This is a genomic window from Chitinophaga sp. (genome assembly GCF_039596155.1).
Taxonomy (GTDB): Bacteria; Bacteroidota; Bacteroidia; order Chitinophagales; family Chitinophagaceae; genus Chitinophaga.
The window spans coordinates 1-57,671 of the sequence record NZ_JBCNKF010000002.1 but is presented as its reverse complement, the minus strand read 5'-3'; the positions used below and the strand labels follow the sequence as shown (position 1 = coordinate 57,671).

Sequence of the window (57,671 nt, the reverse complement as noted above, 5' to 3'; positions counted from 1 at the left end):
CTTCTGCACACTTCACCAGCCTGTCCCAGGTATCTTTTACCACCTGCATATCCGGATGACGCACGTAGTAATACACTTCAGCAAAGGCAGGCACTACATTCGGTGCATCACCGCCTTTGGTGATCACGTAATGAATACGGGTATCCTGCTGTACATGTTCACGCATCATGTTTACCATGTAATCCATGGCTTCCACACCATCCAGCGCCGACCGGCCTTTTTCAGGCGCACCGGCTGCATGGGATGCAATACCATAAAACCGGAATTTCGCGTTCTTATTCGCTAACCAGGGTGCTATACCTGCAGAATTATCATTGCCCGGATGCCAGTGTAATACTGCACTCACATCGTTGAACAAACCTGCTCTTACCATATACACTTTACCAGAGCCCCCCTCTTCTGCAGGACAACCATATACCCGCAATGTACCTTTACCACCACTTGCTTTCATCCAGTCTTTCACAGCAACTGCTGCAGCGACCGATGCAGTACCAAACAGGTTATGTCCACAACCATGACCGGCACCTTCAGGGACGATCGCCTTCTTTTCAGGATTCGCTTCCTGCGACAAACCTGGCAGCGCATCAAACTCTGCGAGAATGCCAATCACAGGTTCACCACTACCGTAAGTAGCTACAAAAGCAGTAGGAATACCGGCAATGCCCGCTTTTACAGTAAACCCCTCCGCTGTGAGCTTCTCCTGCAGCAAAGCAGAACTCTTCACCTCCTGGTAACCTACTTCGGCAAAGCCCCAGATCTTTTGTTCTATCGTTGTATAAGTTGCAGACTGCGCATCGAGTGCTGCAAGGATCGCCGTTTTATCTTTATTTGCCTTCTGTGCATAGCCGAAAAACGGTGCACAACAAAGCAGGGACAATATCACTTTCTTCATAATTTATACAATTGGTTGAATAGTAACTTAAAGGTGCCGTGCGATTGGCCACGGAAGGTGATCTCCGGACCAAAGGCATATAATTTACCACTGCCCACCGGTGCTACAAATGCAGCAACCCCGTCTTTCAGGTATTGCTGTCCCCATGCCCAGCCACTGTGTAAAGGAGTCGTTGTTGCATACCACATGAGTTTCTTCACATCGCCGCTCACATTGAACACCGGACTACGATCGAAATACACATCTGTCTTCGCATGCATGCCAGCGTTTTCTATAGCCGTCGTATCTACATCAGCAATGAGCAGACTTCCCGGTATATAAAGTTTATTACCCGACAATGTCTTATTGGTTTTAGGATCGATCAACGCATTTTTAACCGGGAGCTTCAGATGATAAGCCAGGTTAGTGCTCGTACCAATCGTTACAATACTCCCTCCCGCTTCCAGGAACTTCCTTAGCTGTGGCACAGAAGTATCAGCAGTAATACGGCCCAACCAGGGCTTGAATTCAGCAGATAATTCTTCCGGCTTAGGCAGTTTTCCAAACCAGTAATTATCACGCTTAGGTTTGCCTGTATCAGGAATAGCACCTGTTGCAAATAAGATGATGTCATACTTCTTATGCAGGTCACCTTTGTCTATTTCCTGCGAATAGATCATCGTGTATTTGTAATGATACTGCTCCATTAACCATTGCAACCAACCTGCCGGGATAGAACCGCCATAAGTATTCCAGATAGCGATACGGGCAGGGTTCACAGGTTTCAGGCCTGTAGGCACCACATCAGCAGCAGTCACTGTTATACCCTGTTCAGTTGCGGATGCTGTCAATATAGCTGTGGCTTTTGCAGAAACAGGCACATAAAAAATACCTGATGGAACACGTGATACTTTGATACCGGCGTTCAATAAATCGTTCACGGCAATGAATGTATTATTTTCAGATGGGTGCAAATAATACCCCTTCTTCGCTGTAGGGAGCACTTTAGTAGCTGGCGATTCAACCTGTCCGTAAGGTAGCTGTGCCAACGGTGCGGTAAATCCATCGAGTATCCGATCGAATTTCACGCCCATCTGGAAAGCCAATGTCCAACCAGCTGCATCATAAGGCCGGATAGGCGGACCACCTGGATATTGAAAATCATTTGGATGATCCTGTGGTTCAAACATATCCAGCACATGCGGACGGAAGGCCTGCGCAGCTTTCACGACATAAGAACCCGCAGGATATTTTCTGCCCGCTATGGTAAAATCTGCCGTTGCTTTGTGAATAGTCACTCCTGCACGGCTGAGGGCATTGATGAATTTCACAGCAGTCGGAAAGTCTTCCTGGTCAGCAGGAATGATATACGCTCTCGCATCTCTGTAAGCAGGATTCTTAAAGTATGTAGCAAAATAGGTATTGGCAATCGTATCTTCTTTACCCAGTGACAAGTCCCCACCACCTTCTTCTTTCTTTGCAGTATCTTTTTTGGAAGCAGCTAATTTGATGCTATCCACAAAACGCGGGTAGAATGTCCAGTGATCTTCATTCCCTCTGTCAATAGCATTCTTACCCATGTGGTAAATGTTATACAACAAAGTACTTCTGTATTTCGCCGCATAATCCAACACGGCATAGTTCAACGATACAGAGTAATCTATTGACTGGCGGAAATGCCATTCCTGTGGTACCACCGGGTTAGGCGTAGCACCATTCGGAATCAACCTTTCCGGTGCCAGTGGCACAGTTTCAGGTGTAGGGCCACCAATGATCTCCGTAAGCAGACCTACCATATTATGAAAGTAAGGAGCAGTACGCAAACCACCATTCCACCAGGTGGAAAACTGGGAACCACCCCGCTGTGTATAACCGGGTTTATTCTCTGCATTCAACCGGTTATTCATCGCAGCACCTACGGCATCGATGCTCGTTACGATCAGCGGATCAAATACATAATTGAAAGGATCCCGGTAGGGAGGTCCTGCCAGTACCGAGCCTGCAGGTCCACGCTGGTGATGGTTGTACATAATCTGCGGGATCCATTCTACGAACAGTTGTCTGGCGATGTTCTGGCTCTCCTTCATATTCATCATATAAAAGTCCCTGTTATTGTCATGGCCTACATATTTCTCATACAACCGGGGTATGTTCATCGCCCGCTTCTTCGGATCTGCTGTACGCATATACCAGTTAGCGACCAGCTCCTGACCATCGGGGTTTGCATGCGTGAAGAGGATGATCACGTTCTGCAGAATGTTCATTGTTTCCTCATCAGTACGTGTCACTAACTGATACATACTTTCGATGAGTTGATGAGAACCCACTACTTCTGTAGCATGCAAACCACCATCAATCCATACCACCGCTTTACCGGTGGCAGCCAGTGCTTTTGCCTGGTCGTCAGTAAGATCTTCGGCATGTGCCAGCTGCCGGGAGATGGTTTTGTACTTCTCCAGCTGCTGTATATTTTCAGGTGCAGACACGATCAACATGTACTGATGCCGGCCTTCTTCTGTAAGTCCGATGTCCATCAGCTTTGTTCTGTTGCTGGCTGCGAGCTTTTTAAAATAAGCTTCCGTTTGGGTATAGTTAGCCAGTTGATAATCGTCTCCAATGTTGAAACCAAAATGTTCTTTTGGAGAAGGGACCTGTTGTTGTGCCCATGCTGTCGTCAATGTAAGCGTCAGCAAAAGCACCATACCGTAGAATGGTTTAGTCATAAGCCTTTTGTTATTTATTTATAACCCACTTTCGATTTTTAAGAACTGGCGTTAGCAATCAACGGCGTTTAATTATTCAAAACACAAACACACTCCTTATTTTGCTATCCCGGCTTCTGCCAATAAGATCAATAATGCCTGCTGAATGCCCTTATATCCTTTGTCGTTCACCCACCACTCAGGCAGTGCGTGGGCATTGCCACCTACACCACCCGTACCAATGGTAATAGCGGGGATGCCTTTGGATATAGGAATGTTTGAATTAGTAGAGCCTACCGTTAACGAGGGTGAGTCGCCCATATAAGTGATCACCGCCATCATATGCTGGATCAATGGTTGCGCAGTATCACCCACACCTGAAGGACGATCACCGATCAGCTTCATCTCTACGGTAAGATCAGGACCTGATTTCTTCATCTTGTTTTCTTCTGCCAGTGCGCGGTCAACAGCCGCATGTAAGAGTTTATCGCAGTTATCCACACGCTCCGGGCTCTCTGACCGCATATCCACTTCCATCCAGCTTTCAAAAGGAATGGAATTGACCGAAGTACCACCGCCTATTACACCAACATTATACGTCAATCGTAACCCAGGCGCCTTTGTGAGCGAGTCTGCGGCTACACACCAGTAAGCAATGGCTCTGCCCAATGCATTGTGCGGATTACCTAATCCAAAAGAACCGGAAGAATGTCCACCCGGACCTTTGAAGGTAATACGGTAACGGTGTGAGCCTAACCCCCTGTGATTGACATGTGCACTCATCCAGCCATCTATGGCGATATAGCTATCTATCTTTCCCGGGCCTTTGTCACTGAACAGGTTCTTCACCCCTCTCAGGTCTCCTTGTCCTTCTTCGCCCACCGTGCCAATAAAGAGTACATTGGCATTGGTTTCAATACCTGTCTTCTCCATCGCTGTGAGCACAGTCAGTACAACTGACAATGCCCTTGTATCATCCGCTATACCCGGTGCTGCCAGCGTATCACCCCTATGCTGCACTTTGGTATCTGTACCTTCAGGAAAGACTGTATCCATATGTCCTTCGAGTACGACCGTTTTCTTTCCTTCTTTGCCTTTACGCAATGCGATCACATTTCCAACATTATCGGTCCACACACTATCTGCACCGGCGGCCTTGAGCATAGCTGCATATTGCCTGGCCCGCACCTCCTCCTTATAGGGAGGCGCGGGAATTTCTGTTAGCAAAATATGATGAGCGATCGTCTGTGGTTCCATGTCCACAATCGTCTGAAAGGCTTTCTTTACTATTGGTTTCTCTGCAAGCAATCTGATTTCGGTCACGTACTTTTTATCGGCTACGCCTTTTCGGTCCTGCGCATAGCTACTCATCACTGTATGTAACAGTGCAGCTGTCAAGATCAACTTTTTCATTTTCCCTGTTTATTTACTGGTTCTTAAATCTTACACCTACCCGGCAGTCTCCCGGTTCGCCACGGGACTCATCACAGATATTATTGTAGAAGGTGACAATTCTCCTGCCGTCAGACAGGTTCACAATGAATTTGAAAAGAAAATAATCGTTGACAGCCACTGCACTAAGGTCAACATTATTTAGTGCAGCCAGTTCCGCTGCTGTGAAGATAAAAGTTTTTGGGAATTCTGTGACGGTTTGGTACAAATGGTCATTCGTCCCAACAATACTGGGCAACGGGAACTGTGCTATATTGGGATATTGATTACCCGGCGATGATATCACTAATGGATAAGCGGGTACACTGCTTTCTGCCTTGTTGTAACTGTTGTATACTTCGATAGAAGTCACCGTCACTTTATTGAACCCTGCCCATGCCAGCGTAAATGAAAACTGCTGCGATGCCAGGTTAGCATCCTTCTTGTTGAAGAAGACCACCTTCCCTGCCTGACGGGTTGCCAGTGCTGATTTGGTTGTATCTATCGTGACAATGGGAACAGCTGTATATTGATAATCTTCCCATTCATAATGCGCCTTTTTACAGGCACAAATTAATAATATTAAAAGAACGCAAATTGGCTTCATAAATAATAATTTGGTTGATAAGAATCTTATTTATCCCAGAATACCGGTGTCACCTGCTGCGCTACCTGCAGGCTGCTCACATTCTCGCCCAGACTGGTATTGGCACTCAGTTCTGTCTGTGAATAATATAAGCGCAGCGGGAAGGTATTGAGTGGCGACAATGGCGTACGCAATACAGGCAATGCTGTTCTACGGTAATCATTATAAGTCTCCATGCCATTGCCATAAGTCGCGATATATTTCTGTGTCATCACCAGCGATAACCGGCCCGCAGCATCCGCGGCATCATACGCTGCTAATTGCTTGTTTACAAAGCCTGTGATCGTTGCGGTTGACATTGTCACGCCTCCCCGTGTCGCACTAAAAGCGCTCACACTATTCAGATGTGCAGTGATGCCATCTGCAAAATTCTGACGGGCATCATCCCCTGTACCCAGCGTGAGTGCAGCTTCTGCCCGGATGAACTTTACCATGGCGTTGGTGATCAGGGGAATAATACCGGACCCTGTACCATCGGTAGATGCCACTACCTTCACGCTACCTGTCGCATCTGTATTGGTCAGGTATTGATTGGTAGCAGGTAGGTTATTGATACTGGCATTGTCGTACAAACCGCCGGCAGGATAGATGCCAAAGGTAGAACGACGGTTCAGATCTGCAGGTGCTGCTGTACCATCCCCGGGATTGCGGCCATAATAACCATTACTGTTGGTAGAGTTGTTCAACCCGGCCGTTGCATTTTGCCTGAAAATGAAATAGCGCAATCTTGGATCATCATTATTAAACAACAGATCGATAAACGCCTGATTCATATAAAATGTCTTGCTGGACTGGTACTCTGAACGATGCCATGGATGACGGTTGTTCGGGTTTTGTAATGGCCCGAACCTGAAAGTATAATCCAGGCTGTTACTATTGATGAGCGTAGAATCGGTCACCAGCGCCTTGATGGCTGTAGCGGAGCGGGTAGCATCTACTAACCTGATCTGGTTGTACAACTTCAGCTGAAGTGAATGTGCCATCGCGATCCAGGAAGCCTTCGTGCCGCTGTACATCATATCGGCAGCAGCAGGTACCAGGGTATTGGTTGTTACTTTATTTGCATCTGCAAGCGCACTTTCTATCAGGGTGAGCACACTTTCATAAATAGTGGCTCCCTTGTCAAACGCAGGACTGACATTGGTTTGCCCATTCTCTGCCTCGGTATACGGAATGTCTCCCCACATATCCACCATCAGGCTCACCAGGTATGCTTTCTCCAGTTTTGCGATGGCCACATATCCCCAGTCATTTTCAGCAGTCCCGCTGCTGATGATAGCTTCCAGGTCATTCAGGGTCTGGCTGTAGAAACCATCCCATGGTTCATCGAAACTGGTACCCTGTTGTTGATAACGACCCAGGTCAGAAGAGAACACGGTGTGTTGTACAAAGGTTTCAGTTCCACTATTCAGCTCGTACATGTTGGCAGCCATCGACACTTCGGTAGAAGGCAGCAACAGGGAGCGCTGTGCAGTAGTTGGGTTGTTGGGATCTGTATTGATATCTACAAACTTCTTACAGGAACAAAGGCCTGCTATCAGAAAAGTATATAAGAGCGTTTTTGACTGCATAATCATACAATTAGAATGAGCACCTTAAATTGACACCATATCTCTTGGTAGTAGGAACAGACAGGTTATCATACCCCTGTGAGTTACCCACACCCAAAGAACTTACCTCAGGATCGAAATTGCTGTATTTAGGGAAGTTCGGCGCGTTGTACCACAGGTTACGACCCGTTACAGAAATGCTGGCGGAGCCGAATGGGGTTCTGCCCAGGAAGCTCTTTGGCAGTTCATATGCCAGCCCTATTTCGCGCAGCCTGAACACCGTTGCGTCAAAGATGGATCCTTCCATCACACCACCAGGCCCCATACCACCATTAAAGAAGTGATCTTCATAAGACATCGCCACGTTGTTTTTAATCTTATGCCCGCTTTCATCCAGCAATGGTGTGAGGGTATTGGCATCGCCGAGTACACCGGGCGATACAAGCTGGAATTCACGCTTTTCAGTATCACGGGTTACACCACGCGACATCATCTGACCTACAGTATTGGAATACATCTGTCCTCCCTGTTTCCAGTCAAACTGCACATTCAGTGAAATATTTCTGAAGCGGAACGTATTGGTGATACCAACGATAAAATCAGGATTAGGATTACCAATCGCTTTCAGTGAACCGGATACCAATGGTTTACCGGTACTGGGGTCTATGAGGATGTTCCCTTCATCGTCACGTGCATAGGCCGTACCCTGGATCAAACCATAAGGGCTCCCGACTATGTGTACGCTGCTGGTTCCGTTTGTACCACCATAACTGAATTTCTCATATCCACCCAGGTTTTTGATCATATTGCGGTTACGGGTGAAATTGGCATTGATGTCCCAGTTGAAACCATTCTTCTTTTGAATCGGCGATGCGTTGAAACCAATCTCAATCCCTTTGTTGGTCGCCTCACCCAGGTTCAGGATCTGTGTGGTATAACCGGAAGAAGGTGCTGCCGTTACTTCAAAGATTTGTGAAGTACTGCGCTTGTTATAGAAAGTGAAATCAATACCGATGCGGTTATTAAAGAACTGTAATTCCGTACCCAATTCTAATTCGGTAATGAACTCCGGTTTCAGGTTCGCATTTGTAAGCAGGTTGGATTGTGTTACGATATTATAGGTGCTGCCGCCGGCAGGTGTGAATGGCAGCCCTACATTGGAAGGTGTAGATGCACCACCCAGGATGGCATTGATCTGGTAGAAGGCAGCTGTCTGATAAGGAGACGCTTCGTTTCCCACACGGGTATAACCTGCTCTCACTTTACCAAAGTTCAGCACCTCTTTAGGCAGCTGAAAGGCTTCTGTAAACACCAGTGATCCGTTTACACCTCCATAAAAGTAACTGCGGTTATTAGCAGGCAGCGTAGAAGATATATCATTCCGGCCTACAAGGTTCAGGGATAAATAGTTTTTATAATCAAATGTGATATCTGTAAAGAAGGCGTAATACCGTTGCTTCAGCAGGTTCCTGTTGTTCGTGAGTTGTACACCGGTGATAGAGCTGGTATTGTTAATATCATGCAGATCTGCTACAATGATATTATCCCCATAAAATGCTTTACGGTCTGTAAAGCGCTGGTTCACGTTGTTACCGAGGATCGCACGAACAGATACATCGGAGGTGACAGCATGGGTGGCAGTCAGTAACAGGGTATTGTCCAGTTCCTGCCTGTAAATATTATCGGTGGTGATGCTACCGGCAGAATAGGAAGAAGAACCTTTTCCTCTCACACTCATTCTACGATCGGTATAGGCATTGAAACCGATTGTATTTTGAACGTTGAGCCAGGTGAACGGGTCGAAACCGACAATCAGGTTACCGTAATACCTGTCTACATCACTGGTGTTGGGACTGTGTTTTACAGACCAGTAAGGGTTGTCAATACCGGTATAATCATACACATTGCTTCCATCAACAGGGTTTTCGTAGGGATAGTTGGTAAGGTCGTAACTGGTGGGCACATACATCAGTGTAGACATGATGGAGCCTGTCAAACCACCGACCGGCGGCGTTTTCTGACGGGTAGTGACATAGTTGATAGCACCGCTGGCATAGAATTTATTTTCAAGTTTGATGTTCCCGCCAATGTTCACAGAAGTACGCTTGATTTCATTTTCAGGTACTACACCTTTATTATCTGTATTAGAAAAACCTGCGGTGAAGTTACCTCTCTCAGTACCTGATGAGATAGAAATTGCATTCTCAAATACATTACCCGTGCGGAAGAAGTTCTTTGCATTCTGGGTGGCATAAGAACGGTAGGGCACCTGTATAGGTGTCACACCATCAGCCTGATAAAACTCCGGGAAAATAGCAGCACTGAATTGTCTTGTCAACTGGTGGGGAACGGTGGCACGGGTTGGCAGCATACTCTCCACACCTACGAAAGGCTGCCCCCAGGAAGCGTAAACACCCTGGCGATAATCGTTGTTCGTGCCCTGTCCGTATTTGGTCTGGTATTCTGGTAAGCCGGCCACCTGTTCAATAGAATAACCGGCATTATAAGTGATCTCAGTGCCTTTACGGGTTTTCTTCTTACCGGCTTTCGTGGTGATGATGATGGCGCCATTGGCTGCTCTGGATCCATACAATGCCGCAGCAGCAGCACCTTTCAGTACCGTCATACTTTGAATATTATTCGGATCCAGGTCAAAGGCACGGTTGGTAACACCTACACCACCTACGGTAGATGCGCCTACACTGGCAAAAGTACTGTTATCAAAAGGCACCCCGTCAACGACAAAGAGCGGCTGGTTGTTCCCATTCAGTGAAGAGTTACCACGAATGGTGATGTTCGTACCACCACCTGCTACCCCACCGGCAGAAGAGATATTCACACCCGCTACTTTACCTTGTAGGGCACGCACCGGATCTGGTTCAGATTTCTGCGCCAGTTTGTCGGAAGATACCGTACTCACGGAATAACCCAGACTGGTCTTCTGACGGGCAATACCTGCTGCTGTCACAACTACATCATGCAGTTGTTTGACAGCGGCTTTCAACTGGATCAGGCTGGCATCGCGTATAGGTATTTCCATGACGTGATAGCCGATAGCGGTGACTACAAGTGTTGCGCCTGCTTTTACTTTCAGGGTAAAAGAACCATCCCCGCCGGAAGTCACACCGTTGCTCGTGCCCTTTTCCACAATCGTTGTACCGGGATAAGGTTCCCCATTCTCACTCAGCACCTTTCCCCTGATAGTCGTATCCGCCGCAGGAGCTGTAATAATGTTTTGTTCACTGTGATCTTTCAGGATAATGAAACCATCGTTCACGACATATTTAATATCCAGTTGTCCCAATACTTTATTGAGTACGCTACCTAATTCTTCATCCTTGGCACGGGCGCTTATCTTTGTGTCCATATCAATGTGATTGGAGCTGTACACAAATTTTACGTCGGCTTTGTTCCTGATCTGGCCGAGTACATTACGCAGACTCTCATCATCAGCCTGTAGTGAGATCTTTTTGTTCAGAATACTCTGGGCATAGGCCATCTTCCCGCATAGACAGACGAGCAGCGCCATCCGTATGCCTCTGGTGATAAAAGCTTGTACACGCATAGACGTTTTACTTTGTAGATTTCTGGTTGATTAAGGCAAAGCATTCCCTGACCACGTTCTTACGTAGTGCATGCAGGGGCATCATTCTTTAAAGCAAAAGATAATTATGGGTAGAGACTCTCTTTTCCTCTCAACAGTAGAAATTATACCCAATTAAATTTCATACCTGAATACGGGTAAATATGCTTACGTATTCAGTTGACGGATAAGATAGTGTTCGCTATCTGAGCATACAGGCAAAATGAGTCCTGTACAGTTGTAGTTGTGAAGCTACTGTCATAGGCAATTGTTTTTAGTGTGATCCTTCCTGGTTCTGGTTGATAGTTCATGACGACTTATTTTTTTGGTTGCATTATTACGGTCTTTCCTTTGATCGCCACCTCGAGGTTGAGTGCCTGGCTAATCATCTCCATCGTAGTATGTAAAGACTGGTCTGTCAGATCAGCTGTGAACAGACTGTTGGCGATAGTAGTGTCGCCGGTTTGTATATCTATTTCAAACTTCTTTTCTATTCGTTGGATCACCTGTTCCATGCGGGCATCATTGAATGCCATATCATACTCTGTTCCTTTGGTAAATTCATGTACCGCTTCACTGGTAGCATGGCCCTTCGTCACAGTGGCCTGTGCTGCTGAATACACGGCATTTTCATGTTCACGTAATATGCTGTTGCCATTCAGAGATACAGCGCCGGTGAGCACTGAGATGGCCACTTCATTTCCTGTTTTTTTAATATTAAAACTCGTTCCTAATACTTTGGTGGTGAGAGATCCGCAATAGATCATAAACGGATGTTGTACATCTTTAGCTACTTCAAATAAGGCTTCTCCATCCAGGGTCACAGCTCTTTCTTTACCACCAAATTTCACCGGGAAAACGAGTTTACTTTCCCCTTTCAGCCATACAATAGTACCGTCTGATAAAATCTGCTTCGTGATGTTCCCTTTCACACTGGTCGCATAGGTAGCGCGATGTGGTGCAACGAGATTCAGTAAGGTAGTCCGGTATATAAAACCCGCGGCTACCAACACCGCCACCGACGCCGCAACTTTCATCAACCGGAAAACAGGACGTCTGTTACCAATGCGGTAACGCAACTGGCGAAGGGTCGCTTCTTTCGATGCCTGCAGCTCCTGGGGAGACAAGCTATCAAAAGCGGTAGTATCTTCCAGGCTATCCAGCCATGCTTCCAATTGTGGATTTTGCCGGCCTTCGGTGTACTGATCGAGAATATGTTTGAATTCCTTGCTATTCATCCAACCTGTTTTCTATATAGTAAGTAAACTGAGAAAGGGCAAACACCCTATGTGCAGCAAAATATTTTTTACAATAGCCAGAAATATTCCCGGAAGGCGATACGCAGGTGTTTCAAAGCCCGGGTCAGGTGGTTTTCCACAGTCTTATGAGAAATATTCAAAGCAGTAGCAATGTCCTGTATGGATTGATGCTCATTCCGGCTCATGCGGTATACCTGCTGGCATTTTTCAGGAAGGCGCGATACTTCTTTTTCTACAGCATTCACCAGGTCGGCATAGGCCATATATTGTTCATTGCTATGGTCGGCATCCAGGAATTGGGCATAACTGCTGGCATAAGCCCTCCGTACCTTGTCGGCTTTCATATAATTGAACAGCTGGTACCTGACCGCTGTGAACAAATAGGCATTGAGTGAGTGGTTGAGTTTTAATTCGGACCGACGGTTCCAAAGGGAGAAAAATACTTCCTGAATGATTTCTTCTGTGATGGCTTTAGACTTTAACCGGTTGTAGACATAGGCGAATAACCGGGGCCAATATTCATTGTAAATAGCTTCGTACGCATCCTGATCGCCACTTATTAATAAGGCAATACTTTCCCCCTCATTGTATGTATTTACTTTTTTAATAATGTTGGCGATTTTGGCTAAAAGATTGGTTGATACTATAAACAAACAAAAAAAAATCAATAATTCATAGCTATTTGGCGATTTTTTGGGTTTCTGGGAATAAAAAAGCCACTTTTTCCTGTTGGCAAAAGTGGCTTATTATTCATTTTGCGACTGCTAAAAGTCTACTTTAGCAAAGCAGATATAACTTCTATAGATGCAGGGCACCAATACTGTTCTTGCGCTGATCTGCTTACCGTACCGTGGCATCCAGGTGAATCCTTTGTCCAGGTTGCGCAGGGTTGGTTTGCGTGTACTGGAGCCATCAGGTTCTACACCGGTATCTGTTACAATGAAATCCCGGTTCTTCAGTTCATTGTACAGGAAGCGTAATTCACTGCCAATATTCACCATCAGGTAAGAGAGGTACAGGTCAGATCCGTCGTCAAACTGGGATTTGCGGATAAAGTTGCTCCACAGCAGGTTACCTTCATCATCTACTGACAGGATCCCTACATTGTCGTAGTTATACCGGGTGCCCATGTTTGAATTATTATACCATGGGTTGTAATACCAGGGAGAATAGGGAGAATAATAGTATGGAGTATACATGCCGTAAGGGCCGTACATATAATTCCATCTGTTCCATGGCTGGTTGTTCCGGTTCGTGGTATAGAAAGATTCTGCCGTCAGGATAAATCCACCATTTTTGGTATTGATGATCTTTCTGATGAAATAATCATTGAAAGCTGCGTTAGTAGAAGATTCGCCCCTGGCATTGCTTTTCAGTTCAGGTGAAAACACTACTTCCTTTTCATACAGCAGGGTCTTGGCGGCATAGTCGTATTTACTTACGTACAGGCCTTCCACATTCCCGCGTTTCTGCCTGTAATAGAATGATGTGACCAGCGCTTTATGGGCACTGTTATCAATTTTCATCTTCACTTCATCCAGCAGGGTTGTTTTCAGTTCCATGGGCACAGTTTCAAAACTGTCTACAGCAGCCCGTTTGATCACCAGGCTACCACTTACAATATAATCCCTGTTATTGGTACGTTCCAGTTTATTGAAAATGAGATCCCCCTCATTCGTCAGGTTGAAGTTGCTGAGGAAATGCCGTTTGGATTCCATGGGCAGTGACAACCTGCTGTTGTTCATGAAATGGAAAGCACTGTCGTACAGGAAGGTATAGAAAACGTTGTCGTTCTCCTTGTCCTGATTGATCTTATAGATCAGTATCCGGCTTTTGTCTTCCGAATATTCAACGGAGTATACCTTATTATTGTCTTTGGCATTGTAACCAATGCGGGTCGAATCGACCATCACCGGGGCGTCGTTGAACTTACCTTCACCATTCATGGTCGCACAGAAGCTGTATACAGCATCTTTACGCTGGAACTGGTACAACATGTATACCTTGTCCGCATAATTGATAAAGTCGACACTGATCAGTTTCTTGGGTAGAAAATCCAGCTTTACCCTGTCTTTGAGTTGCATCGCATTGTCGTACACAGATACTACGTAGTCTCCCCTGTCACTCTTATACACCAGAATATTGCCTGACACACGACCGATAATCTCAAATTCGGTGCTTTTGTAATCATCCTTCTCAGGTTCCGTATAAGTGATCTTTTGAGCCATTAATGCCCCACTCCACAAAAACAGTAAAGCATAGAGATATAATATGCGCATTTGCTGATTTATTTAAAAATTGCAGTTTAGGATATAGATTTAACGGTAAACGACTGGAATTCATTGTATCCACTGCCAACCGGTTACACTAAAATAAGGAATTACGGATTACCAACGCCAAAAGCATGATTAACGGCACCCGGCACCCAAATTGATATAAATAAACAGTACTTTTGAGCTTAACTATGGACACGGTCTTAATTACAGGTGGTACGGGCCTTGTAGGTCGCGCACTCACCAGATTGCTTACGGAAGTTGGATATAAGGTTATCATCCTGAGCAGAAAAACAGACCTTCCCGCAGAAAACGGGCTGGTTACCTATGCACACTGGGACGTACAGCGTCAGACTATTGATGAATCTGCCCTTTCGCAGGCAGATTATATCATTCACCTGGCAGGCGCTAACGTAGCAGATAAACGCTGGACAGCAGCCCGCAAAAAAGAAATCATTGACAGCCGTACACATAGTACTGAGCTGCTTTTCAATGCACTTTCCCGTATACCCAATAAAGTAAAGAAATTTATCAGTGCATCTGCTACCGGCTATTATGGCCCGTATACCGGCGGTGAACCCTTTACAGAAAACGACCCTCCTATCGACGATTACCTGAGTACAACCTGCGTAGCCTGGGAAAATTCAGTACTAAAAATAAAATCCCTGCATAAAAAAGTCCTGATCTTCCGCACAGGCATTGCCCTCAGTCCTGACGGTGGTGCATTAAAGGAATTCTATAAACCACTGAAATTCGGCTTTGCCACCATTCTTGGCAATGGCGAGCAGATGGTTCCCTGGATTCACATTCATGACCTCGTAAGACTTTACCTGAGTGGCATTGTAAACCCGGATCTGGAAGGCATCTACAATGCTGTAGCACCTAATCCTGTAAGGCATAAGGACCTTGTAATGACACTGGCACAGGTATCCAGGGGCAAAAGCTTTATTCCCATACATGTCCCTGCGTTCATCCTGAAACTGGTACTTGGTGAAATGAGTGTGGAGATATTGAAGAGTGTCAGCGTATCGGCTGCTAAAATCAGTAATACAGGGTTTGTATTCTCCTATCCTGATATCAGAAGTGCACTGGAAAATTTCTTTAAGCGGTAATGATCTTTTTCATGGCAGCGGCTTTGAGCAGGCATTCTTCCCATTCCTGCTCAGCACTGGCGTAATAAGTAATAGCAGATCCTGTCTGGAAGGACAGGAATCTGTTGCCTGCGTTGTACAGGATACTCCTGATCACCACATTGAAATCAAAATCCCCATCAGGGGTAAAATATCCCACAGCACCCGCATACAATCCTCTTTTTGATTGCTCATATTGCTCTATGAGTTCCAATACCCGCTTCTTGGGTGCCCCTGTCATGGAACCCATAGGAAATGCCTGTTTAATCGGTTCAGTAAGGGGTAAGGCCGGATCAGGCATAGCCGTGACCGTAGAGATCATGTGATGCACCTGGGCAAAGGAGTAAATACCAAAGAGTTCTGCCACCTGCACTGTACCCTGGAGCGCAGTATGTGACAGGTCATTACGTACCAGGTCTACCACCATGACATTCTCAGCGCGTTCCTTGCTGTTGTGGAATAACTCCAGCTGACGTGCTTTATCTTTCAGCACATCCGGTTCCCGCTTAATGGTGCCTTTGATTGGCTGGGATACGAGTAAAGGCCCTTTTTTCTGGATAAAACGCTCCGGGCTTGAACAAACAAGGTATTTATCATCGAAGTGATAATAAGCGGAAAATGGGGCGGGAGAAAGCCTGTTGAGACGCCTGTAAAGTTCGGAAGGATCAGCATCCGTATCGCGGATAAAATTCTCACGGCAGAAATTCACTTCATAACAATCTCCCCTGTGGATATGTTCCTGCAGGGCACGCACAGACTGGATATACTGTGCACGATCGATATGAGCAGTAATGTCAGTATTGGATACTGCGCTGCCTGCGGTACGAACAGGGGTTTGCTGTACAGCGGCAAAGATGGCGGCAGCTGCCTGCTGATCCATATTCCATCCACCTATACTCACTTCATTTTCTTTCAGCAGCAACACAACTTCAGGCCTGAAAAAGAACAGGTCGGGAAAATCAAGGCCATCGGCATTCCCGGACGTCATCCCGGGAAATACTTCATTCTTGAGGTCATACCCCAGGTGGCCAAAGAGCCAGTCGGCGTGCGTATCGTAAAATTGCTGTAACTGAGAAAAGGCGTTGCCGGCATTGCAGGTGAGCGTCGCGATGGCGCCGGCAGCCAGGATAGCTTCGTACTGGTTGTAAGCAGAAGCATAATGATTATTGTCTAAAAAACAACAGATGTTGTACTGGTGTGCCCAATCCAACATCTGTTGTTTAAATAACGTTTGATCATTAACCGGGAAATAGTGAAATATCCTGATAATGGTGATTTTTAGTGCTTAAAAATCGTCGTCGTCATCGTCAAAGCCTCCTCTGTCGTTAAACAGACCCAGGTCTTTGAATTCATCGTCGATGCCCAGATCGTCATCGTCATCTACACTTTTCTTTCCAGGACGGCCACGTTTGCTCTTAGCTTTAGGCATGTCAAACTCCTCGAAGTCAGGATCGTAATCCTCATCTTCAGATTTTCCCCAATTATCATCATCATCGTCGTCACCCAAATCATCATCTTCGTCATCCAGGTCATCCTCGTCATCGTCAGATTTCTTTTTTGATTTTGAGGCCGGCTTATCTGATTTTTTAGAAGCAGCAGACTTACGGGGAGTTTCCTCCTCATCCTCATCATCTTCGTCCTCCTCTTCCTTCTTGGGCTTACTAGCAGCTTTAGGCGTTGCTTTAGTAGTCTTTGGAGAACTCGTCTTTTTGGTCTCTTTTTCGTTATCAGATTTTGATTTCATAATAGGTTCACTTAAGTCTTTAGCGTATTACTTTAGCGTAAAGTTTTAACAGTTTTTTTGATTAGCCAAATTTTTTTTGCCGTTTTTTTTTTGTAATTTATAGGTATTTTACTGTGGCAGTATCTGATCTCTTCCAGGCCCGTTGGACACATATTTCACAGGAACACCCAGGTAAGTTTCAACAGCTTTTACAAAGGCTTTCATCTCGGCAGGTAACTCGCTGAAGGTCTTGCTTTTTGCAGCAGTCTCATCGCTCCAGCCTTTATATTTTTCCCAGATAGGCGTTACATCCAGATCATTGATCTGGAAAGGCATCGCTTTGGTTTGTTTTCCATCTATTTCATAGGCGGTACACGCGTACACTTCTTCAAACACATCGAGTACATCACTTTTGGTCATGACCAGTTGTGTAACACCACTCAGCATGCAGGTATAGTTCAGTGCTACCAGGTCAATCCAGCCACAGCGACGTGGACGGCCAGTAGTTGCACCAAATTCATTCCCTTCTTTACGCAGTTTTTCGCCCACTGCATCGTGCAGTTCAGTAGGGAATGGACCACTACCTACGCGGGTACAATATGCTTTGGTCACACCGATCACTTCTTTTACCCAGGATGGGGCGATACCCAGACCGCTGCATACACCAGCACTAATCGTATTAGATGAAGTTACGAAAGGATATGTTCCAAAATCCACATCCAGCATACTTCCCTGTGCTCCTTCTGCCAATACTTTTTTACCGGCTTTCAGGTAATCGTTCAGGAAATACTCACCATTTACTATATTCATACCTCTCAGGAATTCAACCGCCTGGAAGAATTCACCTTCCCATTCAGCAATATCATGCGCAATTTCCGCTCTTACTTCAGCAGAGAAATCGTAGCCTGCCAGCAGGTGTTCATGCTTAGCCTTCAGTTTGGCATAACGCTCCTGGAAGTCAGCACGCAGCACATCGCCTACTCTCAAACCATTACGGCCTGTTTTATCCATGTAGGCAGGACCGATCCCTTTCAGGGTAGAACCGATTTTATCAGCTCCTTTAGAAATTTCTGAAGCTTTATCCAGCGCCCTGTGAGTAGGCACAATTACATGCGTTCTCTCAGCGATAAACAGGTTAGCTTTCAGGTCTACGCCCAGCGCAGTGATCTTATCACATTCCTTCTTGAAGGTAACAGGGTCTAATACTACCCCGTTTCCAATCAGGTTGATGATGTTTTTGTGAAACACGCCGGAGGGGATCGTGTGCAATACTACTTTCTGACCGTCGATATATAAGGTATGACCAGCGTTTGGACCACCCTGAAAGCGGGCAATGATATCATAATTGCCTGCGAAATAATCCACAATCTTTCCTTTGCCTTCGTCGCCCCACTGCAGGCCCAGCAAAACATCTACCATATGAATTGATATTATTTTTAAAAAGAAGTGGCAAAATTAAGGGGAAAAAAGGAATAATTACAACTATAACCCGTTGTCAAATGACAAAAAAAAAGGGCTGCCAGGCGGCAACCCTATCATTCATTTACTCATCTTCCAGCCGGTTTACTGACTGAATACCATCCAGCCTACCTAAACGGAGGAACAATTCGTCCAGCTCCTCTTTGTCGTGCACAAACACTTTGATCAGCCCTTCAAACAGGCCTTCCTTGGACTCAATCGTCAACCCTGCGATGTTTATTTTCAGCTCTCCGGAGATAATATTTGTAATCTTATGGATCACCCCTACATCATCCATCCCTACCAGGCGTAAGCCGGTGAGGAACGAAATTTCCCTGTTCTTCACCCACTTGGTCTTCACGACCCGGTGACCGTAATTGGCCAGCAACTGGGCAGCATTCGGGCAATTGGTACGGTGTATCTTCAATCCTTCACTGGCGGTGATGAAGCCAAATACGTCATCTCCCGGTATCGGGCGGCAACAGTTTGCCAGTTTGTAGGCTATCTTATCGGAGCTTTCACCAAAGATAATCAGCTCCGCATCCTTCTTGGAAGGCAGCTGGTGCCTGATGTGGTCCTCGGCAATATGCTCAGGCGACTTCACAGATGGCGGCTTGGGGGCCTCCAGCTTATCGCCCAGTATATTGAATTGTTTCAATTCTTTCAGGTCAATATTCTTCACCGCGATCTGGTAATACAGGTCGAGTGGAGAAGGCTGCTTATAGAATTGTACCAGTTCATTAATATTATGCTGGCTGGCAGAGATCTTCATGTGATCCAGCTTCCGCTCCAATATATCCTTCCCATCCATGGCTACCTTCCGCTTTTCCTCCTTCAGGGCATCCTTGATCTTGGATTTCGCCTTGGCAGTCAGTACGTAATTCAGCCAGTCTTCAGTAGGCTTTTGTTTATTGGAGGTAATGATCTCTACCTGGTCTCCACTACGCAGCTTATGACTGAGGGGCACCAGTTTATAATTCACCTTGGCGCCTATACATTTATTACCTACCGCACTGTGAATAGCATAAGCAAAGTCCAGCGCCGTGGAGTTGACCGGCATGATCTTGAGATCCCCTTTAGGGGTATACACATAGATCTCTTCCGTGAACAGGTTGCTCTTGAAGTCGGCCAGGAAATCCAGGGTATTGGAATCAGGGTTATTCAGGATCTCACGGATCTGGTTGAACCACTGATCGAATTTATTTTCCGTATCCTGCTTCTGGTTGCTACCTTCCTTGTAGCGCCAGTGGGCAGCCAGACCCTTTTCAGCATAATCATTCATACGCTTGGTCCTGATCTGCACCTCCACCCATTTACCCGATGGCCCCATTACAGTTACATGCAGCGCCTCATATCCATTGGATTTTGGATTACTGAGCCAGTCACGGGTCCGTTCAGGACTAGGATGATAGAAGTCCGTGATGATGGAATATACCTTCCAGCAATCAGACTTTTCCTTATCCACCGGGGAATCCATGATGATACGGATCGCGAAGAGGTCATATACTTCCTCGAAAGTGATACCTTTCTTCTTGATCTTATTCCATATAGAATGAATAGATTTGGGACGTCCGAATATTTCGAAGTTGAATCCCTCCTCCTGCAGCACTTCTTTAATTGGTTTGATGAACTCGTTGATATAACGGGTACGCTCACGCTTTGTCTCCTTTAGTTTACGGGCAATGTCACGATACGTCTGTTGCTCCGTATACTTCATAGACAGATCTTCCATCTCGGACTTGATGTTATACAAGCCAAGGCGGTGAGCCAGGGGAGAATAAATAAAGACGGTTTCGGACGCGATCTTGAGTTGTTTTTCACGACTCATGCTATCCAGCGTACGCATGTTGTGGAGGCGGTCTGCCAGCTTGATCAGGATCACACGCGGGTCATCTGCCAGGGTGAGCAGGATCTTCTTAAAGTTTTCCGCCTGTGCGGTACTGGTACTGGAATCGACCACGATCGATATTTTGGTGAGACCGTCTACAATGTGAGCGATCTCAGCCCCAAATGCCCGTTCAACATCTTCCAGCGTTACTTCTGTATCTTCTACCGTGTCATGCAGGAGTGCGCAGATAGCAGAGCGAACCCCCAATCCTATTTCATCCACACAGATCTGAGCTACAGCCAGGGGATGTAATATGTAGGGTTCACCCGATTTACGCCGCATTTCCTTGTGCGCATCTGCTGCCATTTCGAAGGCAGTACGTACCAGTTCGCGATCACCTTTCTTTAAGCGCGGTTTCAAAGCACGTAATAAAGCACGGTAATGACGAACGATTTCCTTTTTTTCCTGTTCCTCGTCGAGGTTATATGTTTTTACTGCCACTGTATCCATCTGGACTAAAGTTACAATTTTCTTGTATAAGAACCATAGTCCGGAATCCCACGGTAGTGGTATCTTTTAGGCCTCACCACCCAGCCTGCATTTATGCAATACCTCCCAGGCAGTGCCGGTATGGCGTAACAAATACAAATTATTTACCCTGAATGCGGCCTGAAACGCCTTATCTTCATACTCCTGCCGGGCCATTTCGAAAAGCCCGTCTCCTATATCATTCAGCGCCAACGAGATGTGAGGATTAAAGCCATATTTGGCCAGCATACTGCTGAATCCGAAGTCCTTTCTCAGCAACAGGATCAATTGCTTATGCAGGTCCATAATGGCGGGAGACTTGACTACGTTGATAAAGATGAGTCTCCTGTGTTCCAGGGCAACGGCCCCGAATCCATTCAATTGCACCTCAAAAGGTTTCATGCCGCCTGCAAAATCCGTTAATGCTTCGCAAAGGTCCTTTTCCATGGCAGGATCAGCTGTAAATGGTACTTGTACAGTAATATAGGGTAAAACTTTGAGCGCTTTGCGGGCCTCATAGAAATCCGCAAATTCCTGTTTCATTCTGATGATCTCTTTGCCCACTGCGGCATTAGGTAATAAAGCAATAAAATAGATCTTACTCTCCTTCTTAGGCTTTTTAGGCCGTTGTGGTTTGCGGGGATTAATCTGTTTTCCCTGTGAGTTGCCATTCCGGCGGCGATCATTGTTCTGTTGCTCATGTCGTGGTTGTCCATGCCCGGACTTACCGCCGTTTACCAGCCCGGGCCCTTTTCTTTCATAGTGCATTGTGTACAGTTAGTGGATGATGATGGGGTTCTATTGCCTGAATCCTTGCTTTGTAATATGCTGATGCTCTTTTTTTACTGCTACTTGTTCGTCCAGATTTTTTCCTTGCCTGATGCTGACAGACATACTCCCTTATATAAATGAAATGACTCAGTCTTTTGGTATGTTCAACCGGATTCCTACATTATGCAACGTCTCAAGATCAATACCCGGTTCCAGTTTAAAATGCTTTCGCAGTCGTGTGATAAATACATCCATACTCCTGCTGCTGAAGAAACTACTGTTGCCCCAAACTTTCAATAATATCTCGTCGCGCTTGACGAGCTTATTGCTGTTCTCCACCAGGTATTTCAATACCTTCGCCTCCTTCTTAGTGAGCGCAGAGATCAGGACGCCGTCGTCTTTCGTCAGTTCCTTTTCGTCATAATTAAAACGTACATGGCCTATGCGGTAAATACCATCTCCGGGTAGCTCTTTTGGCAGCGTTCTACGCAAAAACACCCTGATCCGCATCACCAGCTCCTTCATACTAAATGGCTTTATCAAAAAATCATCTCCCCCAATCCGGAAACCATGCAGCCGGTCTTCATCCAGTGAACGGGTAGATATGAAAATAATAGGAATCATGCCATTTCTTTTACGGATGTCCTGCGCCAGAGAGAAACCATCCCGCTTCGGCATCACTACATCCAGTATGACCAGATCAAAATCATCTCTCTGAAACTTTTTCCAGGCCACCTCCCCGTCAAAGCAATGCACCACGTGATATCCCTGCTGTTCCAGATGTTTTTTTACTACATTCCCGTAGTGATAATCGTCTTCTGCAAGAAGGATCGATACATTACTCTCCATACGTAAAAGTTTTCCCCGTTACATGTTAGGTTGTTAACAAAACTGATTGTACCCTTTTCTGCTTACAATATTGATAAATAAACTTTTGATTTTAGTTAATAAGAAGTTATTGATCAGAAATACTCGTTCTGGACAACAGTTGTAACGGTTTTGATTAAGGGTTACTCAAAATGGTATTATCATTTTCACTATTATAATATGCCTTTACACCTATTAACAAAAAAAATGGCCGCCAGTTCACCGGCGGCCATTTTTTTAAAGTCTTTTTATCCTGCTTAGGATGCTACTGCAGAGATTCTGATAGCAACCGCATGCTGAAAACCCTTCTTTTGTAAGGCAGCTGGAACGGTAATCGTAGTACCATCACCCGTTGCTTTCCAACCCAGCTTTTCTTTCGCTCCCAGCATTTCCAGCTTTGCACCCTTTGCAGGGGTCAGGCCTTTAAATGCAATAGTAGCAGGCAATTGCTCATCTTTATCCAACAGATATATCGCATATACACTGCCGTCTTTCTTCCGTGTAAAACATACTTTTCCATCCTTGTATGGAGCAACAGATTTTGTTGCATAGATCGCATCACCATTCACATGCATCCAGGCGCCAATTGCAGTCATTGTTGTATAGGCTTCATCATGCAACTGACCATCAGGCCCCGGACCGACGTTCAACAGGTAGTTGCCACCCTTTGCAACGATGTCAACAAGATTGTGAATTAACACATTTACAGATTTGTAATGATCATCAGGTACGTAAGACCAGCTGTTCGCCATCGTCATACATGTCTCCCACGGGTAATCCAGTGGCTTCGCAGGAATCTGCTGTTCTGGAGTACGGTAGTTTTCGTTAGGACCATGCACCTCGCGGTCTACCACAATCAACCCTGGCTGATGTGTACGCGCCATCGCAGCTATACCATCCATGTCAATGTCCTCATCCTGCTTGATTACCTTTTCACCTGTTTCTGCAGCCGTTATATCAGCAGCAGCCTTTGTATCCTGTTTGCGCGGACGTACCCAGCCGCCATCCAGCCACAGTATGTCCAGTTTGCCATAACCCGTCATCAGCTCCTCAATCTGGTTGTACGTATACTGACGGAAAGCTTTCCAGCGATCCGGATATTTGCTTACATCATAATTAACATGCCTGTCTTTCGGTGGAAAATAAGACCACCAGTAATCCTGGCTATGCCAGTCTGGTTTGGAAAAATAAGCACCTGCATGCAACCCTTCTTTGCGGAATGCATCAAATACTTCTTTCGCAATGTTTGAACGGGCATCCTTTCCAAAAGCATAATTTGGATTAGATACTTTATAATCCGTTTGCTTTGTATCAAACATACAGTAACCATCATGGTGCTTGGTCGTGAATACAACGTACTTCATCCCCGCATCCTTTGCAGCTCTTGCCCATTTGGACGGATCAAACTTTGTCGGATTAAAAGTTTTACCCAACTCCTCATACTTCTTTACATAATCGTAATAAGGTATGCCATATGGCTGGCGCTGCGTCCATCCCTCATCTTCCGGACAAATGCTCCAGGACTCTACTATCCCCCATTGGGAATAAGCACCCCAGTGAATTAACATCCCGAATTTCCAGTCTGACCACTCTTCCAGGTTCTTCTGCACAGCCTTGTCTGTCGGTGGTATGTAGGGTGGAATCTGGTGTTGCTGCGCGCCCGCCGACCCCATTAGCAGTAATGCACTGCTCAAAAGCATACAAAGTTTTCGCATGATTAATTTTTAAATGTATCTCTAAGACTTATAACCTTTATTTTTTCCCGTGGTACGTTCCGGTTGAACCAAATCTGCCTTGTCTGCCCAGGCAACAGGTCAAAATAATTATCACTGCATTGCACTTCCGGATCATCATATTGCAGGTATACGTTTTTCGCCAACTTCTTTGCTGTTATTACAATTCCTGTGGCCGTGGTATCAAATGCCGGATAGGAAATCTCTATCTCCGGATCCGGTAATATCAGATCTTTGGTTGTAGCAAAATAATAAACATTCTCACTCAGGAGCTTATTGCCATTTACCACTTTCGTGTACAATATTACCTTTCCGGTATCTGCTGGTTGTAAAATAGTATGCAGCGCTATCTCATGGGCGACCATACTCCTGTTGCCGGCAACCTTTACATCCAGCGTTTTATTCCATAGTACCTTACCGGCAAAATCCATTAATTGCATCTCAAGTTTGCCCGGCTGATCTTTTATCTCATCAGAAATGATATAGGTCTTTAAGTTACCATTTTTTACGATATTGCTCACCAATACCGGTGTATAAGCTTTCTGTACAAAGTACTGCATGGCTTTCCAGCGACCATAATAGTCAATGGATGACCAGGACGGCCCCGGCCAGCAATCATCCAGTTGCCAGTACAATGTGCCCATACAGAAAGGCATCGCCCTGCGATGTGCTTCAATCCCCATCTTCATGCCTTCTGCCTGCAACACATGATTCACATACAGGAAAGATTCGAAATCTTTTGGCTCCTTATAATAATGCAATAAGTAAGTCTTAATAGCCGCATTTCCCCTGCTGAGACTCTTTTGATGAGACAGCATCACAGGTGAATAAATATCTCTTTCCTTTTCTGATGTAAATCTCTTTACTGTCTGAATATCGGGGAAAGACTGGAAACCATATTCACTCATAAACCTGGGCACACGTTCTTCAAATGCTTCGAACCATTCCATACCATGCCATACTCCCCAGTAGTGATTATCACCAATGGTAAAATCTTTTTTAGTACCCCAGTTGCTGATAGGTGATGACGGGAAATAAAACCTGTCGGCATCGTATTGCTGTAATATTTTCGGAATCTGTACTTTGAAGAGTTCATCATAACCGGCTTTCATATCTGCCCACTGCTGCGCTGTATAACCATAACCTGCTTTCCAGCCCCAATGATCGATCGCTACCCCTATTTCATTATTACCACACCACAGTGCAAGCGCAGGATGATTACGAAGACGGGTTACATTCGCCGCCAGTTCTGCCGCTACATTTTTCAGGATCTTTGACGTAGGATAAGTGGAACAGGCAAAGAGCAGATCCTGCCAAACCAGTATACCATTTTTATCTGCCAGGTCGTAAAAACGATCATCTTCATAGATTCCACCACCCCATACCCGAACCATATTGAAGTGAGATACCCGTATGTCAGCAAAGAGCTTTTCATACCTTTCTGTCGTCACCCGGGGCAGAAAATTATCCAATGGAATAAAGTCTGCACCTTTCATAAATACAGGCCGCCCATTTACCTTTACATAGAAACTTACCCCCATACTGTCTGGTTCATTCACTACTTCTATCGTGCGAAGCCCGATGTTATATTCTTTTGATTGCAGTAATTCTTTGCCATCGTAAAGTGATACATTTACTTTGTATAAACAAGGATTACCTAAACCATTTGGCCACCAGCGCTGTGGATGGGGAATAGTGATAGTAGCAGCAGTGCTGTCGCCTTCATACGTTTTTGTAATAGCTGCGAACAGCCTGTCAGGACTTTCTACCCTGAGTGTATATTTCTTTTGGACAAACGTATTAAGCTTAACTATTGCCTGCACTGTAGCCGATTGATCACTCAGTTGTTGCTGATGTAAATAAACATCTTCAATACTTACTTTCTTCCCGTATTCAATATGTACAGAACGCCAGATGCCCGCTGTAACTAATCTTGGTCCCCAGTCCCAACCGTAATGATAGGGCGCCTTCCGGGCGTATACACTTAATGGAATATCGCTCGCATCATTGCCTGCAGGATAGACAACGTCATCCTGCAAAAAGTAGTGCATATCATGTTTGATGGGACTATGGAATACAAGCCGTAACGTGTTGTTGCCTTCCTTTACTTTTTGTTTGATCTGCGTTTTAAGTGGTACAAACATGTTGGCACTGCTGGCAATGGAATCCCCGTTCAGGTAGATATCAGCATAGGTATCAAGACCTTCAAAAGTAAGGGCGATCCAGTCACATTGCAACATGTCTTTCGTTACACTAAAATGAGTGCTGTATTGCCAGTCTTTTTTATCCACCCATTGTACCGACTTTTCATTCATACCAACATAGGGATCAGGAATGAGATGGTGAGCCATCAGGTCAGTGTGTATAGTACCAGGCACAGTGGCAGTTCGCCAGATAGTGTCGTCAGTACTTGCAAATTGCCAGTCTTTGTGTAATGAAAATGTGTGGAAAGACTGTGCACCTGCCGTGGCTGTAAACAAACACAGACAGGCAATATTCGCATAACGTCTCATGCTGTTAATTGATTATTGTTGATTGAATTTTCCGTTGTTTGTTGCTGACTAAAAAGAAATAGTCATTGTCAAAATTAAAATCCCGTAAGCAAGGTAATAGTCAAAGTAATTCTTCTTAATGATCGTAGTATAAACCTGCCTATCAGGTTGTCAGCCAAAAATGAAACGCTTTCTTGCTGCCGCAGGTCAATTCCTGTATCTTTATGCTATGAAAAGCATATGGCAACAAATACTCCGTTACCTCTACATTGGTAAAAAAGACGAAAGCTCGCCGAATACGGTGAGCGTAAAAGCCATGCACGGCATGAACCGGATTTCTATCCTTGTTTTCCTGCTTGCATTAATTGTATTCGCGATCAAGATGATATTTTTCAGGCACCATCGCTAAAGTGCTTATTTCAGCGCTATTGCCCGGTACATTTGTCACCGCATTCCCTGCACAGGAATTATTCCCTGCACACTGCGCTGACATCACTTTCCGCGCATCGCTTCTTCCACTATCACCTCTGCTGCCCGGCTACTCGCCTTCTTCTCTCCCAGTTTTGTCCACAGCTGGCTATAATCTTCTGTTATCCGCTGACGGGTAGCAGCATCCTCCAGCAATAATGTCAACTCCCTGAGCAGGTTCGCTTCTGTCAGGTCATGCTGAATTAACTCTTTTACAACCGGCTTATCCATGACAAGATTTACCAGTGAAATATATTTTACCTTGATCAGCCGCTTAGCAAAAAAATACGAGACGGCACTTCCTTTATAGCATACCACTTCAGGTACACCGAACAATGCTGTTTCCAGTGTAGCAGTACCCGAAGTCACTAATGCAGCTTTCGCCTGCCGCAGCAAGGTATAGGTTTGATTCTTTACGGTAGATACATTCGGGTGTGCTCCTGTGAGCCCCTGCATAAAAGCATCATCCAGGCTGGGCGCCTGTGCCACCACAAACTGATATTGAGGGAAATGTTTCGCCATCGTCAGCATAATCGGCAACTTCACACTCACTTCCTGCCTGCGGCTCCCTGGCAGGATCGCAATGATCGGTTTATCTGCAATGGCCGGCGCGGCCGGTGCATCTTTAGCAGCTTTTACCACTTCTACCAGTGGGTGGCCCACATATTCCACAGGATACGCCCACTTGTTGTAAAAGTCCTGCTCAAATGGCAGGATGCAAAGCATCCTATCAACAGATTTCTTTATTTTCTTTACACGGTTCTCTTTCCAGGCCCATACCTGCGGAGAAATATAAAATACGATCTTATAGCCCAATGGCTTTGCCCATTCGGCAATACGCAGGTTGAAACCAGCATAATCAATCAATACCAATACATCTGGCTGATAAGCAACGATATCCTGCTTACACCAATCCATATTCCGCAATACCGTACGCAGGTTCATCACCACCTCTATGAAGCCCATGAAAGCAAGATCCTTGTAATGCTTCACAACAGTTCCCCCCGCTTGTGCCATCAGATCGCCCCCCCAGCAGCGGATATCCGCCTGTGTGTCTTTCTCTTTTAACTGTTTGATCAGATTGCTGCCATGGAGGTCACCAGATGCCTCGCCTGCTATTATGTAATATTTCATTTTTTCATTAAATCAGCCAGTGGCAAATATAGTACACAAAAGTTCTTCTTGCACTGATCTCACGTCCTGCCGGGTGCCAGGTTGCAGTTTTCCCTTATTTAGCCCCCTGCTGCCACAGCCGCCCAAAAAAGAGAACGGTTTCGCCGTCTGACGAAACCGTTCTTTTATACTACATTCAAAAGCGCTTAACCGTGCATGATCTTCAATAAGATAATCACAATCGCATACAACATCGTCATCAGAAAAATCCCCTTCGCCGTTACATCCCTCCTGACCCTTGTATACAAATAAAACACTACCCCATTCAGCAACAAACAAATGCTGATCAGCTTAGGCTGCATCTGCTTGTTGTCGCTGAGCAATGTGAAAAATTCACCCAGGCTGATATGCCTCGGCATCATCACAAAGAATATATAGTACAGGAAAAAGGCGATTACCGGAGTAAAAACACCCAGTATAATGCCCAAAGGAAGATTATCTTTTCTAAACATAAATAACTGTTATAATGTGCGGTGATAAGGGTTTTCTTGCGCTAATTCTTATTTCCAGACTTTCTCTAATTCCTTTTTCATTTTATAATCCGTCAGATCAAACTGAACAGGCACCAGCGATGCATATTGGTTCGCCAATGCCCACACATCTGTATCGTCTCCGTTATCTCTGTTAGTAAACTCTCCCGTAAGCCAATAATACTTCTTCCCTCTCGGGTCCCTTCTCTCATCAAAAGTCTCTACATATTTCGCATCTGCCTGTCTGCACACTTTCACACCTTTGAAATCTGCCGCCGCCACAATAGGAATGTTTACATTAAACAACGTTCCTCCCGGCAAATTTGTTTCCAGCATCTGCTTCGCTACGGAATGAGCCACTTCCTTACATAAACTGAAATCGGCCTCAAAACTATAATCCAAATAAGAAAATCCTACTGACGGCACCCCTTCGATCGCTGCCTCCATGGCAGCAGACATGGTGCCTGAATAAATTACATTAATGGAATGGTTCGCACCATGATTGATACCACTCACACACAGATCAGGTAAACCATGGAGGATCTTGTCCCTCGCCAGCTTTACACAATCTACCGGCGTACCGGAACATTGCCATGCCTCTATTCCCTCAAAAATATCCACCGGATCCAATCTCAGCGGCACCCCGATTGTAATCGCATGCCCCTTCCCTGACTGCGGGCTATCCGGCGCTACCACCACTACTTTCCCCAAAGGCCTTACCGCCTCAATCAATGCCTTGATACCCGGAGCCGTAACCCCATCGTCATTTGTCACTAAAATGATCTTTTCCGCTTTTCCCTTCACGTTATTAATTTTTTAAAGCTTAATATTCATTGCCTTCCGACAACAAATTTAATATTCTTAAATATATTCCAGGGCCAAAGAATGTTAAATTCTTTTAATAATCCACCTTCAGCATTCTCCGGCACGTCAATCCTATAAACAGCGCGATGTACAGGATTATTGTGAGCTCGTACACCCCATGACTATAATCTGAGCTGGACGGAAGCACTCTATCTACCACCGGGAATGGCAGTAACTCATCCCCCGCCTGCAAAGGCAGCAACCCGCCGATCACCCCTACAGAATGCTTCAATCCCACGCTGAGCAGCTGTTCAAAGATCATGGCATACCCCAGGTAAAGAACCGTTGCCAGTCCGGACCGCTTTACAAACATACCCAGCATCAGGGCAATCGATAAAGACACCAGTACCTGCAGAAAATAGAAAAACAGGAACTGTACCCCCTCAAAACTAAAGGAAGATTTGCTATATACCGTCCCAAATGCAATGGCAGTAATAAAAGATACGACCAGTGCGGTCAGCGCCAGCACAACCACCCAAAAGATCTTGGACAATACCAGGTCCATCCGTTCCCAGCCATCAATGATCTGCTGGCGGTGGGTTTTGTACGTAAACTCGTTGGTTACCAGTGTCACCAGCAGCAACCCGAAAATGATGGAAGTGAAACTATTTACATTCGCGACCGTCTGCCAGGCAACCGGATAGTCATAAAAATTCCTGCCCAGCAGATCTGTTGCCTGCTTGGGGATACGACCTACCACATCCGCCACGATCATATTGGAAGCGGGGATCACGACGACAGCCAGTATCAGTAAGATCCAGAATGTTCTGTAGTTCTTCACCTTCAGCCATTCTATTCTAATTATGTTCAGCATAACTTTAGTTTTGTGTCATTTCAAGGAAAGCTGATTCCAGGCTCTTCCTTCTTACCTGTAAGTGATTCAGCCAGATACCGTTTCCTGCCAGCCAGCTGTTCAGCTCTCCGGGTTCCACAGTACCCGTGAAAAACACCTGCAATACGCCATCAGCAGCCGCCAGGTTGCCAAATAAAGGGTGCTGCCTGATGATCGTCTCCAGTCCACTCATATCCTTGCTGCCCAACTCCACAAAATCTTCCCGCACCATCACCGTATTGACAGGTCCAGAGGTCAGCAACTTCCCTTTTTGCAACACCGCCACATGGGTACATACTTTTTCTACCTCATCCAGCAGGTGGCTGGCCATGATAATAGTTTTACCTGATTGTGCCAGCTGTTTGATCAGCGCCCTGACTTCCGCGATCCCCGCAGGGTCCAGGCCGTTGGAAGGTTCATCCAGGATCAGGACATCAGGATCCCCCAGCAAGGTATTAGCAATGGCTAACCGCTGTTTCATACCCAGGGAATAGGTCTTAAAAGCGGCATGCTGCCGGGCGGTTAACCCCGCAATCTCCAGCACCCGGGCAATGTCTTTTTCGTCGCGGCGTTTAACGGCTGCTGTAATCTGCAGGTTTTTATACCCTGACAGGTAATGGTAGAAGTTGGGCGTCTCCAGCAAGGTGCCGATCTGTCGCCTTTGGGCTGCGGTGGGTAACTGGTCAAAAAGGGTAAAGTCCCCGGTATCTGCCTTCAATACATCTGTCACAATACCCAGTAAAGTGGTTTTACCACTTCCATTGGGGCCAAGGATACCAAAAACACTGCCGCGAGGTACCTCAAAAGAGACCTCGCGGAGTGCTTGCAGGGAACCATATCTTTTTGAAATGTTCCGGAGTGTAAGTATTGACATAAGTTAAAATGGTACGCTAATTCCGTATGGGTTTGCCGGTTTTGATCACACTTTGCAATCTTTCCAGGGTCTTTCTTTCACCAGCCAGGCTCAAAAATGCCTCTCTCTCCAGGTCCAGCAGGTACTGTTCGCTAACGATGCTGGCCTCTGTGAGGTCTCCTCCACACATGACGTAGGCCAGCTTACCTGCTATTTTCGCATCATGGTCAGAGATATAATTACCGAACCGCATGCTATGTATACCTGTCAGCAACATGCCTAAGGCGCCTCGTCCCAGCACTTTAATATCTTTTCTTTCTACAGGACGGGTATATCCTTCTTCTGCAATTTGTAAGATACTACGTTTTGCGTCTGCAATCAACCTGGATTGGTTCATGGTAATTTCATCATGCCCCGCTCTCAGGATGCCAAGGTCAAAAGCTTCCTTACCGGAAGTACTTACCTTCGCCATTGCAATCGCCATAAAACGATCTTTCAGGGGTTCTTCTTCAATCCGGCCTTCTTTAAATTCATCACTGGCCCTTACTGTCATCTCTTTGGTACCACCCCCTCCCGGGATCAGTCCAACACCCAGTTCTACCAGGCCAATGTAAGATTCAGCGGCGGCCTGCACCTTGTCAGCATGCAGACACATTTCACAACCACCACCTAACGTCAACGCATGTGGCGCCACGATAGTAGGGATAGAAGAATACCGCAACCGCATGGTTGTTTTCTGGAAGAGTCTTACCGCCATATCCAGCTCATCATATTCCTGCTCTGCCGCCAGCATGAAGATCATACCGACATTGGCACCTGCAGAGAAGTTAGCGCCTTCATTGGCTAAAATCAGTCCGCGATAATCTTTTTCTGCACGATCAATCGCTTTATTCACGCCCTCCAGTACTTCCCCACCGATGGTATTCATCTTGGTTTTCCAATCCAGGGTGACAATGCCATCGCCAACATCATACAGGGTACAGGCACTGTTTTTCCACACGACGTTGCCGGAAAGATTCTCGAGTATAATGAAGGTTTCTGCCCCGGGTAATAATTTATAATCCTGGGTGGCAATATCATAGTAGTATTTCTTACCGTTTTCTACTTTGTAGAAATGTTTGATGCCTTTGGCCAGCATATCTTTTACCCACTTTGCCACTTTCATACCTTTCTCACCCATGGCCTGCACTGTCTTTTCTACACCCAGCAGGTCCCAGGTTTCGAAGGCCCCGATCTCCCAGCCAAAGCCTGCTTTCATGGCATCATCTACTTTGTAAAGGTCATCTGCTATTTCCGGAATGCGATTGGAGATATACGCAAACAACAATGCATGGAACTGCTGGTAAAACTGCCCTGCCTTATCAGTAGCCGCTGCCAGCATACGTAGCCGTTGCTTCAGGTCTTCTACGGGTTTGGCAGCTTCCAGGCTGGCAAACTTAGGCCGCTGTTTAGGGCCATATTCCATCGTCTGCAGGTTCAGGGTCAGGATTTCCTTGCCCCCTTCACCTTTCGTCTTTTTGTAAAAGCCCTGTCCTGTTTTATCACCCAGCCACTTGTTTTCCACCACCTTTTCAAGGAATGGCGGAATGACAAAGATGTCAATAGCTTCATCATCCGGACAATTCTCCTTCACACCTTTTGCTACTTTCACCAGGGTATCAATGCCCACCACATCAGCCGTACGGAAAGTAGCAGATTTGGGCCTGCCAATCACCGGACCAGTGAGGGTATCTATTTCATCAATGTTCAGGTTCATCTCCTGCATAATGTGGAAGATGGCCATAATAGAGAAAACCCCTACCCTGTTGGCAATAAATGCAGGTGTGTCCTTACAGAGCACCGTGGTTTTACCCAGGTACAGGTCTCCGTATTCCATCAGGAAACTGATGATAGCAGGATCTGTATGTGGAGTTGGAATGATTTCTAATAACCGCAGGTAACGGGGCGGGTTAAAAAAGTGAGTGCCGCAGAAATGTTTCCGGAAATCTTCACTTCTGCCTTCCGCCATCAGGTGAATAGGAATACCGGAAGTATTGGAGGTAATCAATGTACCTGGTTTCCGGAATTTCTCCACCTGCTCAAAAACGGATTTCTTCACGTCCAGGTTCTCTACCACTACTTCAATGATCCAGTCTACATTGGCAATCTGTGACATGTCGTCAGTGAAATTCCCCGTACGGATCAGTTTTACAACCTCCTTCGTATACACCGGGGACGGATTCGATTTTAACGTGGATTGCAGGGCGTCGTTAACAATACGGTTTTTGACCGCCTTGCTATCGAGGGACAAACCTTTGGCCTTTTCTGCATCATTGAGTTCTTTGGGGGCAATATCCAGCAATAATACCTGTACGCCTATCCCGGCAAAATGAGCTGCGATACGGGAACCCATCACGCCAGAACCTAAAACGGCCACTTTATGGATGTGTCTTTTCATAGAACGCGTAATTTTTATCGGTAAATGAATATAGGATATTATGCGGATATCACGCATAAAAAACCCTCCGGTGTATCGCCGGAGGGTATCTATCTTTTTACATATTAGCCTGTTATCTCACTTCACTTCCCGGTGCAGTGGGTACATCCGGATTTACAAATACCAGCTTGCCGGTGGCATCTTCCGCCATCAGGATCATGCCCTGGCTATCGATTCCCTTCATTTTACGGGGAGCCAGGTTAGCCACCAGGGTGACCTGCTTGCCAATGATCTCTTCCGGTGTATAATGCAGGGCTATACCGGAAACCACGGTACGTTTTTCGGTACCGATATCTACCAGTAATTTCAGCAGTTTATCTGCTTTCTTCACTTTTTCTGCTTCTACGATGGTACCTACGCGCAGGTCCAGTTTGGCGAAATCGTCATATTGTATATCTTCTTTTACTGGCGCCGCTTCGGGAGCTGGTGCTGCTTCAACTGGTTTTAATAAGCCAGCGTGTAATTTTTCCACTTGTTCCTGGATTTTTGCGTCTTCTATTTTTGTAAACAGGTATTCCGGTTCACGCATTGGATAACCTGTATTTACCAGTTTCAGACTACCGGCATTTTCCCATTCCAGCATACGGTCCACCACTTTCAGCATGTGGCAGATCTTTTTAGCAGTACCAGGCATAAATGGATTGGACAAAATAGCCAGGTTTGCAGTCAGCTGTAAACATAAATGCAAACAGTTGTCAATCAGTTTCTGATTAGCTTCCTGGTTCTTTGCCAGTGTCCATGGAGCTTTACCCTGCAGATAAACGTTACCACTACGTGCCACGTTGATCACCTCTGCCAGCGCTTCCCTGAAGCGATAGTTTTCCAGTGAATCTTCAATCTTCTTCTTGGACTCCAACAAATCACCCAGCAATTTATCATCTGTCTCATCCTTTACATCCATATGGAAAGGAGGCACTTTACCATTGCTGTACTTGTGCACCAGCACTAAAGAGCGATGCACAAAGTTGCTAAAGATATCAGTTAGCTCACTGTTGTTGCGGGTCTGGAAATCCTTCCATGAAAAGTCATTATCCTTCGTCTCCGGTGCAGTCGCACACAATACATACCGCATGCTATCTTCCTGGCCCGGGAAATCCTTCACATAATCATGCACCCATACCGCCCAGTTACGGGAAGTAGAGATCTTATCCCCCTCAATATTCAGGAACTCATTCGCAGGTACATTCTCAGGCAATACAAAACCACCATGTGCCTTCAGCATCGATGGGAATATAATACAGTGGAATACGATATTATCTTTCCCGATAAAGTGAACCAGCTTGGTATCCTCTTTACACCAGTAATCATCCCAGTTCGGAGTCAGTTCCTTGGTAGCAGAAATATACCCGATCGGGGCATCAAACCACACGTACAACACCTTACCTTCAGCATCCGGCAGGGGCACTTTAATACCCCACTCACTGTCGCGGGTCATAGCACGGCTATGCAACCCACTGTCCAGCCAGCTCTTACACTGACCATACACATTGTTCTTCCATTCCTTATGACCTTCCAGCAACCACTCCTTCAGGAACGGTTCATAGTTCTGGAGGGGCATGTACCAATGCTTAGTCTTCTTCTTCACAGGCACCGCATCACTCAGGGTAGACCGGGGTGAAATAAGGTCATCCGGGCTAAGGCTGGTACCACAACGCTCACACTGGTCACCATAAGCACCAGGGTTACCACATTTAGGGCAGGTACCTACGATATATCTGTCAGCCAGGAACACCTTGGCTATCTCGTCATAGAATTGTTCAGTCTCCTTTTCTTCAAACAGGCCATCGTCGTACATCTTTTTGAAGAAAGCCGCCGCAGTTTCATGATGGATCTGTTTGGTGGTACGGGAAAAGATATCGAAAGAGATACCCATATCAGACAGGCTGTCAGAAATGATCTTATGATACTTGTCCACAATATCCTGTGGCGTTACACCCTCTTTCAGAGCTTTGATCAGAATGGGAACTCCATGCTCATCGGTGCCCCCAATGAATTTAACGTCTGCCTTCTTTGCACGCAGGTAGCGCACATAGATATCAGCAGGTAGGTAACAACCCGCCAGGTGACCAATATGTACCGGTCCGTTGGCATAAGGCAGGGCAGCCGTGATTAGATATCTGTTAAATTTTGCCATGTTAACTGAAATAATCTTGAAATCTGTTTTATCCTTTGGAAGAGCGAAAAGTATTTATCAACTTAGCCCTGTTAAACTCCCAGCAAAAAAGTGGGGCTTGTCTCGCGAATTCATCATTCGCAGGTTGCAAAGGTAACTTAAAGCGTAGAACAATGAAAATTCCTCCATATCTGAAAAAAGGTGACCTGATAGGCGTCACTTGTAGTAGTAGTAAAATGGACTTGCAGGCGGCAGAATATGCAGCTGGTATACTCACTTCCTGGGGGTACCGCGTACACCTGGGAATCACAGTAGGCACCAGTTTTCACAACTTTTCGGCGCCTGATGAGCTGAGGCTGGAAGAATTACAGGATATGCTGGATGATCCTGAAATCAAGGCCATCATCTTTGGCCGTGGTGGCTATGGAATGATTTGCCTGCTCGATAAACTGGATTTTAAGAAGTTCCGCAAGCATCCTAAATGGATCTGTGGTTACAGCGATGTTACCGCACTGCATGGGCATATCAATAAGCAATTCGGCATTCCTACCCTTCATTCCGTGATGTGTAGCGGTATCCGCGCCGAAACCGTGGATAGTGTGTATGTGGATAGCCTAAAACAGGCCCTGAGGGGGAAAAGTTACAGATATAGCTTCGCCCCCAACGATCTGAACCGCACTGGTAAAGCATCCGGACAGCTCATTGGCGGCAATCTTACACTACTGGCTAATCTGTCAGGCACTGTTTCTCAACCTGATACCAAGGGCAAGATCCTCGTGCTGGAAGATGTGGGGGAATACCGGTACAGGGTGGATGGTATGATGTATAACCTGAAAAGAGCAGGCTGGCTGGATAAACTGGCTGGACTGGTAGTCGGTACATTCACGGACGCACAGGAAACAGCGACACCTTTTGGACAAAATGAATACGAGATTATACAGAATATTGTCAAGGATTATGACTACCCGGTGGCTTATGGTTTTCCGGTAGGACACACCCATGAGAATTATACGCTGAAACTGGGGGTCGCGCATGATTTACAGATCGGGGAAAAGACCTGTAAACTCATTGAACGCTCTTAAGATATAAAATACATGTAGTATTCGGCTGCATTTCCAGCAGGCCGCAGGCCAAAGCCGCAAAAAAATAGCTCACACCAAAGGTGTGAGCTATTTTTTTGCCATTTATTTTAAAAACTTATTTCACCAGTTCTTCCACCGTTTCACCAAATAGCGGATACTCCTTCAAATTATTATGCCCCGCTCCTGAAATAGTAATAAAACTATCCCCTTTCTTAAAAAACTCCTTCAACTTCAACCCTGAAGTATACGGCACCGTCCTGTCATCCGTACCATGAATAATAGTAATCGGCGCAGTCACCTTAGGCAAATATTCATTAGTCGGAAACTTAAAATTCAGCATAAACCCATATGGATAGATCGGCGCCATTCGCATCGCCATATCTGTCAGATTGTAGTACGGCGCTTCCAGCACCAGTCGCTTACAATCCCTTACACTGGCCAACTGCGCAGCAACGCCTGTACCCAGCGACCGGCCATAAATGATAATACTATCCGGCGAAAAACGGGTTCTTGCCACCTGGTACATCTGCAAGGCATCTGCATACAACTCTTCTTCAGTCAGCGGACCTGTGCTCTTTCCAAATCCCGGATAATCCATCATCAATACCTCATACCCATGTTTGGTAAAGTATTTACTCACATAGGCGTAGTTTGAAATATTCCGTGCATTTCCATGAAAATAAACCACGATCCCCCTGGGCTGCGTAGCCTTAAAAAGCACTGCATTAATAGTGGTTTTATCATTCACCCGGACATTCATTTCCTGGAAAGGAACATCATACCGGTAAGCATAATCTGCCGCCAGTACGGTAGGATGAAAAATCAGTTTCTTTTGAAAAAAATACAGGAGCGCTCCTGTCAACACATACACCACCAACATCCAGGTTAATACCTTTCGAAACATGTGCGTTCTTTTTAGTCTTCTATATCCGGTACTATTTCCAGTCCATAAGCTTCTGCAGTGAGCAGCCCATTGGCCCTGGTAGTTGCCAGTATACCGGCATCCGGGTTGAGTGTATGAGTTTGATATACGTTATGGAGATAATCCATACTATACAGTTTATTCGCCAGGCCATCAGGTACACCAGCCAGGTATTTCAATACCTCGTTCACAATCAGCATACCGGTAGCACCATGCGTCACGCCGATAGCACCTGCATCAAAATTGGTGTATTCATCAATCAGGTTGATATTACAACGATAGGAAGCTGCTGCATCACCAGTAGACGGTGCAATGTTAAACCCGGCCCACCAGGACACCCAGTTATGTACCTCACCGATCACAAAAGGTTTTCCTTTTGCCACACAGGCATCATTCACCACCAGGTGAGTAGGCATATGTTGAGAACAATCAATGACAAGATCCATCCCTTCGAGTAACTGATTGATATTATCAGGCTTTACCTGCAACAGGAGCGGATAATGCTTGGTAAACGGGTTGCTGGACCACAAACGGCTTGCAGCCATCTTTGCCTTGTGTTTGCGCAGGTCCTGCATTTGATAGATAGGCTGACGATGCATATCTTCATCCTGTATCACACCATAATCAGCAATACCAATTACACCTACGCCACTCGCACTCAGGTACTGGATAACCGGGCTACCTAAACCGCCGGCACCTACCACGAGGATACGGCTTTCCTTCAGTTTTTCCTGCATAGCAGTGCCCATACCAGGAACGGCTATAGGATATTTAAAATGCGCTAGTTCTTTTTCAGTTAATGCCATTTGAACAACCCCTTTTAAAATAATGATTTAGTCCTGTGGGAATTCAAGTGTGAACTTGCTACCCTTGCCCACAGCGCTTTCTACTTTGATTTTCCCCTTGTGCGCATCGATGATGGCTTTTACATAGCTGAGACCCAGGCCGAAGCCTTTTACATTGTGTACATTGCCGGTATGCGCACGATAGAATTTTTCAAAGATACGTGAAATCGTATCACGACTCATCCCTATGCCATTATCTGAAATAGTAATGACAAGGCTTTTACGGGTGCTGTAAGTAGAGATGATCACTTCGAGGTTCTCTTTAGAATACTTGATCGCATTGTCCAGCAGGTTGAAAATAACGTTACTGAAATGCACATCATCCGCCTTGATTATAGGATTGATCGCATCCAGCCGCAGTTCTACATGTCCGTTTTTGGAAGCCAGCTGCAACTGTATGTTTTCAACCGTATGCGTGATTACTTCATGCACATCGGTAGCTTGTAGTTTTAATCCTATTTCATTCTTTTCTAACAACGCAGATTGCAGGATGCTTTCTACCTGCTTATTCATGCGCTTATTCTCTTCTTTGATAATACCTGAGAAGTAGCGGATCTTTTCTTTATTGTCCATGACCTTTTCATTGCCGATCGCATCAATGGCCAGCGAAATGGTGGCCAGAGGCGTTTTCAGCTCATGCGTCATGTTATTGATGAAGTCAGATTTGATCTCGGAGATCTTCTTCTGGTTCAGCATGGTGCGAATGGTGAGCGCAAATGCAGTGATGATCACAGCAGTGAAAAGAATACCGCCGGCAACCATTTTTCCGAGAGATAGCAGGAAAGACATGTTGTTGCGTGGTTGCAGTACCACCATGGTTTCTGTATTGTCAGTCATGTATTCATAACTCCCCAGTAGCGGCATGTATTTCACGAGATAATTGACACTATCACGGGCAACAGCCGTGGCCATATTCGGGAAGCCGTTAGACTGCATTTTAATACTGCTTTCGCCAAAATTCCCTTTGCCCACAATGGCAAATTCGAAGGTTGTATCAAGCCCTTCCCGTCTCATACCGCTGATGAGAAGATTTCGCACCTCTGAGGTGGTGAAACGGTCGCTGACCCCGATGTTGAGATCGAGGGAATTGAATTTATCGATCGTCAGGCCTCGTTCGGTAGGTCTGACCACGGTATTATTCATTTTCAGGCGAATAGCAGGGCCGGTGCGTGCAAGCATCTCTTCCCGCACCCTATCGAGTACGTTGATAGCGCGTTCTTCAATCTGCTCTCTGCGTACGATAGAGGCGTTATGGATCCAGCTAAACTGGATGTAAATGAGGCCCAGCAAGGATAGTGTAATTAACACCACAATGATGGGAAAGACTTTCTTCAGTGGTACCATTATAGGATGAGTCGTAAAGCGCACAATATACTCACATTCAATGAGCGTTCCAGCGCATATTTTGTTAAAACTGGATAATTGCTATAGCAACGTTAATATAAAATTAATACGCTAAAACCTTTTACCAGCGTGGACTAAGCAAATAAATATCACTTTAACGTAATTTTAACTGCACAAAGACGTTTGTAATTATCATTCTTTACGTACCTTTGCTTTATCAAACTGGTACTAAATTTGATGTAACAGTTTAACAAACAAGCAATTTTAATTTTTCTACATACATCGACATGGATTCGTTCCATAAAGCGATTTAGATTTTGGTTGATAAAATGGTAAGGAGGCTTTCTAGCCTCCTTTATTTTTTTATTGTTGGTGCTACCGGCCATAAAAAAATACGTTGTCTCCTACGATACTTGCATTCAATTAGTTAAATTTGGATAAGTGATAAAACTGAATGTGTATGGTATCATTGTCGCCTGGTATATTGCTTATTGCTGACCCGTTCCTGAAAGATCCAAACTTTGCCCGCACCGTAGTATTACTCTGTGAGCACCAAGCCAATAAAGGAAGTTTCGGCTTTGTTCTTAACAAGCGTTTTGATCAGTGTCTCAACGACCTCATTCCAGATATATTGATTCCCAACATTCCTGTCTATTACGGCGGTCCGGTTCAGATAGATACCATCCACTTCATTCATCAACAACCGGAACTTATTAAAGGCGGCTTTGAAATTCAAAAAGGGGTATACTGGGGTGGTGAATTCGACAAGGTAGTCCACATGATCAATGCCGGTAAAATTGATGCTAACAAGATTCGTTTCTTTATTGGTTATGCCGGCTGGAGTAGTGGACAGCTTGAAAATGAATTAAATGAAAAAAGCTGGATCCTCTCAGAGGGTAACAAAGGCCTCATCTTTGATGAGAAAGATGAAAATGTATGGAAACAGGCTTTGAAGAACCTTGGCAGCAACTTTGCCATCATGGCTAATTTCCCTATAGACCCACTCCTGAATTAGTAGCGTATATACTGCACCGTATGCCATAGACCAGCAGTAAATCCCGCATTGTGGAAAAAAAAGATTAAAAATATTTTATATGACTAAAGACTCAGTTCCAACGACTAACGTTGTTGGCTGGATTTTAGTATCCGTTACCAACCACTCAACACGAGGATATTTAAAAAAAATCAAATATCTTGCTTACGCAAAATAGTAATGTAGTCAGAGCAATCTATTGTTGGTTACCCTGTTTATCAGTATTATGATTGGAAAAAGTGAACTAAACCGAAGCATAAACACCTATGAAGGACAACCGATACAAACGTTACGTATGCCTTCCTGGACGATAATTGAAACAACTAAAATATAAATCACTTACCCTCTATTTCCGGTCAGGGGTTTGTGATAAATGTGACAGTTATACAATTAAAAAATCATTACATCAATATAAGATATTCATTTTCATAGGAACAGGCCCAATTGCGGCTGTGGGATACTTGTATCCTGCGCGGCGTGGGTCCTGATTGTAAGACGCCCTGGCCAGTAATCTTACTGCGCTCCTTAAACAGGGTAATTATTAATTAGATTGGAATAGTTAGGACAAAACGAAGGCCGGGTAATCCTACCCGGCCTATTTCATTTATAGCTCTTCGCTATTTCAGTTATATCGCTGATGCACCTTCTACAAGCACAGTCGCTTTATTCCTTAATACTTCCACAAAACCTCCTTCTATGTTATAGAATTCATTCTGTGACTTATCTTTCAGCACCTTCATTCTGCCCTTGCCCAATGCTGCGATCAACGGCGCATGATTATTCAGCACTTCAAAAGAGCCGTCTATGCCTGGCAACTGTACACCATACACTTCGCCGGAGTACAGTTTTCTTTCAGGTGTTAATACTTCTAATAACATATTAAAAGTTAAGGGTGTTAAATGAATTAGTTCTTAGCTGCTTCCAGCAGTTTCTTACCTTTCTCGATAGCTGCTTCGATGTTACCTACCAGGTTGAACGCTGCTTCAGGATACTCATCTACTTCACCATCCATGATCATGTTGAAACCTTTGATAGTTTCTTCGATCGGAACCAGTACACCTTTCAGACCAGTGAACTGCTCTGCTACGTGGAAAGGCTGAGACAGGAAACGCTGTACACGACGCGCACGGCTTACTGTGAGTTTATCTTCGTCGCTCAGTTCATCCATACCAAGGATCGCAATGATATCCTGCAGTTCTTTATAACGTTGCAGAATCATCTTCACACGCTGTGCACAGTTGTAATGTGCTTCACCTACGATAGCAGGAGAAAGGATACGGGATGTAGAATCCAGTGGGCTCACCGCAGGATAGATACCAAGGTCAGAGATCTTACGATCCAATACCGTAGTAGCATCCAGGTGGGCAAAGGTTGTAGCCGGAGCAGGGTCAGTCAGGTCATCCGCAGGTACGTAAACCGCCTGTACAGATGTAATGGAACCATTCTTGGTTGAAGTAATACGCTCCTGCATCAGACCCATTTCTGTAGCCAATGTAGGCTGATAACCTACCGCAGAAGGCATACGACCTAACAGCGCGGATACCTCAGAACCTGCCTGTGTAAAACGGAAAATGTTATCAACGAAGAACAGGATATCCTTACCACCACCTGCAGTACCATCTCCATCACGGAAATATTCTGCAATCGTCAGACCAGACAGTGCCACACGAGCACGAGCACCTGGAGGTTCGTTCATCTGACCGAAGATAAAGGTCGCCTGAGAAGCTTTCAGTTTCTCTTTATCTACAGCTGCCAGATCCCAACCACCATGTTCCATGGACTCCTGGAATTTCTCACCATATTTTACGATACCAGCTTCGATCATTTCACGCATCAGGTCATTACCTTCACGGGTACGCTCACCCACACCTGCAAACACAGACAAACCTTCATAACCTTTCGCGATATTGTTGATCAACTCCTGGATCAATACTGTTTTACCCACACCAGCACCACCGAACAAACCAATCTTACCACCTTTCGCATATGGCTCGATCAGGTCAATTACTTTGATACCTGTATATAATACTTCTGTATCTGTAGCCAGATCCTCGAAACGAGGAGGCTTACGGTGAATAGGATAACCATTAGAAGTATCAATATCACCCAGACCGTCAATAGCCTCACCTACCACGTTGAACAAGCGACCCTTGATACCATCGCCCACCGGCATTTTAATAGGAGTACCCTTGTCGGTTACTACCATTCCCCTAACGAAACCATCTGTAGAGTCCATTGCAACGCAACGAACGCTATCTTCGCCAAGGTGCTGCTGAACTTCCAGCACTACCTTCTGACCATTTTCGCGGGTAATTTCCAATGCGTTGTAGATTTCGGGCAGCTTCCCGTCGAAGTGGACGTCCACCACGGGACCGATAATTTGCTTGATCTTACCTGTGTTAGGCATATTTTTAAGAGGTTTATAAATGCTTAAAATGAGCGGTTTGTTAATTTTGCCGCAAAGGTAACTGTTAATAGGGGAAATTCAAAATACCGTGGATATTCCCGTGAAATTCCCTTAATACGTGGCTTTGCGCTAATTATGTTAGACATAATTAATATGCATTATCGGGTGTAAAATTAACAGTCCCCAGCCATTTGTCATGCATGATTGTCATCATTCTTATCCACATAAAATATCATACAAATGTTAGGGTTTTGCTAAATTTAAGCCCTCCAGAACCAACCAAACCCGCCACAGCTCAGCATTTAGATAATCCGGCACAGGATTTGACTTTATATAATCAAGCTAACATCTGACACCGCAAACATCCTATATGAATGCAGCAGGCCAGCCAAAGCCAGCAATAACACTTGATCAACTGTTATACACTACACACTCATAAACTATTTAAATTCAATTGATTACTTTACCGCTGTAGAACTAAAACCTATTCTCTAGAGTAATCAGCCGCCAAAAGATTACATATATGAAAAACATCAAACGATATATTTCCGCAATAACTATAGCAGCCTCTTTTGCTGCACTCCCAGGCATGTCCTGTGTGGCCGCCCGCCCTCCACAGGATGTACAGGTTTCTGTAGGTGGATTCTACGACGCCCTCAGCCCTTATGGCCGCTGGGTAAACTATCAGGGCTACGGCGACTGCTGGATTCCAAACGCCGGACCCGACTTCCAACCTTATGCTTCTAATGGTCACTGGGTATACACCGACTACGGATGGACCTGGATGTCTAATTACGACTGGGGTTGGGCTCCCTTCCACTACGGTCGCTGGACTTTCGACGACTACTATGGATGGATCTGGATCCCCGGTTATGAATGGGGACCAGCATGGGTAAGCTGGAGAAATAGTAATGATTACTATGGATGGGCTCCTTTAGGCCCTGGTATGACCATCGGCATGAGCATGAATATTCCGGTTACCTACTGGTCATTCGTACCCTGCCAATACATCACCAGCACCTATGTAAGCCGTTACTACGTACCACGTACCACCCGGGTAGAAGTATTCAACCGTACCACCATTATTAATAATACCACTATTATTAATAACCGTACCTACTACCGCGGCCCGGCTACCAGAGATGTAGAACGCTATACAAGAACCGATATCCGCCCAATGCGCATTGAAAACAGTGATCGCCCCGGCCGCGGCTCTATCACTAATAACCAGGTACGCGTTTACCGCCCTAACCCTAACGATTTACGTCAGGGACAGCAGAACAGAACCTTCTCCAGCGGTAATGGTAATACCAGGAACAACTTTGACAGACCCGATAATCCAAACAATAATAACAGGACCAATAATAACTTCCCCGACAGAGGCGATGGTCGTAACAATAACAACAATAACTATGTCCCTGGCCGGGTAGATGGTAGAAATAATAATAACTTCCCTAACAGAGATAATAACAATAATAACAACTTCCCTAACCGGGATAATAACAATAATGTCCCCAACAGAGATAATAATAACAACATCCCTGGAAGGACCGACAATAGAAACAATAACAATAACACAAACAACATTAACAATGATCGGAACAACACTCGCAATTTTGACAGGAGCTTTGACAGGGATAACAATTCTTACAGGCCTGATCGTACCACGTCTCCAACGTCTTCGCCCAATCCCGGTGCGCGCACGCCGGTAAATGACCAGCAACGTATCCAACAGCAGCAGCAAATGCAGCAGCAACAGCAGGAACGTGCACGTCAGCAACAGCAGGATCAGCAACGTGTTCAACAGCAGCAGATGCAACAGCAACAAAGGATTCAGCAACAACAACAGGAACAACAGCAAAGAGCTCAGCAACAACAAATGCAACAGCAACAAAGAGCCCAGCAGGAACAACAACAAAGAATCCAACAGCAACAGCAGCAGCAAAGAGCACAGCAGGAACAACAGCAAAGAGCTCAACAGGAACAACAGCAAAGGATACAGCAACAACAAATGCAGCAGCAAAGAGCTCAACAGGAAGCACAGCAACGTGCCCAGCAGCAGCAAATGCAGCAACAACAAAGAGTACAACAGCAACAGCAATCACAACCTTCACGTACCGCCCCCCGTGGCAGAAATGACAGGTAATATTGCAGTCAAATTATCAGAGACCATAAACCTCCCGATATATTTCATCGCTGACTTTTGTAAAGGTATGTTCCTCCAGGGACATACCTTTTTGCATTAAGATCAATGCTAATGGCATTCCACCCTCCCTGTAAGGAGGTTGTAAATACGGTGTGGAAAATGCACCGAATCCCAGCGCTTCATAAAAACGAATACGCCGTTGCGCATTCACCGTATACGGCAACTCTGTTTCAAGCACCAGCCGTCCATATCGCTCGAATAACATGGTGATGACCTTTGTGCCTGTTCCCCTTCCCCGCATCGCAGGATCAATCGCAAAATGCTCTATAAACGTGAAATCTGTCAATGCCCAGCAAAACACAAAACCTGCAAATCTCCCCGCCTCCATCACCTCCAGCAACTGCAATGCCCCCTCCTCCAGCAATCGCTGCTGAGCAGGCAAAGGCCGCCGCTCCTCTTCCGGAAAAGCCGCCTCATACAATACAATAACTTCTGGTGAAATGATTTGCTTTGGTAGAAATGTTAACATACCCCCAAAGATAATAAGTTATCCGGGGTACGTCTGTAAAGAGGAAGACAGGGTATTTTTAGCAATCAATAGTAGATAAAGAGAAACTGAAAGCTTCTCAGGCGACCTTTATCTTCGGTCAGATGAACGAACCTCCAGGTGCTCGTGCACGTCTGGAAAATTAAAAGCGTACACTCACTTATCAGGCGTACACTTAAACGGATCGGGGTTTCCTGGATCCGCCGCTTTATTTACAGACCAGCAGAAATTCATCGACTGACTGGTCACACTTATTAACTTAATAACCACCTTTTGCCCCTTCCGGCTATCAGCCGCCCGCACAGACTTCGTACCCTTTGCGCCTATATCCGCAATTGTATACTGCTCTGTTTTGAACACATCTCCATTCCCTTTCTGATACTCCACAGACACCACCACATTATCCACAACAAACTCTGTCTGGTTCTTTACAATCACATCCAGGTTCTTAATTCCGCCCAGGAAACCGGTTTTATAATCACTATTCGTCACGGCAATGAACTGCTTCCAGTTCTTCCTGTAATAAATACGCGGATCCACAAACTGCCCCTGCTGCACATTTTCCCGCTGCCGCACCTCCGCCCTGTCAGCAATCTGCTGCGCCGTACTACTACTCAGATCCAACGCCTGCTTTAAATGGCGGTTCTCATTAAACAACCGCTCGTTCTCAGCCAATACCTGCTTCACCCGCTTTTGCTGACGGGTAAAACTAATCACGAGAAATATGCCGAGAAATATGATGATAACTATATATCCTGTATTCTTTTTCATAACGGACTTATCAGAAAAAATGATGCCAGTATGATCCACCCCCTGCTCAAAATAAAGAATACAGGCACCCCTCTTCCCGAAATATTTCCTATACCTCAATCACTACTACTTCACCTTTTTAAATCCTTCATAATGGTCCACACACACGCTGAACGCATATGTAATCTTCTCTCTTAAAGATGCTGCTTCCGGCACTTTCCGGTACCTACAGCTATACAATCCTGTTCCCTGCTTCGCCGGACTTACCTGTTTTTATCTGATACTTCCATTACCTACACTACTTTTCATATACACATCACTGATATTACTTATGATCGGTTTATTAGCCACCGATCATTATCCCAACCTGATAAAAACCCCACATGCCAGTGTAACCACCTTCCTGCATATGAATATCTCCTGCAACCATATCTATCCCTCGGTTTCATTTAGCGCTGATTTAACTGCGAACCTTTCATCACAAGGATGTACAGTTGGGTGCACTTTAAAGCAACTACGTTTGTTCAAATCATCCAGCGTGCATATTGCAGTCTTCCCGTTCCAGCCGCACAGTCGACTACACCAGGAAAATCGCCTTTCTTAACTTACGTTACTACTCCCCCGGTGCTGACAGCCCAAAAGCAAAAACAGCCATTCCCCACATCCGGACGTAGACGAATACATACACCTGAGACGCTAAGACGCGTACCACCCACCCCAAAAAGCAGTAAACCGTTGAAAAATAAATGTTTAACCAGGCAATTCTTCGCTGCCAATATATATGCAGCAATCGTTATTTTTGCACCTCTAAATTTTCCCTATGGAACTGGTCACTGTAAATGATAAACATACAGCAAAGCAATTCTTAGAAGTTCACGTGCTGCTGAATAAAGACGTTCCCGGATGGGTTCGCCCGCTGGATAAGGATATCAATGCGGTGTTTGATCCGGAAAAGAACAAGGCATTCCGTCATGGAGAGGTTGTCCGCTGGCTACTGAAAGACGACAATGGCAAACTGATAGGCCGCATAGCTGTATTTGTCAATAAAAAATATACGAACAAAGGAGATGAGCAACCCACTGGCGGCATCGGATTTTTCGATGTGATCAACGACCAGCAGGCGGCTAACTTCCTTTTTGACCATGCCCGCGACTGGTTAAAAGAAAGAGGTATGCAGGCCATGGATGGCCCTATCAACTTCGGTGAAAGAAACAACTGGTGGGGATTGGTGGTCGAAGGCTTCCATGAACCTTTATATGGCATGAACTTCAACCCGCCTTACTATAAAGACCTGATGGAAAACTATGGCTTCCGGCCATTCTTCCACCAGCATTGCTATGGTCTGAATGTAAGAGACAGGGTGCAGGAAAAGTTCTATACCCGCCATGCTGCCATGGCAGCGGATCCCGCATTCTCCTCCAGCCATCTGAAAAAGAACCAGATGGAAAAGTATGTGAAAGACTTTGTGCATGTGTATAATAAAGCCTGGGCAGGGCACGGAGGAAATAAAGAAATGGGGTTCCAGCAGGCCATGAAACTCTTTAAGCAAATGAAACCAGTGATGGATGAAAAGATCGTGTGGTTCATTTATCACAACAATGAGCCGATCGGTGCCTGGTTGAACTTACCTTCGCTGAACGAGTACTTTAAACACATGAATGGTAAATTCGGCCCCTTGCAAATGCTCAAATTGCTCTGGCTGAAATGGACCCGTGGTACCAAAACATTCACAGGTATATTATTTGGTATCGTACCAGAGTTCCAGGGCAAAGGCGCAGATGCTTACATGATCCTGGAAGGTGGCGCCATCATCCAGCATAAGCTGCAATATGAAAAATATGAGATGCAGTGGATTGGCGATTTTAACCCTAAGATGATCAATATGGCAGAAAGCTTAGGTACAACCATCACCCGCCGATTAACAACCTATCGCTACCTGTTCGACAGAACCAAAGAATTCAAACGCCATCCAATGTTGACGTAATCATAAAAATGGTTGTCTCAAATGCACTTTCCAACTGGTCTTATGCAGGTACCAGTACGCCAATACCCGGACAAAGGGCGTTCATCGGTGTGCCTTACCTACCTCCTGACTGTTACCAGGTTGCTTTTGAGACAACCATTGTTCATAAGACATTTACACCCGCAGGAGGCAGATGCCTGATAATAGTGTTGTAAATATCCCTTTCCTTAAAAGGCTTCAGCATACAGTCATCAAATCCTAATTCCCGGTACCTGTTATTTTCCGCCATCGTAATATCCGAGGTAATGGCCAGCACAGGTACCTTTGCCTTCTGTTCATCAGGATCCTCCCGGATCTTTGTCACGACTTCCAACCCTGACATACCCGGCATCTGTATATCAAGCAAAACCATATCATAGCTATGCTGCGCAAATAATGCATAAGCCGTAATGCCATCTGCAGCCTTATCGAAACTACATTTCCACCGGCTCAGGATGTGGGAAAGCAGTACGAGATTCATTTCCTGATCGTCTGCTATCAGTATATGCCGGCCCTCCATGCTCCTTTCCGTCATATCTTCTATCTCCCTGCGCGTAATGACCAGCGTATTGGGATCTGCAAGCGGATAGGTTATTTCAAAAGCAAAACTGCTTCCTTTTTCTGGCGTACTCTCTACTTTTAAATTTGTACCATGCAGCTGCAGGATCTTTTGAACAATGTTCAACCCCAGCCCCGCTCCACTCACAGCTGCCATTTGCGGAGGGCGTGCAAAATCATAATAACTGAATAAGTGAGGCATCATATCTGCAGGAATACCGATACCGGTATCCTTTACTTCCAGGTAGATCAGGGCTTTGTTTTCATTCGCTTTCGACACACGTAGTATTACCTGAATGCCGCCTTGTCGGGTATATCGGATGGCATTATCAACCAATTGCTGTATCACCTGTTGCAGGCGAAGTTCATCACCCAATACACGCAGGTGTTGATCGCCTTCATAGAAGGCATCAAGGAACAAACCTTTTTCAAAAGCTACTTTTCGTTTCTTTTCTGTGATAGCATGAAAGGTGGGATAGATCTCAAAAGCACTGGCCACTAACTGTACCTCCCCTTTTTCCAGCTTATACACTTCCTGGGCATTCGTCATAATACGCTGTAACATATTGGCGGCATTTTCTATAGCATGCACCAGTTCCTGCTGTTCTCTATCCAGTGAAGTATGAGTTAATTGCTCACTCATGCCAACAAGGGCATTCAGTGGCGTACGTACTTCCCGGTTGAAGTTGATAATCATATCCAGCTTACCTTCTATAGATTCCGCCAGGGAAGCCCTGGTTTTGTTTAATTGCATCCGCAGGCGATAGTTCATGACAATAGCACCTATTGCTGGTAAGATGAATAGAAGTGCAGCACTAACGACAAAGATGCTATCGGGTAATTGCACCAGAAGGGGCACAATGTAAGAGGTCAACCTGCCTGCGACCATCCGCGACATCATAAGAATTTAAAATATTAAGATAATTGCTTCCTATGCGATAATTATGATCCTTTCTGTTGTGCTTTTGCTACTATTAAGTTAATGATTTATTTAATTCTGTCCAATTCCATGGCCATCTGCGAATGGTGAAAGAAAAACAGGATATCCCTTTACTATCGCAGGCCCCGTATAAATTCCTGCTTACCTCACTCGCTACGTCTCAAAATAACTTATATTTATTCAGCGATCACGATGCTAACTTGCTTGTAACTATGTCCAGCTTTTTTTCGGCAGGTCCCGAAAAGTACACATCCGTCCAACCAAAAGGGTCATTCAGATTGCAGGTCCTCAAAATGATGGGAAGTATCCTGCTGTTCTTTGTTACCTATGGTCTACTGCTTATATATGCAGGCATTCTCGCCGCCATCTTCCTCTGGGCGGGAGTCAGCCTTATCATGTTCGCACCACTTTACCCCATCACCATCTTTTCTGTCTTGCTGATCATCGCAGGATTAGGAATAATTTTCATGGGTATCATGCAGGTATTATTCCTGATCAAGTTTCTTTTCACCCGTCAGCAACAGGATCTGTCCCTGCGTATTCCCATTACACGCAAGGAACAACCCATACTTTTTGAATGCCTGCAGCAAATTGCACGAGCTACCAAAACCCGGTTCCCTAAAAAAGTTTACCTCGCTCCCGGTGTCAATGCAGCAGTCATCTATCCCGTTCGTTTTATGAATATGTTCTGGCCTGTGGGCAAAAACCTGGAGATTGGTCTGGGCCTGGTCAATAGTCTCAACGTAAGTGAATTTACCATGGCCATTGCACATGAATTCGGACATTTCTCACAGCGGAGTATGAAACTGGCCAGCTATGTATATACTGTAAACAGGATGATCTACAACATGCTCTACGAAAATCAGAGCTGGCATAAAACCATGAACTGGATCTCTGGCAGATGGATCGTTTTTGCACTGCTGGCACGTATCAATCTTCGCATAGTCAATGATATCCAAAAGGCACTCCGGCTCATGTACAGCATGGTGAACCGGCAATATATGGCGCTCAGACGAGAGATGGAGTTTCATGCAGATGAAGTAGCATTGAAAGTAGCAGGTACTGATGCCGCTATCTCCGCCATGCGCAGGTTGGAAATAAGTGGATTCTTTTATGAGCATTGTTTGCTACAACTCCCTGAAATGGCGCGACAGCAACGCCGCTTTGGTAATATTTATGAAGTACACCGGTCACTTATCCGCCTGTATGCCACTCAGCACGAAATAGCCCTCGATGCACACCAGTTGCCGCTGGTTACAAACAGCTATTTCAGCTCATTCCTGTCAAGCCGGGTACAACTTCCCGATCAATGGGCCACACATCCTTCCAGGCAGGAAAGAGAAGAACGATATATAGCAGCCAATATCAGTAAAACAGTTCGCCCGGAAAGTGCATGGCAGCTTTTTGAACACGCAGAAGAATTGCAGGAGCGAATGTCTGCATTGCTGAGCCAACCTTTTATACAGCCATCAAGTCAATATGTGCCTTATCCCGTAGAACACTTCATTGCAGATACAGCCACCCGGATCAAAGATTACTCCATGCCGGCTGTCTTCAATGATTACTACGATAATCGTCCGTTTCCCGTCCTGCCCGATAGCAACATGATCCCATTGACAAATGAACAGATGGCGACACTCTCCATTTCCACACTGTATGCAGAAGATAATGTACAACGGTTGCGGGCGTATTTCAGGGATATCCAGGATGCGGAAACACTGCATGCTATCCAGTTAGGCCAGATTAAAACAAGGTATTTTGAATTTGAGGGCAGGCAATATCCCGCCAACGCCGCAGGTCATGTGCGGGCAAAGTTGCAAACGAGTATCCGGAAAGAATCCGAGTGGTTGCAGGCACATGATACGCTGGCAATTCATTACCACTACACCGTTGCCTTTCAGAAAGATCCCGCCTGTGCAAAGGAACTGCTGGAACAATATTTTAAATTGCTGGAACACCAGGGAATTTGCAGGCAGCTGAACGATATAGTTGCCCGTATCCTTCATTCAATCAGTATCCTGTTCAGTGAACAGGGCTTGACCATGGCCACTGCACAACCTTATTTTGATAGCCTGGCAGATGAAGGAACATTGCTCAGGAAGTTATTACTTCGTATGAAACAGCTGCCGGAGACGACAGACGGCTGGACAGACGCTCTACAGGAAAAAATAAACCACTTCCTACGATACAATTACAGTTATGTAAATGGGAATGAGCCGGTTATGGAAGAGATCACGAATTTACATGAGATTAGCACGACGGTGATGGAACAATATAATAATAGTATCATATTGATGAAAAAGGCGTGGCTGGAAGCCGTGTTGTAGCACACTTCCCCATAACAAAACCAACCCACCAATGAAGCGCCGGCTAAATTAGCATACCTCGTCCTTACGCCAATGGCCATTTCAAAAATGTCCCCTTTCCCACTCAACAAAATGCCCTCATATCCGCTCCATTCCTCCACGTCGCGATTTCTCCTGAATTTTCTGTACTTTCGGCCTTTGTGAATAGCCTTTGAATATGGAGAATTTTATCGTTTCTGCCCGTAAATACAGACCACAGAATTTTTCTACAGTAGTAGGACAATCCCACATTACCATCACACTCAAAAATGCCATCCGCAATAACCAGTTAGCGCATGCCTTTTTGTTCTGCGGCCCCCGCGGTGTGGGTAAAACCACCTGTGCCCGTATCCTGGCAAAAACTATCAACTGCGAAAATCTCCAACCCGATGGGGAGGCCTGCAATCAATGTCACTCCTGCGTTTCCTTCAATGAAGGTTCCTCTTTCAACATCCACGAACTGGATGCTGCATCGAACAACTCAGTAGACGACATCCGTACCCTCGTTGAGCAGGTACGCTTTGCTCCTCAAGCAGGTAAATATAAAATCTATATCATAGATGAGGTACACATGCTCAGTTCCTCCGCGTTCAACGCATTCCTGAAAACGCTGGAAGAACCACCCTCCTATGCCATATTCATCCTGGCCACCACCGAAAAACATAAGATCCTTCCCACCATCCTGAGCCGATGCCAGATCTTCGATTTCAAACGCATCACCATCCAGGATACCGTGGATCACTTACAGGAGATCTGTCAGAAAGAACACATACAGGCCGAAAGCGATGCCCTGCACCTCGTAGCGCAAAAGACCGATGGCTGTATGCGTGACTCGCTCAGTACCCTGGATAAAATCGTCTCCTTTACCGGCGGCAAACTTACCTACCAGAATACCCTGGAGCACCTGAACATCCTGGACTACGATTACTTCTTCAAAATCATGGATGGCGTACTGCAACAGGACGTAGCTGCTGCACTCCTGATCTTTGATGAAATTCTGCAAAAAGGCTTTGAAGGTGACAATTTCCTGAATGGCTGGGCAGAATTCCTCCGCAACCTCCTGTTGTGCAAGGAAGACAAAGTCCTCCACCTGGTGGAAGTAAGTGGTAACCTGAAAGATCGATATCGCCAGCTGTCTGGCAAACTGAGTCCTTCTTACCTCATCACCGCACTTCACCTCCTCAACGAAACGGAAATTAACTACCGCATGGCGCGTAACAAACGCCTGCATGTGGAAATGGCATTGATCAAACTCTGTTTCCTGCAACAGGCGGTGAACCTAGTCAGCGATGACCAAACCGGGGAGGTAGTAAAAAAAAAACTGGTAGCTGACGGTTCCGCCCCGCAAAAGCTCAGGGCACCGATTGCGCAGGCCACGCCGGTTAAAGCAGGTCAACCAGCCACCAGTGCCTCTATCGCCGCCAATGAACCTAAACTTACTATAGAAAATAAACCGCCTGTACCACAAACAGCTACAGCTACACAACCAGTACAGACGGGGGCTCATACATCTTCCCAGCCAGCATACACATACCAGGGGGCCGGTCAGACAGCAGCTGTGCAAACCGGATCCGTGCACACGTCAGCTACACACACCACCGCCAAACCAGCCGCCAGCGTACCCAAACTAACAGGTCTGGCAGCGATGAAACAGGCTTTTGCTGCACAGCAGACAGCTGAAACAAAGCAGGAAAGCATCCCGATGACCCTCGGCGCACTTTCTGTATACTGGGATGAATTTATCGATCGTTTCCGGCAGGCTAACAAAATGACAGTCGTAAGTAACTTACAACTGGCCGTTATCTCCATGATAGGACCGGAAGAGATCGGAATAACCAGCAGAAATATTGTGCAATTCCGCTTCATGGAAGAAGAAAAATTGTCCATCTCCCAATTCTTCAAAGACAAATTCCGGAACAATGGGTTGGTGCTGACATTACATCTCGACGAGTCGCAACAAACAGCGGATATTGGCCCTGCGCCGCTATCCAGCCGTGAGAAATTTGCTAAGATGGTAGAAAAATATCCACTCGTGAAAGAGTTGAAAGACAAACTAAACTTAGAACTCGATTTTTAATACTGTTTAGAATCAGCGAAAGATCAAGATTACGACTTTCACAATTCGCAATTCTTTTGTAGGTTTGAGCAAAATTTGGAAAAATACTATGGCAGAAGTTATCAGAATGCCCCTTTTGAGTGACACGATGACAGAAGGGGTGATCGCGGAATGGCATAAAAAGGTAGGCGATACCGTAAAAGCAGACGATGTAATTGCTGAGGTGGAAACTGATAAGGCCACCATGGAAGTGATGGGATATGTAGAGGGTACGTTATTATATATAGGTGTAGAGAAGGGAAAGGCTGCTAAAGTAAATGAAGTTATAGCTATCGTTGGTAAACCAGGTGAAGACTTCCAGTCTTTACTCGGTGGTGCTGCTCCAGCTCCGGCTGCCGCACCTGCACAACCTGCAGCTGAGGCACCAGCTCCGGCTGCTGCTCCTGCGCCAGCCGCTGATAATGCAGCTGCTGCAGAGGCTCTGAAAAATGCAACTGTGATCCGTATGCCGCTCCTGAGCGATACGATGACAGAAGGTAAGATCGTAGCCTGGAATAAGAAAGTAGGCGACACCGTGAAGAGCGATGACGTACTGGCTGAAGTGGAAACCGATAAGGCGACCATGGAAGTAATAGGTTACGCTGACGGTGAATTATTATATGTAGGCGTAAAAGAAGGTGATGCAGCCAAAGTAAATGGTATCATCGCAATCGTTGGTAAAAAAGGTACTAACGTAGACGCAATCCTGGCTGCAGAAGGTCAGGGTGGTGCTAAACCAGCTGCCACTTCCGCTCCTGCTGCTCAAACGGCAGCTCCTGCTGCAAATGCGGCTCCTGCCGCCACTCCGGAACCAGCTGCTGATACCAACGGTCGTGTGAAAGCATCTCCGCTGGCTAAGAAACTGGCACAGGAAAAAGGTATCGACATCAATAAAGTAACCGGTTCCGGCGACAATGGCAGGATCGTGAAGAAAGATGTGGACGGCTTCGTTCCATCTGCTGCACCTGCTGCTACCGCTGCTCCTGCCGCTGCTGCAAAATCAGCACCTGCATTTGCACCGGCCGGTCAGGAAGGTTACACCGATGTACAGCTGACACAGATGCGCAAAGTAATCGCTAAGCGCCTCAGCGAAAGCAAATTCTCCGCTCCTCACTTCTACCTGAAAGTAGATGTAAATATGGATAAGGCAATGGAAGCCCGTAAAGCAATTAACGAGGTTTCTCCTGTGAAGATCTCCTTCAATGATATGGTGATCAAGGCAGCTGCCCTGGCACTCCGTCAACATCCTGATGTAAACAGCAGCTGGATGGGTGATTTCATCCGCCAGAACCACCACATCCACATCGGTTCTGCAGTAGCAATTGAAGATGGCCTGATCGTTCCTGTCATCCGCTTCGCTGACCAGAAATCACTGAGCCAGATCGCAGCTGATGCAAAGGGACTGTACGACAAGGCTAAGAACAAGAAACTCCAGCCACAGGACTTCACCGGTAATACCTTCACCATCTCTAACCTGGGTATGATGGGTATCGATGAATTCACAGCAATCATCAATCCTCCGGATTCAGCAATCCTGGCCGTTGGTGGTATCAAAGAAACAGTTGTATCTGAGAAAGGACAGTTTAAAGCTGTTAATATCATGAAACTGACGCTGAGCTGCGATCACCGTAGTGTAGATGGTTCTGTAGGTGCTAAGTTCCTGGGAACACTGAAAGGTTATCTGGAAAACCCGGTTACAATGCTGGTATAGTCCATATAAATAGTTTTTGAAGAGGCGGCTTCCTGCAGGAAGCCGCCTTTTTTTATTATATTTATGTCAAACCCAGTCACAATGGAACCCTTAAGGAATGCATTAAACTGGTTCGAAATTCCTGTACACGACTTTGACAGGGCAAAGAAATTCTATAGCCACATTCTCGGCTATGACCTTCCCGAACAGATTTCAGGCACCAAAAAAATGGCTTTCTTTCACTTCGACCATACGAATGGCGCTGGCGGAGCCCTTGTACAAGGTTTTGAATACCTGCCCAGCCAGCGTGGGGCATTAATTTATCTGAATGCCGGTGAAGACCTTACCCCTATATTAGATCGCGTCGAAGCTGCCGGAGGCAAGATTGAACTGGATAAACGCCCTATTGATGATCTACCCCTGCCCGGGTACTTCGCCATTATTTATGACATTGACGGTAACCGCATCGCTCTTCACTCCCGTAGCTGAGAGCCGGGTGGCACACGATCCCCGTTCACAAAGTCCACTGTATTTCCTTCATCTCAAAACCCTTCTCCCTTTATTCCCCCTCTTTCTTTTCCTTCGAATTCCACCTAATTCACCACACATCTCCTCAAACTCAAAAACTTCCATCCAATAAACACCCTATTTCTTTTCCTTCGAATTCCACCTAATGCCCCACACATCTCCTCAACCTTAAAAACTTCCCTCCAATAAACACCCATTTTACCACTCCTTCGAATTCCTCCTAATGCCCCACACATCTCCTCAAACTCAAAAACTTCCATCCAATAAACACCCATTTTACCACTCCTCGAATTCCACCTAATGCCCCACACATCTCCTCAACCTCAAAAACTTCCCTCCAATA

Annotated in this window: 43 protein-coding genes (1 of these 43 running past the window's edge); 10 read left to right on the top strand and 33 right to left on the bottom strand. The window is 45.6% G+C overall.

What is annotated here, in order from left to right; all coding sequences use genetic code 11:
- The 10 genes from ABDW33_RS02090 to ABDW33_RS02045 all read right to left on the bottom strand — a co-directional run.
- Nucleotides 1-892: the 5' portion of an amidohydrolase gene (locus tag ABDW33_RS02090; RefSeq protein ID WP_343688414.1), read on the bottom strand. It extends 557 nt beyond the left edge of the window; 892 of the gene's 1,449 nt are visible here — the first part of the coding sequence; the start codon lies at nucleotides 890-892; its stop codon lies beyond the left edge, outside the window.
- A complete protein-coding gene (locus tag ABDW33_RS02085) occupies nucleotides 889-3,594 on the bottom strand; it encodes a M14 metallopeptidase family protein (protein ID WP_343688413.1) in 2,706 nt (901 codons plus the stop codon). The genes ABDW33_RS02090 and ABDW33_RS02085 overlap by 4 nt, the downstream gene beginning before the upstream one ends.
- A 96-nt stretch (nucleotides 3,595-3,690) precedes the next feature.
- Nucleotides 3,691-4,986 (bottom strand): M20/M25/M40 family metallo-hydrolase, encoded by a 1,296-nt coding sequence (locus ABDW33_RS02080; protein ID WP_343688412.1) that lies wholly within the window; start codon nucleotides 4,984-4,986, stop codon nucleotides 3,691-3,693.
- A gap of 13 nt (nucleotides 4,987-4,999) precedes the next feature.
- On the bottom strand, nucleotides 5,000-5,611 hold the full coding sequence (locus tag ABDW33_RS02075) for a hypothetical protein (protein ID WP_343688411.1): 612 nt from the start codon (nucleotides 5,609-5,611) through the stop codon (nucleotides 5,000-5,002).
- 26 nt (nucleotides 5,612-5,637) lie between these two features.
- Complete coding sequence (locus tag ABDW33_RS02070) at nucleotides 5,638-7,221, bottom strand: SusD/RagB family nutrient-binding outer membrane lipoprotein (protein WP_343688410.1); 1,584 nt, start codon at nucleotides 7,219-7,221, stop codon at nucleotides 5,638-5,640.
- A 10-nt stretch (nucleotides 7,222-7,231) separates the two neighbouring features.
- On the bottom strand, nucleotides 7,232-10,765 hold the full coding sequence (locus ABDW33_RS02065) for a SusC/RagA family TonB-linked outer membrane protein (RefSeq protein WP_343688409.1): 3,534 nt from the start codon (nucleotides 10,763-10,765) through the stop codon (nucleotides 7,232-7,234).
- A gap of 194 nt (nucleotides 10,766-10,959) precedes the next feature.
- On the bottom strand, nucleotides 10,960-11,094 hold the full coding sequence (locus tag ABDW33_RS02060) for a hypothetical protein (RefSeq protein ID WP_343688408.1): 135 nt from the start codon (nucleotides 11,092-11,094) through the stop codon (nucleotides 10,960-10,962).
- A gap of 6 nt (nucleotides 11,095-11,100) precedes the next feature.
- On the bottom strand, nucleotides 11,101-12,021 hold the full coding sequence (locus ABDW33_RS02055) for a FecR domain-containing protein (protein WP_343688407.1): 921 nt from the start codon (nucleotides 12,019-12,021) through the stop codon (nucleotides 11,101-11,103).
- Nucleotides 12,022-12,089: 68 nt separating this feature from the next.
- Nucleotides 12,090-12,695: an RNA polymerase sigma-70 factor gene (locus ABDW33_RS02050; RefSeq protein WP_343688406.1), complete on the bottom strand. Its 606-nt coding sequence runs from the start codon at nucleotides 12,693-12,695 to the stop codon at nucleotides 12,090-12,092.
- 111 nt (nucleotides 12,696-12,806) lie between these two features.
- The gene (locus tag ABDW33_RS02045; protein ID WP_343688405.1) at nucleotides 12,807-14,321 is read right to left on the bottom strand and encodes a hypothetical protein; all 1,515 of its coding nucleotides are present in this window, start codon (nucleotides 14,319-14,321) and stop codon (nucleotides 12,807-12,809) included.
- A 185-nt stretch (nucleotides 14,322-14,506) separates the two neighbouring features.
- On the opposite strand from ABDW33_RS02045, the gene ABDW33_RS02040 reads away from it, so the two are divergent.
- On the top strand, nucleotides 14,507-15,427 hold the full coding sequence (locus ABDW33_RS02040; RefSeq protein ID WP_343688404.1) for a TIGR01777 family oxidoreductase: 921 nt from the start codon (nucleotides 14,507-14,509) through the stop codon (nucleotides 15,425-15,427).
- Here the strand turns inward: ABDW33_RS02040 and ABDW33_RS02035 are convergent.
- The 8 genes from ABDW33_RS02035 to ABDW33_RS02000 all read right to left on the bottom strand — a co-directional run bounded on the left by ABDW33_RS02035 (nucleotide 15,417) and on the right by ABDW33_RS02000 (nucleotide 26,866).
- Nucleotides 15,417-16,658 carry an anthranilate synthase component I family protein gene (locus ABDW33_RS02035; protein ID WP_343688403.1) on the bottom strand — a complete coding sequence of 414 codons (1,242 nt, stop codon included), beginning with the start codon at nucleotides 16,656-16,658 and terminating at the stop codon, nucleotides 15,417-15,419. The genes ABDW33_RS02040 and ABDW33_RS02035 overlap by 11 nt on opposite strands.
- A gap of 72 nt (nucleotides 16,659-16,730) precedes the next feature.
- A complete protein-coding gene (locus ABDW33_RS02030) occupies nucleotides 16,731-17,189 on the bottom strand; it encodes a hypothetical protein (protein ID WP_343688402.1) in 459 nt (152 codons plus the stop codon).
- 108 nt (nucleotides 17,190-17,297) lie between these two features.
- Nucleotides 17,298-18,587, bottom strand: coding sequence for an adenylosuccinate synthase (locus tag ABDW33_RS02025; protein ID WP_343688401.1), 1,290 nt, complete (start codon nucleotides 18,585-18,587; stop codon nucleotides 17,298-17,300).
- Nucleotides 18,588-18,711: 124 nt separating this feature from the next.
- Nucleotides 18,712-20,964 carry a RelA/SpoT family protein gene (locus tag ABDW33_RS02020; RefSeq protein WP_343688400.1) on the bottom strand — a complete coding sequence of 751 codons (2,253 nt, stop codon included), beginning with the start codon at nucleotides 20,962-20,964 and terminating at the stop codon, nucleotides 18,712-18,714.
- A gap of 66 nt (nucleotides 20,965-21,030) precedes the next feature.
- Entirely contained in the window at nucleotides 21,031-21,750 is a 720-nt protein-coding gene (locus ABDW33_RS02015; protein ID WP_343688399.1) for a 2'-5' RNA ligase family protein, read from the bottom strand.
- 150 nt (nucleotides 21,751-21,900) lie between these two features.
- The gene (locus ABDW33_RS02010) at nucleotides 21,901-22,602 is read right to left on the bottom strand and encodes a response regulator transcription factor (protein ID WP_343688398.1); all 702 of its coding nucleotides are present in this window, start codon (nucleotides 22,600-22,602) and stop codon (nucleotides 21,901-21,903) included.
- A 275-nt stretch (nucleotides 22,603-22,877) separates the two neighbouring features.
- Nucleotides 22,878-24,335: an alpha-L-fucosidase gene (locus tag ABDW33_RS02005; RefSeq protein ID WP_343688397.1), complete on the bottom strand. Its 1,458-nt coding sequence runs from the start codon at nucleotides 24,333-24,335 to the stop codon at nucleotides 22,878-22,880.
- 2 nt (nucleotides 24,336-24,337) lie between these two features.
- Nucleotides 24,338-26,866 carry a glycoside hydrolase family 2 protein gene (locus ABDW33_RS02000; RefSeq protein WP_343688396.1) on the bottom strand — a complete coding sequence of 843 codons (2,529 nt, stop codon included), beginning with the start codon at nucleotides 26,864-26,866 and terminating at the stop codon, nucleotides 24,338-24,340.
- Nucleotides 26,867-27,026: 160 nt separating this feature from the next.
- Here ABDW33_RS02000 and ABDW33_RS01995 point away from each other — a divergent pair, with 160 nt between their 5' ends.
- Nucleotides 27,027-27,254, top strand: a complete 228-nt coding sequence (locus ABDW33_RS01995) for a DUF6728 family protein (RefSeq protein ID WP_343688395.1) — start codon at nucleotides 27,027-27,029, stop codon at nucleotides 27,252-27,254.
- 83 nt (nucleotides 27,255-27,337) lie between these two features.
- Here the strand turns inward: ABDW33_RS01995 and lpxB are convergent, their stop codons facing one another.
- The 7 genes from lpxB to metG all read right to left on the bottom strand — a co-directional run bounded on the left by lpxB (nucleotide 27,338) and on the right by metG (nucleotide 36,127).
- Nucleotides 27,338-28,447 carry a lipid-A-disaccharide synthase gene (gene lpxB / locus ABDW33_RS01990; RefSeq protein ID WP_343688394.1) on the bottom strand — a complete coding sequence of 370 codons (1,110 nt, stop codon included), beginning with the start codon at nucleotides 28,445-28,447 and terminating at the stop codon, nucleotides 27,338-27,340.
- Nucleotides 28,448-28,632: 185 nt separating this feature from the next.
- The gene (locus tag ABDW33_RS01985; RefSeq protein ID WP_343688393.1) at nucleotides 28,633-28,938 is read right to left on the bottom strand and encodes a hypothetical protein; all 306 of its coding nucleotides are present in this window, start codon (nucleotides 28,936-28,938) and stop codon (nucleotides 28,633-28,635) included.
- Nucleotides 28,939-28,986: 48 nt separating this feature from the next.
- On the bottom strand, nucleotides 28,987-29,760 hold the full coding sequence (surE, locus tag ABDW33_RS01980) for a 5'/3'-nucleotidase SurE (RefSeq protein ID WP_343688392.1): 774 nt from the start codon (nucleotides 29,758-29,760) through the stop codon (nucleotides 28,987-28,989).
- A gap of 94 nt (nucleotides 29,761-29,854) precedes the next feature.
- Complete coding sequence (locus tag ABDW33_RS01975; protein WP_343688391.1) at nucleotides 29,855-30,634, bottom strand: ABC transporter permease; 780 nt, start codon at nucleotides 30,632-30,634, stop codon at nucleotides 29,855-29,857.
- A 4-nt stretch (nucleotides 30,635-30,638) separates the two neighbouring features.
- Entirely contained in the window at nucleotides 30,639-31,526 is an 888-nt protein-coding gene (locus ABDW33_RS01970; protein WP_343688390.1) for an ATP-binding cassette domain-containing protein, read from the bottom strand.
- 16 nt (nucleotides 31,527-31,542) lie between these two features.
- The gene (locus ABDW33_RS01965; RefSeq protein WP_343688389.1) at nucleotides 31,543-33,942 is read right to left on the bottom strand and encodes a 3-hydroxyacyl-CoA dehydrogenase NAD-binding domain-containing protein; all 2,400 of its coding nucleotides are present in this window, start codon (nucleotides 33,940-33,942) and stop codon (nucleotides 31,543-31,545) included.
- 112 nt (nucleotides 33,943-34,054) lie between these two features.
- Nucleotides 34,055-36,127 carry a methionine--tRNA ligase gene (gene metG, locus ABDW33_RS01960; RefSeq protein ID WP_343688712.1) on the bottom strand — a complete coding sequence of 691 codons (2,073 nt, stop codon included), beginning with the start codon at nucleotides 36,125-36,127 and terminating at the stop codon, nucleotides 34,055-34,057.
- A gap of 140 nt (nucleotides 36,128-36,267) precedes the next feature.
- Between metG and ABDW33_RS01955 the strand changes: the two genes are divergently transcribed.
- Nucleotides 36,268-37,176, top strand: coding sequence for an LD-carboxypeptidase (locus ABDW33_RS01955; RefSeq protein WP_343688388.1), 909 nt, complete (start codon nucleotides 36,268-36,270; stop codon nucleotides 37,174-37,176).
- A gap of 115 nt (nucleotides 37,177-37,291) precedes the next feature.
- Here the strand turns inward: ABDW33_RS01955 and ABDW33_RS01950 are convergent, their stop codons facing one another.
- The 3 genes from ABDW33_RS01950 to ABDW33_RS01940 are packed head-to-tail and all read right to left on the bottom strand — an operon-like array spanning nucleotide 37,292 to nucleotide 40,287.
- Nucleotides 37,292-38,080 carry an alpha/beta fold hydrolase gene (locus ABDW33_RS01950; protein ID WP_343688387.1) on the bottom strand — a complete coding sequence of 263 codons (789 nt, stop codon included), beginning with the start codon at nucleotides 38,078-38,080 and terminating at the stop codon, nucleotides 37,292-37,294.
- A gap of 11 nt (nucleotides 38,081-38,091) precedes the next feature.
- On the bottom strand, nucleotides 38,092-38,904 hold the full coding sequence (locus tag ABDW33_RS01945) for a HesA/MoeB/ThiF family protein (RefSeq protein WP_343688386.1): 813 nt from the start codon (nucleotides 38,902-38,904) through the stop codon (nucleotides 38,092-38,094).
- A gap of 27 nt (nucleotides 38,905-38,931) precedes the next feature.
- Nucleotides 38,932-40,287, bottom strand: a complete 1,356-nt coding sequence (locus ABDW33_RS01940; protein ID WP_343688385.1) for a HAMP domain-containing sensor histidine kinase — start codon at nucleotides 40,285-40,287, stop codon at nucleotides 38,932-38,934.
- A 460-nt stretch (nucleotides 40,288-40,747) separates the two neighbouring features.
- On the opposite strand from ABDW33_RS01940, the gene ABDW33_RS01935 reads away from it, so the two are divergent.
- Nucleotides 40,748-41,302 (top strand): YqgE/AlgH family protein, encoded by a 555-nt coding sequence (locus tag ABDW33_RS01935; protein WP_343688384.1) that lies wholly within the window; start codon nucleotides 40,748-40,750, stop codon nucleotides 41,300-41,302.
- A 644-nt stretch (nucleotides 41,303-41,946) separates the two neighbouring features.
- Here ABDW33_RS01935 and atpC read toward each other — a convergent pair.
- Nucleotides 41,947-42,198 (bottom strand): ATP synthase F1 subunit epsilon, encoded by a 252-nt coding sequence (gene atpC / locus ABDW33_RS01930; RefSeq protein WP_116853966.1) that lies wholly within the window; start codon nucleotides 42,196-42,198, stop codon nucleotides 41,947-41,949.
- 26 nt (nucleotides 42,199-42,224) lie between these two features.
- Nucleotides 42,225-43,727, bottom strand: a complete 1,503-nt coding sequence (gene atpD, locus ABDW33_RS01925; RefSeq protein WP_343688383.1) for a F0F1 ATP synthase subunit beta — start codon at nucleotides 43,725-43,727, stop codon at nucleotides 42,225-42,227.
- Between the two features lie 523 nt (nucleotides 43,728-44,250).
- Here atpD and ABDW33_RS01920 point away from each other — a divergent pair.
- Nucleotides 44,251-45,873, top strand: a complete 1,623-nt coding sequence (locus ABDW33_RS01920) for a DUF6600 domain-containing protein (RefSeq protein ID WP_343688382.1) — start codon at nucleotides 44,251-44,253, stop codon at nucleotides 45,871-45,873.
- A gap of 16 nt (nucleotides 45,874-45,889) precedes the next feature.
- Here the strand turns inward: ABDW33_RS01920 and ABDW33_RS01915 are convergent, their stop codons facing one another.
- The gene (locus ABDW33_RS01915; RefSeq protein ID WP_343688381.1) at nucleotides 45,890-46,402 is read right to left on the bottom strand and encodes a GNAT family N-acetyltransferase; all 513 of its coding nucleotides are present in this window, start codon (nucleotides 46,400-46,402) and stop codon (nucleotides 45,890-45,892) included.
- Between the two features lie 174 nt (nucleotides 46,403-46,576).
- Nucleotides 46,577-47,191 (bottom strand): hypothetical protein, encoded by a 615-nt coding sequence (locus ABDW33_RS01910; protein WP_343688380.1) that lies wholly within the window; start codon nucleotides 47,189-47,191, stop codon nucleotides 46,577-46,579.
- 799 nt (nucleotides 47,192-47,990) lie between these two features.
- Between ABDW33_RS01910 and ABDW33_RS01905 the strand changes: the two genes are divergently transcribed.
- A complete protein-coding gene (locus ABDW33_RS01905; protein WP_343688379.1) occupies nucleotides 47,991-49,154 on the top strand; it encodes a hypothetical protein in 1,164 nt (387 codons plus the stop codon).
- A gap of 142 nt (nucleotides 49,155-49,296) precedes the next feature.
- On the opposite strand, the gene ABDW33_RS01900 is transcribed toward ABDW33_RS01905, so the two are convergent.
- On the bottom strand, nucleotides 49,297-50,631 hold the full coding sequence (locus ABDW33_RS01900; RefSeq protein WP_343688378.1) for an ATP-binding protein: 1,335 nt from the start codon (nucleotides 50,629-50,631) through the stop codon (nucleotides 49,297-49,299).
- Nucleotides 50,632-50,882: 251 nt separating this feature from the next.
- Here ABDW33_RS01900 and ABDW33_RS01895 point away from each other — a divergent pair, with 251 nt between their 5' ends.
- From ABDW33_RS01895 to ABDW33_RS01880, 4 genes are all read left to right on the top strand, one after another.
- On the top strand, nucleotides 50,883-52,997 hold the full coding sequence (locus ABDW33_RS01895) for a M48 family metalloprotease (RefSeq protein WP_343688377.1): 2,115 nt from the start codon (nucleotides 50,883-50,885) through the stop codon (nucleotides 52,995-52,997).
- Nucleotides 52,998-53,193: 196 nt separating this feature from the next.
- Nucleotides 53,194-55,092, top strand: a complete 1,899-nt coding sequence (locus ABDW33_RS01890; RefSeq protein ID WP_343688376.1) for a DNA polymerase III subunit gamma/tau — start codon at nucleotides 53,194-53,196, stop codon at nucleotides 55,090-55,092.
- Nucleotides 55,093-55,180: 88 nt separating this feature from the next.
- A complete protein-coding gene (locus ABDW33_RS01885) occupies nucleotides 55,181-56,821 on the top strand; it encodes a pyruvate dehydrogenase complex dihydrolipoamide acetyltransferase (protein ID WP_343688375.1) in 1,641 nt (546 codons plus the stop codon).
- 81 nt (nucleotides 56,822-56,902) lie between these two features.
- Nucleotides 56,903-57,289, top strand: coding sequence for a VOC family protein (locus tag ABDW33_RS01880; protein WP_343688374.1), 387 nt, complete (start codon nucleotides 56,903-56,905; stop codon nucleotides 57,287-57,289).
- Nucleotides 57,290-57,671: the final 382 nt, after the last annotated feature.

What these genes read in the sequence shown, in the direction of transcription:
- ABDW33_RS01945 (WP_343688386.1), bottom strand. Translation starts at nt 38,904, where the DNA reads ATGGCATTAACTGAAAAAGAACTAGCGCATTTTAAATATCCTATAGCC.
- ABDW33_RS02010 (WP_343688398.1), bottom strand. Translation starts at nt 22,602, where the DNA reads ATGGAGAGTAATGTATCGATCCTTCTTGCAGAAGACGATTATCACTAC.
- lpxB (WP_343688394.1), bottom strand. Translation starts at nt 28,447, where the DNA reads ATGAAATATTACATAATAGCAGGCGAGGCATCTGGTGACCTCCATGGC.
- ABDW33_RS01915 (WP_343688381.1), bottom strand. Translation starts at nt 46,402, where the DNA reads ATGTTAACATTTCTACCAAAGCAAATCATTTCACCAGAAGTTATTGTA.
- ABDW33_RS02015 (WP_343688399.1), bottom strand. Translation starts at nt 21,750, where the DNA reads ATGCACTATGAAAGAAAAGGGCCCGGGCTGGTAAACGGCGGTAAGTCC.
- ABDW33_RS01890 (WP_343688376.1), top strand. Translation starts at nt 53,194, where the DNA reads ATGGAGAATTTTATCGTTTCTGCCCGTAAATACAGACCACAGAATTTT.
- ABDW33_RS01950 (WP_343688387.1), bottom strand. Translation starts at nt 38,080, where the DNA reads ATGTTTCGAAAGGTATTAACCTGGATGTTGGTGGTGTATGTGTTGACA.
- ABDW33_RS02085 (WP_343688413.1), bottom strand. Translation starts at nt 3,594, where the DNA reads ATGACTAAACCATTCTACGGTATGGTGCTTTTGCTGACGCTTACATTG.
- ABDW33_RS02000 (WP_343688396.1), bottom strand. Translation starts at nt 26,866, where the DNA reads ATGAGACGTTATGCGAATATTGCCTGTCTGTGTTTGTTTACAGCCACG.
- ABDW33_RS02070 (WP_343688410.1), bottom strand. Translation starts at nt 7,221, where the DNA reads ATGCAGTCAAAAACGCTCTTATATACTTTTCTGATAGCAGGCCTTTGT.
- ABDW33_RS02005 (WP_343688397.1), bottom strand. Translation starts at nt 24,335, where the DNA reads ATGCGAAAACTTTGTATGCTTTTGAGCAGTGCATTACTGCTAATGGGG.
- ABDW33_RS02040 (WP_343688404.1), top strand. Translation starts at nt 14,507, where the DNA reads ATGGACACGGTCTTAATTACAGGTGGTACGGGCCTTGTAGGTCGCGCA.
- ABDW33_RS01955 (WP_343688388.1), top strand. Translation starts at nt 36,268, where the DNA reads ATGAAAATTCCTCCATATCTGAAAAAAGGTGACCTGATAGGCGTCACT.
- ABDW33_RS01900 (WP_343688378.1), bottom strand. Translation starts at nt 50,631, where the DNA reads ATGATGTCGCGGATGGTCGCAGGCAGGTTGACCTCTTACATTGTGCCC.
- ABDW33_RS01885 (WP_343688375.1), top strand. Translation starts at nt 55,181, where the DNA reads ATGGCAGAAGTTATCAGAATGCCCCTTTTGAGTGACACGATGACAGAA.
- ABDW33_RS02020 (WP_343688400.1), bottom strand. Translation starts at nt 20,964, where the DNA reads ATGGATACAGTGGCAGTAAAAACATATAACCTCGACGAGGAACAGGAA.
- ABDW33_RS02080 (WP_343688412.1), bottom strand. Translation starts at nt 4,986, where the DNA reads ATGAAAAAGTTGATCTTGACAGCTGCACTGTTACATACAGTGATGAGT.
- ABDW33_RS02025 (WP_343688401.1), bottom strand. Translation starts at nt 18,587, where the DNA reads ATGGTAGATGTTTTGCTGGGCCTGCAGTGGGGCGACGAAGGCAAAGGA.
- ABDW33_RS01940 (WP_343688385.1), bottom strand. Translation starts at nt 40,287, where the DNA reads ATGGTACCACTGAAGAAAGTCTTTCCCATCATTGTGGTGTTAATTACA.
- ABDW33_RS01970 (WP_343688390.1), bottom strand. Translation starts at nt 31,526, where the DNA reads ATGTCAATACTTACACTCCGGAACATTTCAAAAAGATATGGTTCCCTG.
- atpD (WP_343688383.1), bottom strand. Translation starts at nt 43,727, where the DNA reads ATGCCTAACACAGGTAAGATCAAGCAAATTATCGGTCCCGTGGTGGAC.
- ABDW33_RS02055 (WP_343688407.1), bottom strand. Translation starts at nt 12,021, where the DNA reads ATGAATAGCAAGGAATTCAAACATATTCTCGATCAGTACACCGAAGGC.
- ABDW33_RS01895 (WP_343688377.1), top strand. Translation starts at nt 50,883, where the DNA reads ATGTCCAGCTTTTTTTCGGCAGGTCCCGAAAAGTACACATCCGTCCAA.
- ABDW33_RS02045 (WP_343688405.1), bottom strand. Translation starts at nt 14,321, where the DNA reads ATGCGCATATTATATCTCTATGCTTTACTGTTTTTGTGGAGTGGGGCA.
- atpC (WP_116853966.1), bottom strand. Translation starts at nt 42,198, where the DNA reads ATGTTATTAGAAGTATTAACACCTGAAAGAAAACTGTACTCCGGCGAA.
- ABDW33_RS01920 (WP_343688382.1), top strand. Translation starts at nt 44,251, where the DNA reads ATGAAAAACATCAAACGATATATTTCCGCAATAACTATAGCAGCCTCT.
- ABDW33_RS02075 (WP_343688411.1), bottom strand. Translation starts at nt 5,611, where the DNA reads ATGAAGCCAATTTGCGTTCTTTTAATATTATTAATTTGTGCCTGTAAA.
- ABDW33_RS01905 (WP_343688379.1), top strand. Translation starts at nt 47,991, where the DNA reads ATGGAACTGGTCACTGTAAATGATAAACATACAGCAAAGCAATTCTTA.
- ABDW33_RS01965 (WP_343688389.1), bottom strand. Translation starts at nt 33,942, where the DNA reads ATGAAAAGACACATCCATAAAGTGGCCGTTTTAGGTTCTGGCGTGATG.
- ABDW33_RS01880 (WP_343688374.1), top strand. Translation starts at nt 56,903, where the DNA reads ATGGAACCCTTAAGGAATGCATTAAACTGGTTCGAAATTCCTGTACAC.
- ABDW33_RS01975 (WP_343688391.1), bottom strand. Translation starts at nt 30,634, where the DNA reads ATGCTGAACATAATTAGAATAGAATGGCTGAAGGTGAAGAACTACAGA.
- ABDW33_RS01985 (WP_343688393.1), bottom strand. Translation starts at nt 28,938, where the DNA reads ATGTTTAGAAAAGATAATCTTCCTTTGGGCATTATACTGGGTGTTTTT.
- ABDW33_RS02060 (WP_343688408.1), bottom strand. Translation starts at nt 11,094, where the DNA reads ATGAACTATCAACCAGAACCAGGAAGGATCACACTAAAAACAATTGCC.
- ABDW33_RS01995 (WP_343688395.1), top strand. Translation starts at nt 27,027, where the DNA reads ATGAAACGCTTTCTTGCTGCCGCAGGTCAATTCCTGTATCTTTATGCT.
- ABDW33_RS01910 (WP_343688380.1), bottom strand. Translation starts at nt 47,191, where the DNA reads ATGAAAAAGAATACAGGATATATAGTTATCATCATATTTCTCGGCATA.
- ABDW33_RS02030 (WP_343688402.1), bottom strand. Translation starts at nt 17,189, where the DNA reads ATGAAATCAAAATCTGATAACGAAAAAGAGACCAAAAAGACGAGTTCT.
- ABDW33_RS01935 (WP_343688384.1), top strand. Translation starts at nt 40,748, where the DNA reads ATGGTATCATTGTCGCCTGGTATATTGCTTATTGCTGACCCGTTCCTG.
- ABDW33_RS02035 (WP_343688403.1), bottom strand. Translation starts at nt 16,658, where the DNA reads ATGTTGGATTGGGCACACCAGTACAACATCTGTTGTTTTTTAGACAAT.
- ABDW33_RS02065 (WP_343688409.1), bottom strand. Translation starts at nt 10,765, where the DNA reads ATGCGTGTACAAGCTTTTATCACCAGAGGCATACGGATGGCGCTGCTC.